Here is a 57,671-nt window from a genome sequence, read left to right on the forward strand (position 1 = left end):
ATGTCGGTATTTAGAAATCAAGAAACGTACTGGGATAACCTGTTTGATGAAGATGACGGCCTAAGCGTATTCCCTTACTTCAAAGCAGAGGATAATGCGTCATTGGCCCGTATCGGCTATCAGGAAAAATGCATCTGCCGTTCCTTATCTCCGGAAGTATCTCAGAGAATCATGACAATGGCGAATCATTCCGAAATGGCAGCCTATTTGATTTTATTGGCTGGTATTGAATGCTTGCTGTATAAATATACGGATCGAGCGAGTTTGATTCTCGGCATTCCAACGGTATCGAAGCAAAAAAGCAGCCAGTCAGCCGTTAATACCATCGTCCTCTTAAAAAATACGCTTACAAGCGAAAGCACGTTCAAAAGCGTATTCCAGCAACTGAAAGAAGCCGTTAATGATTCGCTGAAAAATCAAAACCTGCCGTTCCGGAAAATGGTTCAGAATCTAAACGTGCAATACAATGATGAGCATATTCCGTTCATTCATACCGTCGTTTCGCTTAACGAAATTCATTCCTTAAAATTTAAGGAAGACGCTGCAACCGATACGCTGTTTCACTTTGATATGGAGAACAACGGGGTTCACTTGAAGCTTTTTTATAACGGCAATCTGTACGATGAGCGCTATATGGATCAAATTGCAGCCCATTTGGATCAGCTGCTGTCCGTGATCTTGTTTCAGCCTCAAACTGCAATCCATACGGCAGAAATGATACCCGAGACGGAAAAACAGAAACTATTGTTTGATTTCAATGACACCGGCGCAGATTACTCCGGGAGCAGAACCGTTTATCAATTATTTGAAGAGCAGGCAGAAAGAACGCCCGAGCATCCAGCCGTGAAGTTTAAAAACTGCCATTTGACGTACAGAGAATTGAATGAAAGAGCCAACCGTTTGGCAAGAACATTGCGCAACTGCGGGGTTCAAGCCGATTCGTTGGTCGCTATTCTGGCTGATCGTTCATTGGAGATGATCGTGTCTATTATAGCCGTTTGGAAAGCGGGGGGCGCTTATGTGCCCCTGGACCCTGAATATCCAAATGAGCGGCTTCAATATTTGCTTCATGATGCGAATGCAGATGTTCTCCTTGTACAGCATCATTTTAAAAACAGCCTCACCTTTGACGGTCCGACGATTGATCTGAATGATGAAACATCTTACCATGCCGATTGCTCATTGTTATCACCTATAGCCGAACACAGCCATTTAGCCTATGTCATCTATACTTCAGGCACAACAGGAAAGCCGAAAGGGGTTATGGTTGAACACGGCGGCATTGCGAACTCGCTGCAGTGGAAGAAGGCGTTTTTTAAGCATTCTGCCAAGGACCGTGTGCTTGTCTTGTACCCCTATGTTTTTGATGCATTTATTTTAAATTTCTTCGGCCCGCTTATTTCGGGGGCAACCTTGCATCTTTTGCCGAATGAAGAGAATAAAGACCTTTTCGCCATTCAAAATGTCATGAAACAGGAGAGAATTACACATTTCTCAACTTCTCCCCGTCTTCTGAAAACGATGATCGAACAGATGAACGCAGAGGACTTCATTGATGTCCAGCATGTTGTTGTAGGCGGAGAGCAGCTGGAAACAGATACAGTTGAGAAGCTGTATTCTCTGCAGCCTCATATTCGAATCAATAATGAATACGGACCGACAGAAAATAGCGTGGTTTCTACGTTTCACCCTGTTCAGTCCGCTGATGAACAGATCACAATCGGCAAACCGGTGGCTAACCATCAAGCCTATATTTTAGGAGCGCACCAGCAAATCCAGCCGATCGGCGTACCGGGAGAGCTGTATGTCGGAGGAGCGGGAGTGGCCCGCGGCTACCTCAATCGGCCTGAATTGACGGAGGAAAAGTTTGTTCAGCATTTGCATCTCCCCGCTCAAAAGATGTACAAAACGGGTGATCTCGCAAGATGGCTGCCAGATGGAAGGATCGAATATTTAGGACGAATTGATCACCAAGTGAAAATTCGCGGCTACCGGATTGAGATCGGCGAGGCAGAGGCAGCCATGTTCAATCTGGAGAACGTTCGTGAAGCTGCAGTCGTTGCGCGGGAAGACGAAGACGGAGCCAGGCAATTGTATGCCTATTATGTCGGCGAGCCTTCTTTGACCGCCGCGCAGTTCAGAGACGAATTATCCCGTAAACTGCCGGATTATATGATTCCCTCTTACTTTATCCATTTGGAACACATACCGCTCACTTCCAATGGAAAGATTGATTTGAAAGCTTTGCCTGCTGCCGAAGAAAAAACGCGGACGGAAAATGAATACATAGCCCCGCGAAACACAACAGAAGAACTGCTGGTGTCTATCTGGCAGGAAGTATTGGGGGCAGAACGTATAGGAATTCTGGATAATTTCTTTGATTTTGGCGGAGATTCGATTAAATCAATTCAGGTGTCTTCCAGATTGTATCAAGCCGGATACAAGGTTGATATGAACAATTTGTTTAAATATCCCGCGATTGCTGAACTAAGTCCGTTTGTAGTGCCGGTCAGCAGAATGGCCGATCAAGGGGAAGTGAGCGGCAGGACAAATCTGACTCCGATTCAGCATTGGTTTTTTGAGCAAAAAATGCCGCATGCACACCATTACAATCAGGCCGTCATGTTATATTCGGCGGAAGGCTTTAAAGAGGATCCGCTTCGCCGGACGATGGAAAGCATCGCATCGCATCACGATGCCTTAAGGATGATTTTTGAAGAAACGCCGAATGGATACACCGCGCGAATCACAGGAACGGATGAACATGAATTATACCATCTGGAAGTGTTGAATTATAAAGAGGTAACAGATCCGGCTCAAGCAATTGCCGAAAAAGCGAATGAGATTCAAAGCAGCATGGTATTAGAGCAGGGGCCTTTAATGAAGCTTGGTTTGTTCCAATGTCCGGACGGAGATCATTTGCTGATTGCGATTCACCACTTGGTGATTGACGGGGTATCATGGCGAATTTTACTTGAGGATTTTGCAAGCGGTTATGAGCAGGCAGAGCAAGGGCAAACGATCCGCCTTCCGCAAAAAACAGACTCCTTTCCATTCTGGGCTGATCAATTGTCCAAATATGCGAAGGAAACCGACTTGGAGCAGGAGATTGCCTATTGGTCCGAGCTTTCAAGCACGAAGCCGCAGCCATTGCCTAAGGACAAAATAAGCGAAGGTTCGTTATTAAGAGACAGCGAAGAATTGACGATTCAATGGACAAAAGAGGAAACAGAGCAATTATTAAAACAAGCGAACCGCGCATACAACACGGAAATCAATGATCTGCTGCTGACTTCATTAGGACTCGCCGTTCACAGGTGGACTGGCATGGAAGACATTGTCGTAAATTTGGAAGGCCACGGGAGAGAACCGATTATTCCGGATGCGGATATTTCCCGGACGATAGGATGGTTTACAAGCCAGTACCCTGTCGTACTGAGGATGGAAGCCGGCAAAGACCTGTCACAGCGAATTAAGGCCGTGAAGGAAGGGCTGCGCCGTATCCCTGATAAAGGAATGAATTACAGCATCATTAAATATGTATCCGGGCGTCCGGAAGCGGAAACCCTTCAGCTGAATCCGGAAATATCGTTTAATTACTTAGGGCAATTTGACCAAAATCTGAAGCATCAAGCTTTGCGCATATCGCCTTTTTCCACTGGGTTATCGATGAATGAAAACCAAGAGAGACTGGCCGTGCTTGATGTAAGCGGCATGATAGCTGAAGGGAAATTATCGCTGACACTGAGCTACAGCAGCAAACAATACGAAAAATCGACTATGGCGCAATTTGCCCGAAGTTTGAAAGAAAGTCTGCAAGAAGTCATTGCGCATTGCGTAAGCCGGCAGCAGACTTCCCTGACGCCGAGTGACATCCTGTTAAAGAACATCACAATAGATGAACTGGAACAACTTTTGGAGCAGACACGTGAATTGGGCGAAGCGGAAAATATTTATCCGCTAACACCGATGCAGAAGGGTATGCTGTTTCACAGCTTGTTTGACCCGAGTTCAGGCGCTTATTTTCAGCAAACGATGTTTGATCTGCATGGAGATCTGGATATTGATTCATTTTCGAAAAGCTTGGACGGCTTATCGCAAAAATACGATATTTTTCGCACGAACTTTTACAGAGGCTGGAAAGATCAGCCGCTGCAAATCATCTTAAAAACGAAAAAGATCGGTTTTCAATTCATTGACTTACGTGAGATGAAAAAATCACAAAAAGAAGAGATGATTCAGAAATACGCCAGAGAAGATAAGTTACAGGGGTTCGACTTAGAGAAAGGCGAGTTAATGCGGTTACTCATTCTTCGTACGGATGATACGGCATACCGTTTTATATGGAGTTTTCACCATATTTTGATGGACGGCTGGTGCCTGCCGCTGATCACAAAAGAAATATTCGAACATTACTTTGCTTTGCTTCAGCAAAAGCAGCCTGAGCAATCGTCAATTACTCCCTACAGTCGATTCATTGAATGGCTCGGCCGGCAAGATGCAGAAGAGGCCATGCGTTATTGGGATCAGTATTTAGAGGGATATGAAGAGCAAACCGGCCTTCCCAAGGATCACCATTCGGCGGATGAACGATACATTCTCGAGAAAGTGACGTGTGAAATAAGCTCTGATCTCACTTTGAAAATGAAGCAGACGGCCGGCAAGCGCCACGTCACGCTGAATACGCTGCTGCAGACGGCTTGGGCGGTTCTGCTGCAGAAATATAACCGGAGTAAAGACGTTGTTTTTGGAAGTGTCGTTTCCGGAAGACCGGCTGGAATTCCAAACGTGGAAACCATGATCGGCTTATTCATTAACACCATTCCCGTCCGAATCCGATGTGAAGCCGGAACAACGTTTGCCGAGCTTATGAAAGAGGCGCAGGAAAGGGCAGTAGCGTCGCAAAAATTTGAGACGCACCCGTTGTACGATATTCAGGCGCGGACAACGCAAAAGCAAGATTTAATTACACATTTAATGATATTCGAAAATTATCCCGTTGATCAGTATATGGAAAGCATAGGCCGGCAAAACGGATCATCCATCACCATTTCCAACGTGCAAATGGAAGAACAGACGAACTATGATTTTAATTTGACCGTTATACCGGGTGACGCGATGAACATCTATTTTGAATACAACGCCAATGTGTATGATCGATCAAGTATAGAACGGATTCGGGAGCATTTCATGCAAATTTTGCATCAAGTCGTGACAGATGCGGATATCCTGGTGGAGCAAGTGGAATTGTTAACGGAAGGTGAAAAAAGAACCCTTCTTCATACGCTTAACGACACGTCTGCGCCATTTCCGCAAATACCGGTTTATCAATTATTTGAAGAGCAATCACAGCGCACGCCCGATCAAGCGGCCGTGATCGATAAGGACAGGCAGCTCACGTACGGAGAGCTCAATAAGCGGGCAAACCAATTGGCGAGAACGTTAAGAGCGAAGGGCGTGCAGGCGGATCATCCTGTGGCTGTCATCAGCCGAAACAGTATTGAATCGGTGGTCGGAATCCTTGCCGTTTTAAAATCAGGCGGAGCCTACGTCCCTATCGATCCGGAATATCCGCAAGACCGAATTCGGTATATGCTGGATGACTCTCAAGCCGAAATCATTTTGATGCAGCGGGATGTCAGGGAGCAGCTCTCCTGCGAAGGCGTCACGGTTTTACTGGATGATGAAAGTTCGTATCACCAAGATGACGCTGACCTTGAACCGCTAAGTGATGCGAGCCATTTGGCGTATGTCATTTATACGTCAGGTTCCACAGGCCGGCCGAAAGGCGTATTAATCGAGCACCGGGGCTTGGCCAATTATATTTGGTGGGCGAAAGAGGTTTATGTAAAAGGCGAGAAAACCAACTTCCCGTTGTATTCGTCAATCTCTTTTGATCTGACGGTGACTTCTATCTTCACACCGCTAGTCACGGGCAATACGATCATCGTCTACGACGGTGAGGATAAAACAGCACTGATTGCATCAATTGTGCAGGACCCGAGGGTGGATATCATTAAATTGACCCCGGCCCATTTGCAGGTTTTAAAAGAAATGAACCTCGCCGATAAAACGGCTGTCCGAAGAATGATTGTGGGCGGGGAGAATCTAAGCACCCGGTTAGCCCAAAGTATTCATGAACAGTTCGAAGGCCGGATTGAAATATGCAATGAGTACGGGCCGACTGAAACCGTTGTCGGCTGCATGATTTACCGTTACGATGCCGTAAAGGACAGGCGGGAATCGGTACCGATCGGAACCGCTGCAGCAAACATGAGCATTTATGTCCTTGATGAGAATAGGAAACCCGTGCCGGTCGGTGTCCCTGGGGAAATCTATATCAGCGGCGCCGGCGTGGCAAGAGGATATTTAAACCGGCCGGAATTAACGGCAGAGAAATTTGTCGATGACCCGTTTGAACCCGGAGCCAAGATGTATAAGACCGGAGATTTGGCGAAGTGGCTGGCCGACGGAAACATCGAATATACGGGGAGAATAGATGAACAAGTAAAAATCAGAGGCTATCGTATCGAATTAGGAGAAATCGAGGCGGCACTGCACCAAGAAGAAGCAATCAAAGAAGCGGTCGTGACAGCCAGAGAAGATGTCCACGGGTTCAAACAATTGTGTGCATATTACGTGAGCTGCGGACAAATAACGGTATCCAAGCTTCGAAAACAATTGTCTCAAACCCTGGCAAGTTATATGATTCCGGCTTATTTTATCGAGATGGATGAAATGCCTTTAACCTCCAACGGAAAAATAAACAGAAAAGGGCTGCCGGCTCCGGATTTCGGGCTGCAGGACAGAGCAGAGTATAAGGCTCCCCGAACGAAAGCGGAAGAAATATTAGTTTCCGTCTGGGAATCGGTATTAGGCGCAGAGAACGTCGGTATTCTGGATAATTTCTTTGATCTCGGCGGAGATTCGATTAAATCAATTCAAGTGTCATCCAGATTAAAACAGAGCGGATACAAAATGGAAATCAAAGACTTGTTTCAATATGCAACGATTGCCGAATTGAGTCCGCATATCAAGCAGAATGTACGTATAGCCGATCAGGGTGAAGTCAAAGGAAAAGTCAGCCTGACTCCTATTCAGCATTGGTTCTTTGATCACATAACGGTAGATCCGCATTATTATAATCAAGCCGTCATGCTGTTTGCGCCGGAAGGTTTTCAGGAAACGCCGCTTCGTCAAACCCTGCAAAAGCTCGCTGAACATCACGACGCGCTTCGCATGACGTTCCGGCAGACAGAAAAAGGATACGAGGCACAAAATGCAGAGATCGGCCAAAGCAGGCTGTACCACCTTGAAGTCCTGAATCTGAAAGCAGAGTCCGACCCGGGGCAGATAATTGAGGCCAAGGCTGACGAGATACAAGGCAGTATGCGTTTAAGTGACGGGCCGTTAATGAAAGCCGGGCTGTTTCAATGTGCAGATGGAGATCATTTACTGATTGCCATTCATCATTTGATTGTAGACGGGGTTTCATGGCGCATTTTATTGGAGGATATCGTCAGCGGCTACAGGCAAGCTGAGAACGGGCAAGTGGTTCAACTGCCGCAAAAAACAGACTCTTTCCAATTATGGGCCAAGAGACTTTCAGAATATGCGCAAAGTGAAACGATAAAACAAGAACAGGAGTATTGGACAAAGATCGAACAAACCGAAGTAAAACCGCTGCCTACAGATTTTCATGAAACACAGACTACTGCAAAAGACAGTGAAACGGCAGCTGTGGAATGGACTAAAGAGGAAACGGAGCTGTTATTAAAACAAGCGAATCGCGCCTATAACACTGAAATAAACGATTTGCTTTTAACTTCCCTTGGTCTTTCCATATCACACTGGTCAGGACTTGAACACATTCCGATTCATTTAGAGGGACACGGAAGAGAACAGATTTTTCAAGATATGGATATCTCCCGCACGGTTGGATGGTTTACAAGCCTGTATCCGGTTGTGCTTCACGCGCAGCCAGGCAAAGAAATCTCTGATTATATCAAGATGACCAAAGAAGGGCTGCGCCAAATTCCGGATAAAGGGATCGGATATGGGATAGCAAGGTACTTAAGCGGCGGGATGCCATCAAAACTGAATCCGGAGATTAGTTTTAACTACCTGGGGCAGTTTGACCAAGATTTGCAGCAGCATAGGGTTCAATTATCTTCTTACTCCTGCGGTTCAGACTCAAGCGGGAATCAAGCCAGACCATATGTATTGAATATAAACGGAATGATAACCGACGGCCGGCTGACGCTTACGATCAGCTACAGCAGCAAACAGTACGCAAGAGAAACGATCAAGCGGTTAGCGGAAACGATTCAAAGCTGCCTGCGGACAATTATTACGCATTGCGTGCAGAAAGAACAATCGGAACTGACGCCAAGCGATATTTTGTTAAAAGGCATGTCCATTGACGAATTGGATCAGCTCCTCATTCAACTGCCGCATGCAGGTGAGATTGAAAACGTTTATCCGCTCACTCCGATGCAGAAAGGAATGCTCTTCCACAGCTTGCTGGATGAGGACTCGCATTCTTATTTCGAACAAGCATCGTTCGATTTACAGGGAGAGTTAAAGATTGATTGGTTTAAAGCAAGCCTGGAACGATTATTTGAAAAATACGCCGTGCTCAGAACCCGTTTTTACAGCGGCTGGAACGATACTCCTTTACAAATTGTCTATAAAACGCAAAAACCGCAGATTCATTTTGCAGATTTGCGCGACAAAGAGGAGTACCACCGCGAGGATGAAATCGCAGCCTATCAAAGAGAAGACAAGGAAAAAGGATTTGACTTGGCTCGGGGTCCGCTGATGCGCATAGCGATTTTCCGTATGGAAGACCGCAAATATCATTTGATTTGGAGCTTTCATCATATTGTTATGGACGGCTGGTGCCTGTCTCTTATCACGAAGGAAGTGTTTGAGCATTATAGAGCCTTGCAAGAAGGCAGGGAAACAGACCTTTCATCTGCAGCTCCTTACAGCGACTATATCGAATGGCTTGACCTACAAGATCACAGAGAGGCCAAACGGTACTGGAGCGAGTATCTTGACGGTTATAAAGGTGAAACCAGGCTTCTTCATAAAAGAACACAGCATGAACAAAAAGACTATGCCTATGCCAATGTGATCTGCGAATTAGACCGAGAACAGACAAAACGGCTGCAGCAGATCTCAAATCAGCATCAAGTTACATTACATTCACTGATCCAAACGGTGTGGGGAATTTTATTACAGAAATACAGCGGTTCCCCAGACGTTGTCTTTGGCAGCGTCGTGTCCGGAAGACCGGCGGAAATTCCTGGGGTGGAACAGATGATCGGCCTGTTCATCAATACCATTCCGGTCCGCATCCGCTGTGATGAGGACAGCTCTTTTACCGACACGATGCAAATGGTTCAACAAAAGGCATTGGCTTCCCAAGCATACGATACCTATCCTTTATATGAAATTCAGACACAAACGGATCAAAAGCAAAACCTGATTGACCATATCATGATCTTTGAAAACTATCCGATAGGGGAGCAGGTCGAAGAGGCTGGCCATCATGATACAGAGCTGAACATCACGAACTTTCATATGCAGGAACACTCCCACTATGATTTGAATGTGGTTGTCATTCCTGGCGAACAGCTGGCCGTTCATTTCGGTTTTAACGAAAACGAATATGAAAAATCTGATGTGGAGCGGCTTCGCGGACATTTTGAACAGCTCATGCAGCAAGTATTGCAGCAGCCGTCTGTCAAAATAGAAGATTTGGAGCTTCTCTCTCAGCAAGAAAAAGAACAACTGCTCAGCGATTTTCAATCTGGCGGCATGCAATACTCCCTTGAACAAACGATTCATGAGATGTTCGAGGAACAGGCGCACCGTACGCCGAACCAAGCGGCCGTTGTATACGAGGGTAAGCAACTAACCTACGAAGAATTAAACAGGCGTGCCAATCAGCTTGCGCGAACCTTGCAGGCGAAAGGTGTGCGGGCGGATCAGCTTGTCGGCATTATGACTGAACGCTCGCTGGAGATGATTGTAGGCATCTTAGGAGTGTTAAAAGCGGGCGGCGCATATCTGCCGATAGATCCCGATTCTCCGCCTGAACGCATCCGTTATATTTTAAGTGATTCAGGCATCAGCGTATTGCTTTATCGCGGAAAACTGCAGGATAACATCGGCTGCCCGCGGACATGTATCGATCTCTTGGAGGAGCATGCCTGCCACGAAGAAGGAAACGACCTTGCGCTCTCTCATCAGTCGACTCAACTGGCCTATGCCATTTATACTTCCGGCACGACTGGAAAGCCTAAAGGCACGTTAATTGAACATCGCCAAGTCATTCACCTGATTGAAGGGCTGAGCCGCCAAGTTTACTCTGCTCATAAGGGGGAGCTGAATGTAGCCATGCTCGCTCCCTATTACTTCGATGCTTCTGTTCAGCAAATATATGCTTCTTTGCTGTTAGGACATACCTTGTTTATTGTTCCGAAAGAGGTCGTGTCAGACGGTACTGCATTATGTCGTTACTATCGGGAGCATTGCATTGATATTACCGACGGAACACCTGCCCATTTAAAGCTCTTAATAGCTGCAGGTGATTTGCAGGGAGTCCCGCTTCAACACCTTTTAATCGGCGGAGAGGCTCTTTCCAAGATGACGGTAAATAAATTCATGCGATTATTCGGCGACCATGGCGCTGCGCCAAGGATTACCAATGTATATGGGCCTACAGAAACTTGCGTAGACGCGTCCCTGTTCCACATTGAATGTTCTGCAGATGCTTGGATACGCAGTCAAATTCATGTCCCTATAGGCAAGCCGTTAGGCAGCAACCGCATGTACATTCTTGATTCAAAAAAACGGCTGCAACCGGCGGGCGTCCAAGGCGAGCTGTATATTGCAGGGGACGGTGTCGGGCGGGGTTACTTGAACCTGCCGGAACTAACGAATGAAAAATTTGCTGCCGATCCGTTTGTCCCGACAGACCGAATGTACAGAACCGGTGATCTGGCCCGCCTTCTGCCGGATGGAAATATTGAATTTATCGGCCGGATTGACCATCAGGTGAAAATTCACGGTTTTCGGATTGAACTCGGTGAAATCGAATCGGTGATGCTGACCATTCCTGATATTCAAGAAGCCGCCGTAATCGCCCTTGAAGATGCAGATGAAGAATATTACCTGTGCGGATACTATTCTGCGGACAAGCCAATACAGATCAATGAACTTCGCGAAAATATGGCCCGGCATTTACCGGGATATATGATACCGGCTTATTTTGTGCAGCTGGATCAAATGCCGCTTACGCCAAACGGGAAGCTGAACCGTCAGTTATTACCGGCTCCGGTCAACAAGCGGGACAGGGGCATAGAATATGTGCCGCCGCGGACTTCTGCAGAAATTCAGCTGACGGCAATTTGGCAGGATGTTCTCGGGTTAGAGCAGGTGGGGATTCGAGATAACTTTTTTGATATCGGCGGACACTCCCTGCGTGCAACGGCGCTGCTAGCAAAAATACAAAAGCAAATGCATGTCCAAATTCCTTTGCGGGACGTGTTCCTTTTTCCAACCATTGAACAGCTCGCGCGGATGATCACAGAAACGGAGTCAACCGGATATGCCGCTATTCCTGCAATTGAAAAAAGACCTTATTATCCGGTATCCTCAGCACAAAAACGGTTGTACATTCTCAATTCTCTGGAAGGAGGAGAACTCAGTTAAAACATGCTGGGCCTGATGGCTGTCGAAGGAACGATTGATCGTGAAAAGCTGCAACAAGCCTTCCTCACACTGATTCAGCGTCATGAATCTTTGCGTACCGGTTTTAAAATGGCCGGCGGAGAACCTGTCCAGTATGTCTTGGATCACGCAGCGTTCGAAGCAGAGTGGTATCAGGCGGAAGAAAATGATGCGGATCTTTATATCCGCCAATTTATCCGTCCGTTTCACCTCGAGGAGCCGCCGCTGCTTCGCGTGGGGCTGATCGAACTTCAACCAGATCGCGGAATTCTGATGTTTGATATGCATCACATTATTTCTGACGGAACATCCATGAACGTATTGATCAAAGAATTTATCCGGATTTATGAAGGAGAGACATTACCGCCTCTGCGCATCCAGTACAAGGACTACGCAGTATGGCAGACCGGAGAAGCGAGATTAAAGGAGATGCAAAATCAAGAAGCCTATTGGTCAGAGCTGTACAGCGGCGACGTTCCTGTCCTTCATCTGCCGACCGATTATATACGGCCGTCGGCAAGGGGTTTTGCGGGAGCCACGATGCATTTTACGCTGGATAAGCAAAAAAGCGCCGGGTTGAAGCAGCTGGCATCCCAAACCGAATCTACTTTATATATGGTGCTCCTTGCGTCTTATACATTATTGCTTTCAAAATACAGCGGCCAGGAAGACATTATTGTCGGCAGTCCTATAGCGGGAAGACCGCATGCGGATTTGGAACCCATTATCGGAATGTTTGTCAATACACTGGCAATGAGAAATTACCCAGAAAAAGGGAAGACGTTCACTCAGTATCTGTCCGAAGTGAAGGAGAATGCACTAAAAGCCTATGAGCATCAAGATTACCCGTTTGAAGCACTGATCGATCAACTGAATATCGCCAGAGATTTAAGCCGTAATCCGTTGTTCGACACCATGTTTGTGCTTCAAAACACGGAGCAGGAACAGTTAGAGATAAAAGACGTATCTTTTAAACCATATCCAAACGAACATACGATGGCGAAATTTGATTTAACCTTAACGGCTGTGGAAGAAGAGTCGGGTATTCATTTTACGATGGAATACTTGACGTCTCTGTTTAAACCGGAAACGATCGAACGTATGATGGGGCATTTTGTACAGCTGATTGATTCGATTATCAAACAGCCTGAAGCCGAACTGGCTAGGTTAAATATGATGACTCGAAAAGAGAATAGTGAAATTCAGAAACTCTTTAACGATACCGCAGATAAACGAATTCCGACAACGGTTCATCAGCTTTTTGAGCAGCAGGCTGAGCTTAACCCAGACCATGAAGCCGTCCTGTTTGGAAATCAGGCACTGACTTATCGCCAGCTGAATGAACGTTCCAATCAGCTGGCGCGCGTCCTTCAAGATAAAGGTGCACGCACTGATCAGGTGGTGGCCGTTCTCACGGATCGCTCAGCAAATATGATGATCGGCATTTTAGCCATATTAAAGGCCGGCGCAGCATTTCTTCCTATCGATCCGGAACTTCCTGATGAACGGCGGGCGTTTATGCTGAAAGACAGCGGCGCCGGAGTGCTTTTGACTGGTGCGGGCCACACCATTCCGCCGCTCTTTGAAGGGGAAGTGCTTTTGCTTGACGATCCGTTATTATATCAAGGCGAAGCGGACAATCTTAATCTTTCCTATTCGGAGAATGATGTAATGTACATCATTTACACGTCAGGCACAACAGGGAAACCAAAAGGAGTTCAGCTGGAGCACAAGACCATGACGAATCTGCTCGCTTATGAAGAGGACCATACGCAGCTGCGCTTTGACAGGGTGCTGCAATTTGCTGCAATGAGCTTTGATGTTTGCTATCAAGAAATCTTCTCCGCGCTTTCAAGCGGAGGAACACTCTATATCATCAGCAATGAGGCAAAACGGGACATACGCCAGCTCAACGATTTTGTCAAAATGCACAGAATCCAAACCGCATTTCTTCCGACTGCGTTCCTGAAGCTCCTTGCCTCGGAGAAACACTATTTCGAACCGTTTGCCGAGTGCGTGGATCACATCATCGCTGCGGGAGAACAGCTCATCGTAACAAGGATGCTGCGAGACATGCTGGTACGCCACCATGTTACATTGCATAATCATTACGGTCCGTCGGAGACGCATGTCGTGACCATGTATACCGTTGACCCGGATACAGATCAGGAACTTCAGCCGATCGGCAAACCGATTTCAAATACGGAGATTTTCATTTTGAATGAATCGGGAACCCTTCAGCCTGTCGGAATCGTCGGTGAACTTTGTATCTCAGGAGTCAGCTTAGCCCGCGGTTATCATAACAGAGAGCCTTTGACGCTCGAAGCATTTGTTCCGCACCCATATGACAAGAAGCAACGGATGTATAAAACAGGCGATCTGGCCCGTTACCTTCCCGACGGAAATATTGAATATGCGGGGAGGATGGACCATCAAGTCAAAATCCGCGGTTACCGGATCGAACTCGGCGAGGTGGAGGCCGCTCTGCTAAGTCTCGAGCCTGTACAGGAAGCAGTTGTTCTGGCAAGAGAAAATGCAGATGGGCAAAGCGATTTGTATGCCTACTTTACAATGGAGCAATCACTGCCGATCAGTCAGCTGAAAGAAAAACTTGCTGATCAAATACCGAGCTACATGATCCCTTCATACTTCATCCAACTGGAGAAACTGCCGTTAACCTCCAATGGAAAAGTCAATCGAAGAGCATTACCGATGCCTGAAGCCGGTTTGCAAACCGGAATCGACTACGTTGCTCCGCGGACGAGTATGGAAGAGCAGCTGGTTTGCATCTGGCAAGACGTTTTGAAAGTAAAAGAAATTGGCGTAAAAGATAACTTTTTCGATCTGGGCGGCCACTCGTTACGGGGGATGACGCTCATCGCCAAAATTCATAAGCAATTCAGCAAAAACATTTCATTAAGAGAGGTATTTCAATGTCCGACCATTGAAGAAATGGCAAAGGCTATCGCAGAAGCTGAAGCCGACAGGCCGGATTACATTCCGGCAGCCGAGGAAAAAGATGTCTATCCTGTATCCTCCGTGCAGAAGATGGTTTACCTGTCAACACAAATTGAAGGCGGCGAACTTAGCTACAACATGCCGGGAATCCTTACATTAGAAGGAAAAATCGACATGAATCGCTTGCAAACCGCTTTTCAAAGACTGATTCAGCGTCATGAATCACTGCGTACCGGATTTGAAATGATCCGCGGGGAACTGATGCAGGTGATCAAGCCGGAGATAAATTTCTCTATAGAAAGGGACAAGGCAGCATCGGACGAGGTTGAGGAACTTTTCCGCGCCTTCGTGCGGCCGTTCGATCTCAGCCGGGCTCCGTTACTTCGGGCCGGACTCATCGAACTAGAACAAGACCGGCAAATTTTTATGTTTGACATGCACCACATCATTACGGACGGAGCATCCATGAATATTTTTGTCGAAGAACTGATTCAATTGTATGACGGCAAAGAATTAGCTCCGCTCCGTATTCAATACAAAGACTTTACTGAATGGAAACATCAAAAAGAACAAAGAGAACGAATCAAGAGGCAGGAAGAGTATTGGCTCGGTGTATTTGAAGAAGAGCTGCCGACATTCGAGCTGCCGAAGGATTTTGCAAGACCGCCGGTGAGAAGCTTCGAAGGGAAGCGGCACAATTTTACGCTCGATAAGACTGTCATCGAAGGTATAAAACAGCTGGAAGAATTGACAGGTACAACCGCTTATATGATTTTGTTTTCGGCTTACTCCATACTGCTGGCTAAATACAGCGGTGAGGATGATATCGTCGTCGGCACACCTATTGCGGGAAGAATGCATGAAGATTTACAGCATATCATCGGAATGTTTGTCAATACATTAGCCATCCGTACCGCTCCAATAGCGGAGAAGACGTTTTTGGATTATATAACGGAAACGAAAGAAACAATGCTGAAGGCTTATGAACATCAAGAGTATCCTTTTGAAGAATTAGTTGAGAAATTGGGAGTGAAACGTGATTTAAGCCGCAATCCGTTATTCGATACGATGTTCGTACTCCAAAATACGGAACAAACGGATATTGAGGTGGACTCTCTCGCTGTCCGACCTTATGAACAAACGAGCACGGCTGCCAAGTTTGATTTACAGCTGACCTTCGTAATGGAACAAGATGAGATACAAGGCAGCTTTGATTACTGCACGAAGCTATTTAAAAAGAATACCATTGCTGTATTGGCCAAGGATTACATCATGATCCTTTCGGCGATTTTACGAAACCCATCCATTCCTTTAAAAGAGATTCAATTAAGTGAAAAAGTAAAGAAAAGTAAACATCTCGCAAGCACAATCGAATTGGATTTTTAATCATGGCCGGCAGCGGCTGTCCCGGCACGAATGCCGCGGCTGCCGCCAGCCTTCTTCAAAACAGGAATGAAACCAACTGGAGGGATATGAATGTCAGAATTCAAACAACAGGAGTTGTTCTGGGGCCGAATGTTTCATGCGGAAGACCGCCCCAGTGCATTCCCTTCGTTTCAAGTGTCCGACTCAACAGTAAAGCGTGATGTAACGGGTGCATCTGATTGTATTCACAGTACATTGAGTGCGGATGTATCACGGCGCATCCTGACCATGACGCATCAAACGCCAATGGCCGTCTATCTGGTTCTTCTGATCGGTATTGAATCCCTATTGTATAAATACACAGGGGAAGAGGACGTGATTACAGGAGTTCCAACTTTTGAAGACGAAACTGATGAAGATCTTCGTGCAGATCAGCTCATGTTAATTAAACAGCATATCAATGCCGACAGTACGTTTAAATCGATATTCCATGAACTGAAACATACGCTGGATGAAGAGATCTTATATCAGGACGTTCCCTTTGATAAAATGGCCGGACAGCTGCAGCTGAACTACAATGAAAATCATTTGCCGAACGTCCATACAGTTGTTTCGTTAGAGCAAATTCATCCTGATCGTTTCATAGAAACGGCTGCTTCAGATGCTTTGTTTCAGTTTGCTATGGGAGAAGACTCGATTGATGTAAAGTTATTTTTTAATGAACAAGTCTATGACCGTCAGTATATGATGCAGGTGCTCGGGCATTTAAACCGCCTGTTTTCCGTCATATTATTTCAGCCCGATCTCACCCTCGGCGAAGTGGATATTTTGTCAGAAACGGAGACAAATACATTTCTCGTTGACTATCATCATACGAAAACTGAATATCCGCGAGATAAGACGATTTATCAGTTATTCGAAGAACAGGTGAAACGGACACCGGATCAAGCAGCCATTATTTGCGGAGATAGGCAATTCACGTATCGCCAGCTCAATGAACGTGCCAATCAATTAGCCCGAACGTTAAGGGCCAAGGGCGTAATGGCGGACCGGCTTACCGCCATCATCAGCGAACACGAGATTGAACTGGTTGTGGGAATACTGGCCGTTTTAAAAGCGGGCGGAGCCTACGTGCCGATTGATCCGGATTATCCGAAGCATCGCATACAGTATATAGTAGATGACTCCCAAGCTGATATCGTCTTAACGCAGAGCCATCTCTCAAAACAATTGGAACTTGCAGGCACAATGGTTTTCATCGATGAGGAAAGCTCTTACCACGAAGACGGATCTGACCTTGAACCGATCAGCAGTACAAAGGATTTGGCCTATGTCATTTACACGTCAGGTTCCACAGGCAAGCCGAAAGGTGCAGCAATTGAGCATCAGGGTTTAACCAATTATATTTGGTGGGCCCGCGGGGTATATGTCAAAGGAGAAAAAACCAATTTTCCGCTATATTCGTCCATCGCTTTTGATCTGACGGTAACGTCTGTTTTTACTCCGCTTATTACCGGAAATACCATCATTGTCTACGGAGGAGAAAACAAGGCGGTCTTGCTTGATTCCATTATTCAGGATTCAAGGGTGGATATAATCAAGCTGACCCCGGCTCATTTGCAATTATTGAATGAAATGAACATCTCTCCTGAGTGCACCATTCGGAAATTCATTGTTGGCGGCGATAATTTAAGCACGCGTCTCGCCCGAAACATCACCGGGAAATTCGGCGGCAGAATCGAAATCTTTAACGAATACGGTCCTACAGAGACGGTCGTCGGCTGTATGATTTATTCCTTTGACCCGCAAAACGACAGACGGGAATCAGTGCCGATCGGAACCGCCGCGGACAACATGAACATTTATGTGCTGGATAAGAGCATGAAACCGGTGCCGATCGGCGTCCCGGGGGAAATGTATATCAGCGGGGACGGCATCGCCAGAGGATATTTGAACCGGCCGGAATTAACATCTGAAAGGTTTATGCGGAACCCCTTTGTACCGGAGGCGAAAATGTACCGGACGGGAGACTTAGCAAGATGGCTGCCGGACGGTAATATCGAGTACCTCGGAAGGATCGACCATCAGGTAAAAATCCGCGGGTACCGCATTGAAATCGGGGAAGTCGAAGCGGCATTTTATCAGATACCGCCGATTCAAGAAGCTCTCGTTATCGCACAAGAAACCAATGGGGAAACGACTTTGTGCGCCTATTATACCGCCCAGCATTCTTTAACCGCGGGTGAGATCCGTGAACATCTGTCCCGGCAGCTTCCGGCCTATATGATCCCTGCTTATTTCGTACAGCTGACAGCGATGCCGCTTACTTCCAACGGAAAAATAGATCGTCAGGCGCTGCCTGCTCCAACGGGAAATCTCACTGGCAATACCTATACAGCTCCGCGGACGGAACTGGAAAAAATACTAGCCGGGGTGTGGGAATCGGTATTAGGCACAGAACAGGTCGGTATCGACGATCATTTCTTTGAGCTGGGGGGAGATTCGATTAAGTCGATTCAAGTGACCTCAAGCCTGTATCAAGCCGGATATAAGCTTGATATCAAACACTTGTTCAAACACCCGACAATCTCCAGACTTGCTCCTTTTGCAGAGCCGGTCACCCGGATCGCAGAACAAGGGGAAATGAAAGGCCAGGCTTTACTGACACCGGTTCAGCATTGGTTTTTCGCCCGGCAATACCCTGATCCGCACCATTATAATCAAGCCGTCATGCTTTATTTTAAAGAGGGTTTGGTTGAATCGAAGCTTCGGGAAGTCATGAAGAAGATTGCAGAACATCATGATGCTTTGCGCATGGTCTTTGTTCCGGCAGATCATGGATACCAAGCCCGAAACCGGGGGATCGGTGAAGGAGATTTATTCAGCCTCGAAGTTATCTCTTTACTCGAAGAAAACAACCCTGCCCAAACGATTGAAACGATATCCGATGATATTCAGCAATCCATCCATTTAGCCGAAGGACCGCTCATGAAATTGGGATTGTTTCAATGTCAGGATGGAGATCATTTGCTGATTGCGATTCATCATCTGGTCGTCGACGGCGTATCGTGGAGAATTTTACTTGAAGATATAACGTCAGCCTATGGGCAGCTCCAAAACGGCGAAGCGATCAGGCTTCCTAAGAAGACGGATTCCTACCTGCTATGGGCTGAACGATTGAAACGTTATGCAGAAAGTGCAGAATGTGAAGCGGAAAATCAATACTGGTTCGGGCAGAGCCATATCCCGCAATACAAATTGCCAAAGGACAATGAGCAGGAGGCCGGTCTGGCCGAAGACCGGGAAACCATCGTCGTCCAATGGACAGAGGAAGAAACCGAATGTTTATTAAAAAGTTCGAACCGGGCCTATACGACTGACATTAACGATTTATTGCTGACCGGACTCGGTACAGCTGTTCATCGCTGGACTGGACATGAAGAGATTCATGTTCATCTGGAAGGACACGGCAGGGAATCTATTTTTCAAGACCTTGATATTTCACGTACGGTGGGCTGGTTTACAAGCCAATACCCGGTTTCTCTTCAAATTCAGGCAGATCAAGACGTCTCACAGCGGATTAGGACGGTGAAAGAACAGCTGCGTCAAATTCCCCAAAAGGGAATAGGATACGGCCTGATTAAATATTTGTCCGATCATCCGAAGGCATCTGAATGGACCGGACATCCGGAAATCAGCTTTAATTACCTCGGTCAATTTGATCAAGATCTCGAAAATGGAGGGATCGAGGTATCTCCTTACTCCGGCGGGAAAATTGCGAGTGACAGGCATCCCATTACCTATACGCTTGACATCAACGGCATGATTTCAGACAGCCGGCTGTCATTGGCCATCAGTTACTGCGGTAAACAATATCGAAGAGAAACAATGGAAATATGTGCCGATCTCTTAAAGAGCAGCCTGAAAGAAGTCATCGAACATTGTGCAGTTCAAGAACAAATTCAGCTGACGCCGAGCGATATTTCGCTGAAAGGCATCACAATCGCGCAATTAGATCAATTTGTTCAGCAAACACAGCATATCGGAGAGATTGAAAATATATATCCCTTAACACCCATGCAAAAGGGCATGCTGTTCCACAGCTTAATCGATTCGGCTTCCAGAGCTTACTTTGAACAAGCCGCTTTTGATCTCAAAGGCGACTTGGATATCGAGGCATTTACGATGAGTTTGTCACAGCTGGCAGAAAGACATGAGATACTCCGGACTCATTTTTACACCGAATGGAAAGATCAGCCTTTGCAGATCGTATTCCGAAAAAAACCTATCGAAATAACCGTAGAAGATATTCGAAGCATGGAGAATGAAGAACGCGGCGAGTTCATTACCGACTTTGTACAAAAAGATAAGGCAAGAGGATTCGATCTTACCCAAGATGCGTTAATGCGCGTATCAATCCTTCTTACAGAGGATGATCAAGCCCGATTGATATGGAGCTTCCATCATATTTTAATGGATGGCTGGTGTCTGCCGCTTATTACGAAAGAAGTATTTGAAACCTATTATGCGATTCTTGACAGAAGAAGTCCCGAGCGGAAGACCGTCACCCGGTACAGCCGTTATATCGAATGGCTGGAAGACCAGAATCATAAGAATGCTTCAGCCTATTGGCAAACATATTTGAACGGTTATGAAGGGCAAACCGTTTTGCCGAAAGAATCAGTTCCAAACCAAGCTGAAGGATATCAAAAACAAATGCTCGCATTCCCGCTCGGAAAGCAGCTCTCAGAAGAAATCAAACGGACCGCAAGTAAGCACGGCGTCACTGTGAATACCTTCATGCAAAGTGCGTGGGGATTGTTGCTGCAAAGATACAACAACAGTCAGGATGTGGTTTTCGGAACGGTCGTATCCGGCCGCCCGGCGGAAATTCCGGGTATCGAATCCATGGTCGGCTTATTTATCAACACCATTCCCGTACGTATTACTTCACAGTCTGAAATGACCGTGGAAGAAGTGTTGAAATTGAGCCAGGAGCAGGCATTGGCCTCTCAGGCATATGATACTTTTCCGTTGTACGAAATTCAGGCTCAAACCGAACAAAAACAGCAGCTGATCAGTCACATCATGGTGTTTGAAAACTACCCGGTCGAGAAGCAAATGGAGCATATGAAACAGGACCATGACGCGCTGGACATTATCAATTTCCATATGGAAGAGCATACCCATTATGATTTCAATTTCATTGTCATGCCGGCGGGGGAAATTGACATTCATTTTGTCTACAATGGCAATGTCTATGATCATGCAAGCGTCAAGCGGATGGAAGAGCATTTGATGCAAATCATTAAGCAAATGGTCAACAATCAGGCGGCCCGCGTCCAAGACCTGAATATACTTACGGCGGACGAACACTCGCTCCTCATAGAGGCATTTAATGATACGGCCGCAGATTATCCAAAGGAAAAGACGCTTCATCAATTGTTTGAGGAACAAGCTGAGCGAACGCCTGAGCAAACGGCTGTCGTATACGGAAAAAGCCGGCTGACTTACCGGGAACTGAATGAAAGGGCGAATCAACTTGCCCGGACATTGCAATCAGAAGGCGTGCAGCCAGATCAGCCGGTCGGAATGATGGTCGAACGTTCACTGGAAATGATCATCGGAATCTTTGGAATCCTAAAAGCCGGCGGTGCGTATGTACCGATCGACCCGAGTTATCCGGACGGCCGGATTCAGTATATCTTGGAGGATTCAGGCACGAAGCTGCTGTTAGTACAGAGTCATTTGAGGGAAGGCTTACCTTTTAGAGGAAAAGTGCTTGATCTGGAAGATCCGCGATTCTCCGGGGAAGATGCTTCAAACCTGGAACAGACGGCAGGTCCGAATCACTTAGCTTATGTCATCTATACATCGGGATCAACAGGCCGACCGAAAGGGGTTATGGTTGAGCATCGATCTGTCATCAATCGTCTCGTTTGGATGCAGGAACACTACCCGCTGGATGAACGGGATGCCATTCTGCAAAAAACCCCAATCACTTTTGATGTATCGGTATGGGAATTGTTCTGGTGGTCGATGACGGGTTCAAAAGCGGTATTGCTGCCAAACGGAGGAGAAAAGAACCCTGACGTCATTTTAGATACGATTGCGCAGAAAGATATCACCGTTATGCATTTTGTACCTGCGATGCTGCACGCTTTTCTTGAATCCATGGAGCAGAAATCCTCCGGGGAATTAAAAAGAAAGCTTGAAACATTAAGATATGTATTTGCAAGCGGCGAGGCTTTGACGCCTGCGCACGTTTCCGGGTTTCACCGTTTGATCACACCGGCAGGCAAGGCTCAAATCATCAATTTATACGGACCGACCGAAGCGACGATCGATGTATCGTATTTTGAATGCGAAGAGGGAGACAAGCATGCCTCAGTTCCGATAGGCAGACCGATTTCCAACATTCAATTGTATATCGTACAGCCCGAATCAGAACATCTTCAGCCGCTTGGTGTGGCAGGAGAGCTGTGTATCGCCGGAGACGGGCTCGCGCGGGGATATTTGAACCGTCCGGAGCTGACAGCAGAGAAGTTTGCAGATCACCCGCTTGAAGCAGGAAAGCGGATGTACCGGACAGGAGACTTAGCAAGATGGCTGCCCGACGGCAATATTGAGTATTTGGGGAGAATTGACCATCAGGTGAAAATCCGGGGCTACAGAATTGAACTCGGCGAGATTGAAACAGCTTTATTGCAACTGGAATCTGTCAAAGAAGCGATCGTCATCGCGATTGAAGAAGAGCGCTCCAAGCAGCTGTGCGCCTACTTGACAGGGGACGAAGCATTCAATACGGCGCAGCTGAAGCGGCATTTGCTGAACAAACTGCCCGCGTATATGATTCCGGCCTATTTTGTACAAGTAGAGAAGATGCCGATAACGGCTAACGGCAAAATTGACCGAAAAGCTTTGCCGGCTCCTGAAGAAAATAGAGTGACCGGAACTGAATACGCAGCACCGGGAACGCTGATTGAAAAGCAGCTGGCCGATATATGGAAAGATATTTTAGCGCTTCCTGAACCGGGGATTAAAGATGACTTCTTTGACGCCGGCGGCCATTCACTCAAAGTATTGCAGCTCATTCATCAAATTAACGCCAGTATGGGAATCAACATGCATTATCAAGCCGTATACGATTTTCCTACCATCGAAACAATGGCACGCGCCATTCAAGCGGCAGTTTTTGAATCCAAGACGGATAACGTATTCGTCAAGCTGAATCAGGAAGGTTCAATCCCTGTGTTCTGTTTCCCGCCTTTAATCGGGTACGGGCTGGTTTATAATGAAATGGCGAAAAGGCTTGATGGCGAATGCACCGTCTATGCCGCTGATTTCTTAGAAGAGCCGGCTCATGAGAAGGAGATCGTTGCCCGGTATGCAGAAAGCATGATAAACATTCAGGAACAAGGACCTTTTGTTTTGCTTGGATACTCTGCAGGATCAAATTTGGCGTTTGAGGTTGCCAAAGCTTTGGAGAATCGGGGACGCACCGTATCTGATGTGCTGATGCTGGATTCTAAAATCACCGATTCGGTAACGCATTTATCGGAAACGGAAATTGAAGAGATCGTCCGTTTGAATATAGATATCATTCCGGACTATTACAGAGAAATATTAACCATACCTTCGATTAAGGATAAAATCAGAAGCTATCTCACGTATCACAATGAACTGATCAATTCCGGCAACGTTAATGCCAATATCCATCATTTATTATGCGGCGATTTGACCGATAGAGGCTGGGCGCAATCCGCTGCACAGCATTACCTTGAATACAAATTAAAAGGAGACCATGTGACGATCTTTGAACCTCACAATATCGAAGAAAATACGGATGCCATTCGATCTATTATCAAAAGGATTGAAGAACGGCACCAGCACGGGCTTGTTCTTGAAGAACAACTGTTATTGGGATCGTTTGCGGGAGACACAAAGTTTGACAAAATGTAAATGATCCAGTGCAAAATGCCGCTGACTGCAATCGGCGGCATTTTTTATAAAAGAGGGTCAGATATTTGCAACGTTTTCACTCTAAAAATCATTCATTTTACGCATTCTTCATGACCTATTGTTGTCATATTTTTCAAAAACCAAATATGTGGAAACAGGAGGATGTTAAGCTGATGAAAAAGTGCAGCGTATGTTTATTGATTCTTGCTTTATTATTGAGCTGTTTACCTGGGGAATATGCGAATGCGGTAAGCGCTCCAATTGCAAAACATGCAGGGAATTCAAACCCGCTTATCGACCATCATTTGGGAGCAGATCCGTTTGCGCTGACCTATAACGGAAGAGTCTATATTTATATGTCAAGTGATGACTATGAATATAATAGCAACGGAACGATTAAAGATAATTCATTTGCCAATTTAAATAAAGTATTCGTCATTTCTTCAGCGGATATGGTGAACTGGACAGACCACGGAGCCATTCCAGTAGCAGGTGCTAATGGAGCTAATGGCGGCCGTGGGATAGCAAAATGGGCAGGGGCGTCATGGGCACCATCAATCGCAGTTAAAAAAATCAATGGCAAGGATAAATTCTTCCTTTATTTCGCAAACAGCGGCGGAGGCATCGGTGTTCTCACCGCAGACAGCCCGACCGCCCCATGGACAGATCCGATCGGAAAAGCGCTGGTAACGCCAAGTACACCAGGAATGTCCAGTGTTGTATGGCTTTTTGATCCGGCAGTGTTCGTAGATGATGACGGTACTGGTTACCTATATGCCGGCGGAGGCGTTCCAGGCGGTTCAAATCCCACACAGGGGCAATGGGCCAATCCTAAAACAGCAAGAGTCATGAAATTAGGGCCTGATATGACCAGTGTTGTCGGAAGTGCATCTACGATTGATGCGCCTTTTATGTTTGAAGATTCGGGAATGCATAAGCACAACGGAACATATTACTATTCCTATTGCCTCAATTTCGGGGGCGCGCACCCGGCCGATAAACCTCCAGGTGAGATCGGCTACATGACCGGCTCAAGTCCCATGGGTCCCTTTACGTATAGAGGGCACTTTCTGAAAAATCCGGGAGCATTTTTCGGAGGCGGCGGAAACAACCACCATGCTGTTTTCAATTTTAAAAACGAGTGGTATGTGGTGTATCATACTCAAACTGTCAGCTCCGCTCTGTTCGGAGCCGGGAAAGGATACCGTTCGCCCCATATTAATAAGCTGGTGCATAATCCAGACGGATCCATTCAAGAGGTAGCGGCAAATTATACAGGTGTAACACAGCTTTCTAATTTGAATCCATATAACCGGGTAGAAGCTGAAACGTTTGCCTGGAATGGACGGATTTTGACCGAGAATTCCTCTGCACCCGGCGGGCCGGTAAATAATCAACATATAACAAACATTCATAACGGAGACTGGATTGCTGTAGGGAATGCAGACTTCGGGTCAGGCGGTGCCAGGGCGTTCAAAGCAAATGTAGCATCCGCTGCAGGCGGAAGAATAGAAGTGCGGCTTGACAGTGTAAACGGAAAGCTTGCAGGAACACTGAATGTCCCTTCCACAGGCGGAACGCAAAATTGGAGAGAAATAGAAACTGCGGTAAGCGGCGTAACCGGTGTACACAACGTATTCTTTGTATTTACCGGAACAGGTACAGGAAACTTGTTTAATTTTGATTACTGGCAGTTTACGCAAAGATAACACCAGTTATGGCACCGCTTGTTTTCGAAATAAAAGCAGACAGAACACATTTTTCTAATACGGCAAAAGATAAAAGATATATGAAGGAGAGGAAAAAATGATGTCGGGCGTAAAAAAACCAATTTGTCTATTATTGGCATGTTTCACTATGCTGTCAGTACTGTTAATGGGCCCAGGCGCTGCTGAGGTCTTAGCGGCAAGTGATGTAACAATTAATGTATCTGCAGAAAAACAAGTAATTCGCGGTTTCGGAGGAATGAACCACCCTGCTTGGGTTGGAGATTTGACAGCTGCTCAAAGAGAAACTGCATTTGGCAATGGACAGAATCAGTTAGGCTTTTCGATCTTAAGAATTCATGTGGATGAAAATAGAAATAATTGGTACAAAGAGGTAGAGACTGCAAAGAGTGCGATCAAACATGGAGCAATCGTTTTTGCTTCCCCTTGGAATCCGCCAAATGATATGGTTGAGACTTTCAATCATAATGGTGACACTTCAGCTAAGCGGCTGAGATACGATAAGTACGCCGCATACGCGCAGCATCTTAACGATTTTGTTACCTTCATGAAGAATAATGGTGTGAATCTTTATGCGATTTCTATGCAAAACGAGCCTGATTACGCACACGAATGGACATGGTGGACGCCGCAAGAAATACTTCGATTCATGAGAGAAAATGCCAGTTCCATTAATGCCCGCGTGATTGCGCCAGAATCATTTCAATACTTGAAAAATATATCGGACCCCATTTTGAACGATCCGCAGGCGCTTAGGAATATGGATATTCTCGGAACCCACCTGTATGGTACGCAGGTCAGTCAGTTTCCTTATCCTCTTTTCAAACAAAAAGGAGCGGGGAAGGACCTTTGGATGACGGAAGTATACTATCCGAACAGTGATAACAACTCGGCGGATCGATGGCCCGAGGCCTTGGATGTTTCACAGCATATTCACAATTCGATGACAGAAGGGGATTTTCAAGCTTATGTTTGGTGGTACATCCGAAGATCATACGGTCCTATGAAAGAAGATGGCACGATCAGCAAACGAGGCTACAATATGGCTCATTTCTCAAAGTTTGTGCGCCCCGGCTATGTAAGGATTGATGCAACGAAAAACCCTAATCCGAATGTTTACGTGTCAGCCTATAAAGGTGACAACAAAGTCGTGATTGTGGCCATTAACAAAACCAATACAGGGGTCAACCAAAACTTTGTATTGCAGAACGGATCTGCTTCACAAGTGTCCAGATGGGTCACGAGCAGCAGCAGCAATCTTCAACCCGGAACAGACCTCAATGTAACCGACAATCATTTCTGGGCTCATCTTCCAGCTCAAAGCGTGACAACATTTGTTGTAAAGCGTTAAAGACAACATCATAGCAATAAGCCAATTTTCTCACACAAAAAAGAAAATTGGCTTATTTTCTGTGGTACAAGAGAAGTATTGATTTTTTAACTATGCACGGACATTGGGTATAATAAAGACAATGACTTCAAGGAGTGATCAATGTATGTCGCAGACTCAAAGCAAAGTATTAATAATAGATGACGAAAGAGAAATTTTGGAACTGATCAAAACCGTATTAATAAGAGAAGGCATTGATCGCGTGATTACAGCTTCTACTGCCCGTGATGGATTGGCTCAATTTCATCAAGAAAATCCAGATCTGGTTATATTGGATATCATGCTCCCAGACGGTGAAGGCTATGATATCTGTAAGCAAATAAGAGATATTTCACATGTTCCGATTATTTTTTTGTCTGCAAAAGGAGAGGAAACGGACAAAATTGTAGGACTTGCCATCGGTGGGGACGACTACATTACAAAACCCTTCAGCCCTAAGGAAGTCGCATATCGGGTCAAAGCACAGCTAAGAAGATCTTCTTACTTACAGCCATCTCAAACCGACACCCTGATAAAAGCAGGGCCCTTTGAATTACATCAGCAGCAAGCCGAGCTCACCAAAAACGGAGCGGCTATTGAGTTAACACCTAAAGAACTCATGCTCATGACATATTTTTTGCAGCATCCCAATCGGGTGATCAGTAAAGAAACACTTTATCAAGCTGTATGGGGAGAAGATTTCTTCGGTTCTGACAATACGGTGATGGTTCATATACGCAGACTCCGGGAGAAAATAGAAACCATCCCATCCACACCAGACTTTCTCGTCACTGTAAAAGGGTTAGGCTACAAATTTGTTGTAAAGGATGCTTAAGTATGAATTGGCGATTAACAGGCAGGTACATGGTATCTGTCATCATAGTAACCATCATTACTGTTTTCATTAATTTATTTGTTTTCATGATTTGGCTCATTTTTCAAGCGAACAGTCAACATGAGGAAGAAAATACGCCAGAATCCTTCACAAGATCATTTCAGCAATATGTCACATTTTCCAATAATGGAATTTCAGTAAACAAAGAGGGCCAACAAGCCTTAAAAGAACAGAATGCTTGGATTCAGATATTGGATGAAAACGGACAAGATGTGTATCATGCTAGAGCACCTAAAGGCCTGAAGGAAAAATATACGCCTTTAGAAATAGTGAATTTACATAAATATAAGGATAAGAAATTATTATCAACCATTTACGCCAGCGGAAAAAAAGTGAACGGCAAGGAGTACAGTTACTTTATAGGGTTTAAAAATCCCTCTCTCGCAAAGTATATCCTCTCATATGACACCAAGGAATTAGTGACGAAGTTCAATGCAGGGACCATCATTTTATTATCAATAGATGCAATGATCGCGTTATTGATCGGATATCTATTCAGCCGGCAGCTCACAAAACCGCTAGGCAGTGTCATTCAAGGAATCCAAAGATTAGCTAATGGAGATTACACGATCAAATTGACATCCAAAGGAATTTATAAAGATGTGTTCTATAATGTCAATCACTTAGCGGAACAACTATCGTCAAGCAAAAAAGAAAAAGATAAATTAGAGCAAATGCGTGAAGAATGGATCAGTCATATTTCTCATGACATTAAAACACCATTAGCCTCTATACAAGGCTATGCAGAAATCATCAAAGATCCAAATTACCATCTTTCAGTCGATCAGATCAGAGATTACGCCCAAATCATTGAGAATAAATCCCTCTATATGAAAGAAGTTGTGGAAGATTTAAATTTAACGACAAGGCTGAAAAACAACGATGTGATGTTAAATAAAGAGCAGGTAAACCTTGTTTTGCTGCTGCGGGAAACATTAATTGATATTTTAAACGATTCCAGATATGCGGATAAGACTATTGAGCTTCAAACCAGCCTGGAAAAGCTGATTCTGAACCTTGATGTAATATTGATCAGAAGAGCGGTCACGAATCTCATTTTAAATGCTCTCGTTCACAATGATCCTGATGTGAAGATCGTTGTACAGCTTGAACAAAAAGAACGAACCCATGTGACAATTAAGGACAACGGCAAAGGGATAGAAGAGGAGGAGCTGGAGAAAGTGTTTGACCGCTATTACAGAGGGACAAATACAGGAACAGCGCATGCAGGCTCTGGTCTAGGGATGGCCATAGCAAAGGATATTATCCAAAAGCACGGCGGGGACATCACCATTCACAGCACCGCGGGGAAAGGGACAACGATAGATATCCAATTATCCTAATGGCCACACAAAAAAAACGGTTCTGCTCATCAATAACAGAACCGTTTTTTTACTTATTGTTCCGAAAACACTTTGATTCCTTTGACAATGTTCCAGATGAAAAAATAGATCGCCAAAATAAATGTAACGGCATATGTCGCAAGCAGGAAAGGCCCAGCATGACTGATGTCTTTCATACCAAGTAAACCTGAACCGATGATGCCAATTCCGAAAATTAAATAAGGTATCAAATGCGTCCACAAAGATTTTTTCGCATGATATTTCACATCGTCCTGACCTAAGAAATAGACGATAATCGGAAACAAAAACGGCGCAAAAAATATACTGAAGTAACATAATGAAGACAAAATTTTATTTTCTCTCAAAACTTTTCACCTCTATCATTTATTGAAGGGGAATTCCTTTGACTGAATCCCTTACTGAAGTACAAACCTATTGTACAATCTCAACCTTAACCTGTATTAATCCGAACCTTACATCAACCTTAAATTAACAAGCACCGCTTAAATAATCAGAGGAAGGAGACCCAGGCTTAAAAGAACCCAATATGAATTTCATTTTCTAGTTTACATAATATATATTCTAGGAAGTTGCACAAAAGAATAAAATCTGTGTCTCAACACTTAAGTATACTTTAGTTATTGAGACAGAAAAGAAATTTATAACAAAATAAGCGGTCTGTTGCGTTTGCGGTCATTTTGTTAACCTGTTGTAGATACAGCTGAATCAAACCTGACACTGCAAACGGTACAAAAGCAATTTTCAAATTATCAAAAGCAAACCATTGCTGTTTTCTGCATTTTATTATCCAATGAAAACGAGCACAAATGAAAAATTCATGTCTGATAATACTCTGCCGCACCTTCCCTGCTCGTTTCCGCCGATTTTCTCGCATCGGCTTCCCACATAGTCCATAAAGCGCCTGATACGCCCCCATCGTTGTTGCTCTCATGTCTTGCGGAACAGTTTCAATCGACATTCCAAGCAGCAATGGAAAAATAAAGCCAATTGAAAGCCTATGCAAACTTGAACGAAATAAAGCGCCATTGGGCTGCTTGAGTACATCACAATAACAAAAGCGCTTTCAGTCAATATGAATATTCCCGCACCCATATGATGAGAAAAAGCCGCCTGATGAACAGACGGCTTTGCAGCTTGTTATTTGCTTCAGGGAGCGTGAGTGATCCGATAATGCACAGTTAAAAACTTCAGGCCGAACAGCCACATATGATGAACGGCCTTTAGTGTTGTTTCGTTTTGGGCCGCAATAAGAAATGTCTCTGCCAGCGGAAGATGACATGCCCACCATTTCGTTTGAAGATAAATTCCTTCATCACCCGCTCCGCTTTTTCGGCGTCTGCTCGTCAAAACAAGATTCTGCTTATGCGCATAAGGCTTTAAAATGCCCGTCATTTGGCTGTACGGCAGCGGGAGAGAAATATTTATGTATCCCTCCCCATTTGACCTGTACACTGAATACAGTGCAGTAAAGACGGTTTCCTGCCTTTCATTAGTTCTGATCCACGCACGGACATGCTTTCGTCCGTCTCTGTCAGAGTCAACACCTTTCATATCGCTGTGCATGATATACCAATCCGGATTCATTGACAGATGGATCTGCCCCGCTCTTCTGCTGAACGGCTCGTACATGCGCGCAAACGGACGAAACCATCTGCTCCACGTCACTTTCGCCTTGATGTCATAATCAATTGTCTTTTCATAAAAGGAAATAACGGCCGGCGACAGTTTTTCGGCAGAAAAGTCTTCAGAATGCAGCTCTCTCATCTGATCTAGAAGGCCGGTATAATGTATGTCATTTGCTGCATGAATATCATTCAAAAAATTTTTGCCTATCGTCCTCTTTCCGTAAATACGGCTGAACGTTCGTTCACTGCCTTCATCGAACGGTCTTGGGTTTTCTATTCTCCAGCCGGCCAAAGCCGGCAGAATAACGCCGAATGCATTGACGGCCCCGTGAATCCAAATCATCTGGCTGATCGTAAACGTTGCCTCCCCGCGGAAGACACCGAACGAATATATTAAAGAAAAAGCAATTGTTATCATTAACACAGCTGAAGAGCCCCTGATTAAGATACTGCCTGTTTTCGTAACAAACGGCGCCTTAAAGACGAGATACGCATTAACATACAGACCCGCCAGATACAGAGCGACGGCAATCACATCAAGTGTCTTTGAAAATGTAATCCCCATGGCAATAAGAATCGGCGAAATCAAAATGATGACCGTGCTCCACCTGTAAAGGACGCGGTTCTCCCGGATGATCCTTCCGAGCAAACCATTGAAGATCGGAATAAGAAATGCGGAATAGTGAAAGTGCACAGCCGTCAGCAGCACGATAAGCGGACTGAAATCCATGACGGGAATCTGAAGAACGTATGCGAAAAACCAGACTCCGCCGCCGGCTAAATAAACAAAGCCTGCCATAACTGACATCTCTTCTGTTCTATGAATATTTGTTTTCACCAGCCGCAGTACAGCATACAGCGCCAAACCAAGCGTATAAATGAACCACACAACGGCAAAAAAGCTGAAGTCTGTGATCAGCGCAAGCGCCGCACTTAAAGCGGCAATAGGATAACTCCGTAATAACACGTTCTCTAAAGTTTTTGAAGACCGAAAAGCAAAAGGGAATACAGCAGGAACGAAAAGAAGGACGGATAATAAAACAAACGTCTCAGCAGCTGATAGATGCGGAGCTTCAGCCGCCGCAAATCCCAAAAAGCAAACCGCACTTACAATAAGATGACGTTTCAGCATATTTCTCCCTCTGTTTCCCGAAAAGTCCCCCGGTAAAAGAAAAGTGTGCCGAGTATCCGGTTTTTCACATGTACCTTTATGCTGAAGCAATTCATCTCCTCATCATAAGCCTCATAAACGGTTGAACTGCCGCACAGCCATGCCGGCAGCAGGATTTTCTTTCCGCCTATCAGGAGCCACTGCTTTCCGGATGTAATGACAAGCCCTCCGGCTGAAGACGCTTCTAAATGCAGTTCAGACAGAAGGATGTGAGGCTTGCCGAAGTAATCAAGAATTCTATTTTCCCGCTCGTCATATTCCATGACTGCATCAAAATAACGCGTTTTTCCTTTAAAGAAAAAGGTACGGTTCCATTCCACGCCATTTAGCCTGTTTTTGTTTTCGATGGTAAAAGGGATATCTTTGCCCCTCTCTGAGAAAAAACATCTGAAAAAAACGCCGGTCTTTAAAAGCATTCTGACAAACAAAGATCCTCCCTTAATTTCTGACATAACTCCTTCTCCGCAAAATGTGCTTGATCCGCCAAGCCTGTACCTTTTCTGCAGCATTGGATGCAGTGATTGATAATGAATAATTGCTTTTTCATACATTGAATCCGTCATTTCGCTTCTCTCTCTTTCGTTTTGTATGTCCGGCGCTCGGCAGCTTAAGCTCAAGAATCAAACCAGCTATCGTAAGTATTCCTAACGGGATCGCGAATCCGCCGCCGGAATATAGCATTGCCGATATACAAAAGAAGACTGACTGCCCGGCGTGAATCAGCCGCTTTCTCCGCATGGGAAGCAGCCATAATACCCCTAACCCTGTCTCCAGCGCGCCCCTCACTATCTCTGCATCGGCAAAGCAATCATAAAAGCCTTGAAAAAACCAATACAGACTGAATATCAGACACATCAAGACATAGACAAATCCAAAACGGATGGATATCTTAGGATGTCTGTTTTGTTCTATCCAAAGCCGTAACGCATCAAAGCTCCATGCGGTAGCCCAGCCCAGCAGAGGACGAAATAAAAACCGGTCTATCAATCTTCCCGGCAGACCGCGGGCCGTTTCATATTAATATTGAGTCAAAAATGTATGTTTCCGTTATCCCGCTCTATATACTTCCAATAGCCTCTGCCCTCTTTTATCAGAGACAGCGGGTGATCAGAGGCAAATGCAAGCGCTGAGACCCTTTCTGACGATTGAGGCCTTTTGTCACCCATTGATTTGCCTGTGCCGGATACCTTCAGCCCAAAACCGATCCGTGTTTCATATAGGAATCTTTATCTTTGCGGTTCACCTGGCAACCTATGAAGATATGTAATGTCAGAAAAGCGCAGGTCCCATTCCTTATGAAGAAGCGGGTTTTGCGTATATTCCCAAAGCGTTTCTATATCAGATGCAATATTGATTTCGACATATATCGGCTTCTGTTTCATGCCCCCTCCTCTTCCCTTCTTTTGTAAACAATTCCTATATTATCATAGGAACAGATAAAGCGGCAGAACAAAAAGGCCATCCCGTTTCCAGCAGGAGAGCCTCTGTGACTTTGTTGACTTATATATAAGTGATTTTGTCTTTTTATCTTCAGTTAAACATAGCAAATCCGACAGAGAAATTGGTGAAAATCAGCCCCATTTTGGGTTGCCAATGTGAGATCCTTCTTTACACGAAAACCCTTACAGATACAAGATGAAAATACAATAAATTCAAAAAAGTCTGTTTACAAGAACAGTTTTTCACATAAAAAACTCCTCACATTTTTCTGTGAGGGGTTTTGAAAAATATATGCAAATTTCCTTAGTTAGCAGTCTTGCGTTCAGGGCTTGTACCTTCTTCTTCCGCCCATGTTTCAATATGCTTCAGCTCTGGGGCATTCTCAGCTTTGAACACGGGATCAAGACCTTTTTTGCGCTGAGCGGCATAATCCTTATAGATCTTGTAGGCTACATTACTCAGCAGCAAGATTGCCACTAAGTTAATGAGAGCCAAGAGTCCCATAAACAAGTTTGCCATATCCCAGACAATCTGGAAGTCAGCCAAACATCCGTATACCACCATCACGATGACGAATACGCGGTAAATGTTAAGCCATGTTTTGCTTGTTTTAATAAATTCAATGTTCGTTTCACCATAGTAATAGTTGCCGACGACTGAGCTGAATGCGAATAAAAACATCGCAATCGCAATAAATGTCGGCGCCCAGCCGCCAAGATGGTGCTGCAGTGCGGCTTGTGTCACTTGGATGCCGTCGCCTTTAGGCGTAACGCTGTACAATAAAATGATAAAAGCAGTCGATGTACAAACGATAAAAGTATCAAAAAACACGCCGAGCGTCTGGATGAATCCCTGTTTAGCCGGGTGCGACACGTGTGCAGTTGCTGCGGCATTCGGCGCGCTCCCCATACCCGCTTCGTTTGAAAACAGGCCGCGCTGCGCTCCGATAATAATGATACTCCCTAAGCTTCCGCCGACGATCTGCTCAAGACCGAACGCATTTTTCACAATCGTAACCAGCAGCTCAGGTACCGCCGTAATATTCACAATAACGACATACAGCGCGATCAGAATATACATACCCGCCATGACGGGAACGATTAATTGTGAAACGGATACAACACGTTTCAGACCGCCGAATATGATGAAAGCCGTTAATACAGCTAAAATGATTGCGATAACTGTTTTATTCACATGGAATGCTTCGTCAAACGCGACGGAAATCGTATTTGACTGTACGGCATTAAATATAAGCCCGAAAGAAACGGTAATCAATACGGCGAATAAAATACCGAGCCAGCGGGCGCCGAGGCCCTTTGCCATGTAATATGCCGGTCCGCCGCGGAAATCTTCGCCTGAACGCACTTTATAAAGCTGCGCCAACGTACTTTCCACAAAGCTGGAAGCCATACCGACAATCGCTACGATCCACATCCAAAATACTGCGCCGGGACCGCCTGTTGCAATCGCCAGCGCGACACCGGTCAAGTTTCCGGTTCCGACACGGGAAGCGGCCGAGATAAAGAATGCCTGCATTGAAGACACTCCTTTATTTCCTTGCGGCTTCTCCCCGACGATTCTGAACATTTCAATAAAGTATCGGAATTGAATAAAGCGAAAACGGAACGTAAAAAACAATCCGATTCCTACTAAAATATAAACAAGATACTTCCAAATAAAATCATTTGGAACATTTATGATTTCACTGATGAAAGCCTCCATGTTTAACCTCCCTTTTACATATCTTTTACTGTCATTTTGCTGCATATGTTAGATTTTTTAACACAACGAGTATTATTATATCACACAAACAGGTGTTGAGAAGTTTTTTTAAGAAAATGTTTTGGTTTCTCCATTACGCTTTCCTTATTGGTATGCTCTTTTTTTATCCCTCAGACTGAAAAATGTTGTCACGTCAGAAGGCTTGCGTGCATATGATAACAAATAGCCTTTAAGAAAAAAGAGATGAAAAGACGGACGGAATGGTATATACTTAACCAGGATAATAATTTTTTAAATTTAATAAATGTGTTTACTTTTAATTTAAATTAGGGTATTATAATAAAAATATTCAGACTTATGAAGGGGGGAGAACATTTGAAAAAAATCTTGTTTCTAAAAGCATCTATTTTATTTTTAGCGATTGCAAGCTTTCATTTGCTCTCCATTCCCCATGCGTTTGACACTGCTCATCATTTTAAAGCGGTAGCCGATCAGCAGGAAATGCACGAAATGAAGGCCGGCCAAAACGTTGATGACAAAAAATCGCTGACGGGCTCATTTATTTTGACGGCGCTTTTTGCCGCTTCTGTCTCACTGATGGTGATATCAGACAGAAAACGCCCCGCTTCCCGGAGAAGACAGCGAAAGAAAAGCTTTTTAATCGCTAAATTTTATCAGTCCTCGTATTTCGATAAGCTTCATGTTCAACATCGCCTGTCTATGTAACATAAAATGAGGAGGTCGTTAAACATGTTGTTTATCTTACGAATGGTGATTTTAGGCTTATTTTCATTCACTGCATTGAACTTATTTGTATGGCAGGGAATTGAAGTCGTTCACGCTATCACTGACTTATTCGGCAGCCACGAAAGCTAAAAAGCAAAACCTCCGCTCAGGACCAATTGAGCGGAGGTTTTTTTATTTTATTTTTACTCTTAAACATCAGACGCGGGTATGCGCCATACATCTGTTACCGGCCCTGTCTCATCTTCATCTGTAAAGAAGGAGCCGTTGCTGTACCGGTCATTAGCCCGCAAGGATTTCACGGTGGTTTCAATTCTCTCGCCTTTTTCTGTTTCTGCAGCAATCGTGTCGGCTAAAGCGCAAGCGAATACTCCGACAACACGATGCGGGTTCTTTTTAAGCTCACGCAGCATGATGACGCCGCGCTTTGCTCTGGATGTTTTTTCGAATTCAGAGAGATTCATCCGTTTGATGGCTCCCCGCTGTGTGACGAGGACAAGCGAATCTGTTTCATGCAGGATTTGTCCTGATACGACGGTATCACCGTCTTTTAAATTAATGCCCTTCACGCCGGCCGCACGGGCTCCGACTACATTCACTTCATCTTCACCGAACCATAAGCCGTACCCGAGGTGGGTGGCGATAAACAGCTGACAGCCGCCGTCTGTGACATGAACATCAACCAGCTCATCGTCCCCTTTAAGGTTAAGAGCAACAAGCGCTTTCGAGTAGCGCTGCGCTTTGTAATGCGTCATTTCAGTTCTTTTCACCATACCGTTTTTCGTCATAAACAATAAATATGAAGCTGGATTAAATTCTTTTACCGATATAGCTTTCACGATCGTTTCATCACGGTCAATCGTGGTGATGTTCGTTACGTGCTGCCCCATGTCTTTCCACCTGATATCCGGAAGCTGGTGAACCGGACAATATATATAGCTTCCCTTATTGGTAAAGAGCAGGAGAACATCCGTTGTATTCATTTCAAATTGGTGAATCAGCCTGTCCGTGTCCTTCATCCCGAAATCCTGGCCGTTGGAAGCGGCAAATGACCGCTGGCTTGTTCGTTTTACATAGCCATCTTTCGTGACTGTCACATATACGTCCTCAGAGGCAACCATGACTTCCAGATTGATTTTAATTTCCTCAATCTTCTCTTCAATGACCGAACGTCTGCTGTCAGCATAGGTCTTTTTCAATTTTTTCAGGCTGCTGGTAATGACTTTTAACAGCTTTTTATCATGACTTAAAATGGCTTCGAGCTCCTGAATTTTCTTGCTGAGCTCTTCCGCTTCCTCTTTTAACGCCGTAATATCCGTGTTTGTCAGACGATACAGCTGCAAGGATACGATCGCTTCCGCCTGAGGCTCCGTGAATGAGAATTTAGAAATTAAATTTTGTTTTGCATCCTTTTTATCGCTGCTTGCCCGGATAACGGCAATGACCTCATCTAACACAGACAGTGCCTTCATCAGTCCCTCAACGATATGATGCCGCTCTTTTGCTTTTTGCAATTCAAAGACGGAGCGGTTTGTCACAACTTCCTTCTGGTGGGAAATATACGCATCCAGAATGGCCGTAAGACTCATCAGCATCGGCCGGCGGTTATGTATGGCGACCATATTAAAGTTATACGTTGTCTGCAGATCCGTGTTTTTATATAAGAAATTCAAGATGCCCTTTGCGTCGGCTTCTTTCTTTAATTCAACGACCACCCGAAGTCCCGTGCGGTCCGTTTCATCCCGGACTTCAGAAATGCCTTCGACTTTTTTATCAATGCGGTATTCGTCCATTTTCTTTACAAGATTGGCTTTGTTTACTTCAAACGGGATTTCTGTAATGACGATCTGCTCCCGTCCGCCTCTTACAGCTTCCACTTCAGCCTTTCCGCGGATGATAATTTTGCCTTTACCGGTTTCATAGGCCTTCCGAATACCGTCGACACCTTGAATAATGCCTCCTGTCGGAAAGTCAGGCCCTTTAATCACCTGCATCAAGTCATCGACGGTGCAATCGGGCGATTCAATCCGCTTAATGACGGCATCAATGACCTCACCCAGATGATGAGGAGGAATATCAGTCGCATAGCCCGCCGAAATCCCGGTTGATCCGTTGACCAACAAGTTAGGAAACATGGCAGGCAAAACAACCGGCTCTTTACTTGTGTCATCAAAGTTCGGAACGAATTCAACCGTGTTTTTATCAATGTCCCGCAAAAGCTCTGATGCGATAGAAGATAATCTCGCTTCCGTATAACGCATGGCAGCCGGCGGATCACCGTCAATGCTGCCGTTATTGCCGTGCATTTCAATCAGCACATTCCGCACTTTCCAATCTTGGCTCATCCGCACCATCGCTTCATAAACGGAGCTGTCTCCGTGCGGATGATAATTACCGATAACGTTTCCGACCGTTTTCGCCGCTTTCCGGAAATTTTTATCGAATGTATTTCCGTCTGCGTGCATGGCGTATAAAATTCTTCGCTGCACCGGCTTTAAACCGTCACGTGCATCAGGCAGCGCCCTGTCTTGGATAATGTATTTACTGTAGCGTCCGAAACGGTCGCCGATTACTTCTTCTAACGGTAAATCATGAAATAATTCTGGCTGTGCCACTATTAAACCTCCTCAGCGACCGACAAGTTTTCATTTTCTAAAATATTGCTTTCCTCGTCTAATCCGAAGGCAACATTCTTTTCAATCCATTTTCTTCTCGGTTCTACTTTGTCTCCCATTAATGTCGTTACGCGGCGCTCTACGCGTGCCGCATCGTCAATCTTTACTCTGACGAGCGTTCGCGATTCAGGATTCATCGTCGTTTCCCAGAGCTGGTCTGCGTTCATTTCTCCCAGACCTTTATAGCGCTGAATGGTGTAGCCTTTGCCGACTTTCTTTAAAACGCCGTCCATTTCTTCATCGGACCAAGCATATTCAATAATCTCTTTCTTGCCGCTCCCTTTGCTCACTTTATAAAGAGGCGGAAGCGCGATGAAGACTTTTCCTTGCTCAATTAAAGGTTTCATATAGCGGTAGAAAAACGTTAGCAGCAAGACTTGAATGTGCGCGCCGTCGGTATCCGCGTCCGTCATGATGATGATCTTGTCATAATTAATGTCCTCTATCTCAAAATCTGCGCCGACTCCGCCGCCGATCGCATGAATAATCGTATTGATTTCTTCATTTTTGAAGATGTCAGCAAGCTTTGCTTTCTCTGTGTTGATGACCTTTCCGCGAAGAGGCAGGACGGCTTGGAATTTCCGGTCTCTTCCCTGCTTTGCAGAACCTCCTGCAGAGTCTCCCTCCACGAGATACAATTCATTCTTCGCCGGATTTCTGGAACCGGCAGGTGTGAGTTTTCCGCTCAGCGTCGCTTCTGATTTTTTGCGTTTTTTGCCGCTTCTCGCTTCTTCTCTCGCTTTACGGGCCGCTTCACGGGCCTGGCTTGCTTTAATTGCTTTTTTGACGAGCAGGGTCGCCGTATCGCGGTTTTCTTCCAAGAAATAAGCAAGATTCTCAGAAATGACAGCGTCTGCGGCTGATCTCGCTTCACTTGTGCCAAGCTTTCCTTTTGTCTGGCCTTCAAATTGCAGCAGTTCCTCCGGGATCCGCACGGAAATGATCGCGGACAAACCTTCCCTGATATCGGCGCCTTCGAGGTTTTTGTCTTTCTCTTTCAGAAGCGCGACCTTTCGCGCATACTCATTAAACGCTCTTGTCATTGCCGTTTTGGCTCCTGATTCGTGGGTTCCGCCGTCCTTTGTTCTGACGTTATTAACGAATGACAGCATATTTTCTGAGTATCCGTCATTAAATTGGAACGCAAAATCGACTTCAATGTCATGATGCTCGCCTTCAAAGGAAACCACTTCGCATAAAGCGTCTTTTTCTTCATTTAAATAAGCGACAAATGCTTCAATTCCGTTCTCATAATAAAATACTTCTTTCACATCGTTCCGCTCATCAATTAATTCTATTTTCAAGCCTTTTAATAAAAATGCGGATTCGCGCAGACGTTCTGACAGCGTGTCAAAATTATAAACCGTTGCGCTGAACATTGACGGATCAGGTTTAAAATGGGTAAGCGTTCCCGTTTTTTTGGTCGTTCCGATCTTTTCAAGTGAAGTCACAGGCTTGCCGCCGTTTTCAAACCGCTGTTTATAAACATGGCCGTCACGCTCAATGGTAACTGTCAGCCACTCTGATAAAGCGTTTACGACAGATGCGCCGACGCCGTGCAGACCTCCGCTTGTTTTATAGCCGCCCTGTCCGAATTTACCTCCCGCATGCAGCACGGTGAAAATAACTTCCGGTGTCGGCTTTCCGAGCTTATGCATCCCGGTCGGCATTCCGCGCCCCCTGTCCTGCACGGAGATACTGTTGTCCTTATGTATCGTTACGATAATATGATCTCCGTAGCCGGCAAGAACTTCATCGACGGAATTGTCGACGATCTCATATACCAGATGGTGCAGGCCGCGTGCGTCCGTCGAACCGATGTACATTCCCGGTCGTTTTCTGACGGCTTCCAGGCCTTCAAGCACCTGTATGGCATCTTCGTTGTAATCAAATTGCTGTTTTCTAGCCAAACGTACAAACCCCTTTCAAAAAACCTGCTCTTAATCATTCTCTTTTTTAAGTGTTTTCATGTCTTTGTTTTTCAGTATGCGCAAGCTTCGGTCCAATTCTCCTCGGACTCACAATTATAACCAATATGCTTGATTTCGCAACATATTTAAGCGAATGGCTCGTTTTTTAGGCCGCAAGACATACATTCGAACGACTTTTCATCTTTTTGGTGCCCTTTTCGGCAAATAAGAACATGAGTTCGCTTTCTATTATATAGATTTTTGCCGGCCATCGCAAACAGACTGTAAACCCCTGTATAAAGGGGTTTCTAAAAAAACTGTTCATGCTTTATTGTATCTGTTTCAACACCATACGCAAAGAGTATTCTTTCAATAAAAAAGCAAAAACCCCTGATTTGCCAAGGATTTTTGCCTTTTTTTGTTCCTATTTTATAACAGCGCGGGCGACTTTTATACATAAATCCATAACAGCCGTCCTTCCTTTGTCTGTAATCATGCGATACGCTTCTTCATTTGCAAGGCCCTGCTGCGCCCAAAAAACGGGAGCGTCTGTCTGTAAAAATTCTTCAGCGACACCCGGAAGCTGCTCAGAGCGTCTGAACACATTCACGATATCAATCGGTCCCTCCACGTCTTTTAACGAAGCGACCGCTTTCACGCCAAGCGCCTCATCAATCGTCGGATTGACGGGGATAATCTCGTACCCTTCATCCTGCATCGCTTTGGAGACCATATAAGAAGTCCGGTCGGGACGGTCTGACAGCCCGACGACTGCGATCCGTTTGCTTCGGTCAAGAATGTCTTTAATCTCTGATTTTGAAGGATTTTGCATCTTTACCATCTCCTTTTGATTTATTGTACACGACAGCTTCATCGGAATCAAAAAAAGCGGTTTGTCAGCTTAATTCTCAAAAAAACTTGTCATCAGATGGTAACAACTCGTGTTAAAATAGAGTGAAGGGACATTGAAAAGGAGAAATGTAGATGTTGATTGCTTTATTGATTATTTTGGCCTATGTATTGGGCAGCATCCCGTCAGGTTTAGTGGTAGGCAAACTTGCAAAAGGGATTGATATTAGAGAACACGGAAGCGGAAATTTAGGCGCGACAAATGCTTTTCGCACGCTTGGCGTTAAAGCGGGATCTGTCGTCGTTGCAGCCGATATTTTAAAAGGCACCTTAGCCGCGGCGCTGCCGTACTTACTGCACGTTCCCATTCATCCTCTTCTCGCAGGGGTGGCAGCAGTGATCGGCCATGTATTCCCCGTGTTCGCGAAATTCAAGGGCGGAAAAGCCGTAGCCACATCGGGAGGCGTCCTGCTGTTTTATGCTCCGCTGTTATTTGTAACGATGGTTGCAGTGTTTTTCGTATTTTTATTCCTTACGAAATTTGTTTCTCTGTCTTCAATGTTAACAGGGATTTATACGATTATTTACTGTCTGTTTGTAAAAGATCCTTATTTATTAATCGTAGTGACGCTCCTGACGGCGTTTGTTATCTACAGACACAGGGCAAACATCAAACGGATTATAAACAAAACAGAACCGAAGATCAAATGGTTTTGATGAAACTTCATTTTTGACATCAAAATGCCGTATGCGTTTATAATAGAGATAATTTCTTTATGAGAAACAAAAAGGGAGTGTTCCGGATGAACATGAAAGTAAACAAAGACGCGCTGGATTGGTATAAAGAAGAGCTTGAACTGGAAACAGGCGATCAGGTCCGTTTCTTTGTCCGTTACGGAGGGTGCAGCAATGTCCAGAAAGGCTTTTCTCTCGGTGTATCAAAAGACCAGCCGGTGAACGCCGGCATCAGTACGGAAGTTGAAGGCATTACCTTTTTTATTGAAGAAAGCGACTTATGGTACTTTGATAACCACGATTTGTCCGTCACATATTCAGATCAGTCAGAAGAGCCGGTATTTAATTACGTGTAAGAAAAAAGAACGCAGCGGATGCGTTCTTTTTTTACAGCTCAAACCTTCTGATATGATCAGTCAGACGTTCTTTTTCTAATATGCGTTTTTGGGTTTCACCGAGCAGATCAAAGTGCGGAAACTCAGTTTTATGGTGAATCCACTCGGGCTTCAGCCCGTATTCAGCTCCCCATCTGATCAGCTTATTGAGATCGCTTGAACCGGCCTTCGTCACGGTCTTAGCCTGCGGAAAGCGGTCGTCCAGCCAGTAATGCGTTAAAAAAGCGATTTTTCCTTCCGATACATCCCGCTTCCATCTTTCCAGTTCTTTGCGCGTAATTCCAAATGCCATAACTGCAGCCGCTCCTTATTTTTTTGCCTTTTCGTAAGCGGCGTGCCAATCAGGAAAGGCCTTGCGGAACTGAATCGGTTTGAAGCTCTGTTTATCAACGCATATGTGCGAGGATGTCGCTTCGATCGCAAGCTCTTGATCCGGATTATAGATATGGTAGCCGTAAACGGTTTTAAATCCGTTATATTCTTCAATCCACGTATGTACGACAGCCGTTTCTCCGTAGCGGAGCGGTTTTTTATAAGAAATGCTGATATCCACTACAGGTGACAGCACCCCTCTTTCTTCCATATCCTTGTACAGAAATCCGAGGTCTTTAATCAATGCCGTTCTGCCGACCTCCATCCAGACTAAGTAATTGGCATGATAGACGATGCCCATTTGATCTGTTTCCGCATACCGCACTTCTATTTCTTTTTTTGACACATGCAACGTTCTCTGCTCCCTTATTATCAGATAGCCCTATTTTATCACAACAAGACAGAAAGAGAAAAAACCAGGTTTCCCTGGTTTTTATTACGATTGATATCCGTTTTCTCTCGCAGCTGATTCATCCTGAATTTCATTACGGAACGATTCAATGCTTTCATTGCGTCTGGCATTCTTCTCCTGAATGCGCTGTTTTTCCTCATCTGTCGCAAATTCCATTGATTCTTTCGCTTCTTCTATATTTTCAATTGTATTCTGAACCATATCCTGCAACTTTTCAACGTTATCGGAACGGTCATCCGGATTCGGTTTTTTGTAATTGTTTTTCATAATGTCTGCTCTCCTTTGTTGATGTTATTCGCCTTTCGTCTGCATGACAATCGGATGTCCGTTTGACTTGTCATGAAACTTTTCCCCTTTGTTGCGTTTATATTTAACGGGTTTTGTCCCTAAGTGGCTCGGAGCGTATTGCGGCTGGCCGTCTTTCTTGTTTGTGCCCATGTTCATCCCTCCTTAAGAGTATATTTCGCAAAAGGAGGCGCAAACATGACTGCAAATTAAAGGTTATTTTTGTTTGAACCGCTGCTCCAGCTTTTCTTCAAGCTGATTCAAATATTCGGTATTGGTCATCAACTCACGTTTATTCTCCATAACCAACTCATGAAAAGAGCGTTTTCTCATTTTTTTCAATCTTCTCACCTCCGTGTTTTCATTCATTTTTTCCAATTTTTTAAAAGATTAGCCTTTCGCACATAAAAAAACTGAACCTCTACTTGAGATCCAGTTTTTCTTTCATTTCTTTTTTCGTCATCGTGCCTACTCGTATGTGCTGAATGGTTCCTTTTTCGTCTAATATGTATGATGTCGGATAAGAAAGCACGTTGAAATCTCCGTTAATTCCGCTTTTATCAATCAGAATTGGAAAAGTCAGCTGATAAGTCTCAGCAAATGATTTCACAGCCTGTATATTTTTTTCAGAGGATGTGAAATTAACGGCTACTACCGCAATATCAGGATATTCCTTCTGAAGCTCCTGCATATCGGGCATTTCCATTCGGCATGGCTTGCACCACGTCGCCCAGAAATTAAGAAGCACTTTTTTTCCTTTATAATCAGAAAGGGAGCTGCTTTTTCCTGCCAGTGTGTCAAGTGTAAAGTCAGGAGCCTTCATCCCTTCTTCTGTCCCTTCTTTCGGACTTGTTTGTACGGAATAAATATTCCAGCCCGCATATACCAACAACCCGATAAGCAACACTCCGCCCAGCCATTTCGCAAGCATCTCAAAGCCTCCCGCATAAAAAGAGAGAAAGCGGATTGCTTTCTCTCTTTTGTTCATTCTGCTACTGTTTCATTTTATCGCGAAGCACCATTTGTAAAATGCCGCCGTGGCGATAGTAATCAATTTCCACTTCACTGTCAAAACGGACAACAACTTCAAATGTTTTTACCGTACCGTCTTCACTGATTGCTCTGACAGTCAGCAAGTCGCGCGGACGTACAGTTTCATCAACATCCACCTCAATGACTTCCTTACCGGTTAAGCCCAGTGTATCTGCGTTTTCACCCTGTTTGAACTGGAGCGGCAGCACACCCATGAAGACGAGGTTGCTTCTGTGAATTCTTTCAAAGCTTTCTGCGATGACTGTTCTGATGCCAAGCAGGTTTGTTCCTTTTGCAGCCCAGTCACGTGAAGAGCCCATTCCGTAATCTTTGCCGGCCAGGACGACAAGACCCGTTTTATCATCTTTATACCGCATGCAGGCATCATAAATAGATGTCACGTCACCGCTAGGCCAGTGTGTTGTATATCCGCCTTCTGTGCCCGGCGCGATCTGGTTTTTAATACGGATATTGGCGAATGTTCCTCTCATCATGACTTCGTGGTTTCCGCGGCGTGAGCCGTAAGAGTTAAAGTCCCGAGGAGAAACGCCTTTTTCCTGCAGGTATTTGCCCGCCGGTGTGTCTTTTCCGATTGCTCCGGCCGGAGAAATGTGGTCAGTCGTCACGGAATCGCCGAATTTGCCGACAACGCGAAGCCCTCTTAAAGGCTCAACTTTTCCGGGCTCTACAGACATTTCTTCAAAGAACGGCGGATTTTGGATATAAGTGGAATCCTGATCCCATTTATATAGTGCTTCATCCGTCGTTTCGATTTCATTCCAGCGCTGGTTGTCATCAAATACCGTTTCATACTCTTTACGGAATAATTCAGGCGTAACAGTCTGTTTAACGAGAGAATTGATTTCATCCATTGACGGCCAGATGTCATCGAAATAAACGTTTTGTCCGTCTTTTCCAACGCCGATCGGATCAGATTTTAAGTTGATATTCACAGTGCCTGCCAATGCGTACGCGACAACAAGCGGCGGTGAAGCAAGGTAGTTTCCTTTGACAAGCGGATGGATCCGGCCTTCAAAGTTTCTGTTTCCTGACAGGACGGAAGTGATCAGCAGATCATTTTTAGCGACCGCTTCTTCAATCTCAGGAGAAAGCGGGCCGGAGTTCCCGATACATGTCGTACAGCCGTAACCGACAAGGTTAAAACCGAGCTCCTTCATGTAAGGAAGCAGGCCTGAATTGACTAAGTATCCGGTAACAACCTTAGATCCCGGCGCAAGTGATGTTTTAACGTAATTCGGCACTTTCAGTCCTAATTCAACCGCTTTTTTGGCTACCAATCCAGCACCGATTAATACATAAGGATTTGATGTATTCGTACAGCTTGTAATGGCGGCAATCGCGATAGCCCCTGTTTTCATAACTGCATCTTCGCCGCTGTTAAGTTTAAATGAGATTTCTTTGTTCTCTTCAGCCGCATCCATTCCGAATCCTTGGTTGCCTGCCGGGCTGACGAGATGTTTTTTAAACGTTTCCTGCATGACAGAGAGCGGGATTAAATCTTGCGGACGTTTCGGGCCTGAAAGGTTCGCTTCGATTTTTGACAGATCAATTTCTACAACGTCTGTAAAAATCGGCTCTTCTGCGTCAGGCGTATAGAATAAACCGTTGTTGCGGCAGTATGCTTCTACGACATCGATCTGTTCTTCTTCACGGCCGGTCAGACGCAGGTAAGAAAGTGCTTCCTCATCAACAGGGAAGAATCCGCAAGTCGCTCCGTATTCCGGCGCCATATTGGCAATAGTCGCCCGATCCGCAAGCGGAAGCTCAGCAACCCCTGGGCCGAAGAATTCAACGAATTTATTGACTACACCTTTTTCGCGCAGCACTTGAGTGACTTTCAGCGCCAAGTCAGTTGCCGTTGTTCCGTTAGGCAATTTTCCGACAAGTTTCGCGCCGATGACCTCAGGAACAGGGAAATATGAAGGCTGGCCGAGCATTCCCGCTTCCGCCTCAATACCGCCGACACCCCATCCGAGAACGCCGATTCCGTTAATCATTGTTGTATGGGAATCTGTCCCCACCAAAGTATCAGGATATGTCACAAGCTCTCCGTTTTCTTCTTTCGTATGGACGACACTTGCCAAAAACTCAAGGTTTACCTGGTGAACGATTCCTGTTGCAGGCGGAACAGCCTGATAATTGTTAAACGCTTTCTTTGCCCAGCTTAAAAATTTATAACGTTCTGCATTTCTTTCGAATTCTAAGTCCATATTAATGGCTAACGCGTCTTCCGTACCGGCTTTGTCTACTTGTACGGAGTGGTCAATGACAAGGTCAACCGGAATTTCCGGATTGATTTTATCCGGATCTCCGCCGACAGAGGCCATTGCTTTTCTTAAAGATGCCAGGTCAACTACTGCCGGAACGCCAGTAAAGTCCTGAAGGATAACACGTGACGGTTTAAACGGCACATCAATATCTTTTAATTCAGCAGTACCCCATCTTGCCAAATTTTCAACATGTTCTTTTGTAATGACGCGTCCGTCTACCTGACGCAAAACGGATTCCAAAAGAACCTTAATAGAATAAGGAAGTTTTGAAACATTGCCGACGCCTGCGTCTTCCAATGCTTTTAATGAATAGTAGTTGTATGTTTTCCCATTTGAAGAAAATGTTTTTCTTGCTTGGAAAACGTCTTGTGTTGCGACTTTTTGCTGGTTTGTCATTCCCCAAAATCCCCCTTCAAAGATCAAGATCGTTCTTTAGATGAATGTTCACATTGCATCACAATTTTCTCACAATTTCATCTTAGTATAAAATCATACATAAGTAAATATCAATGTTTTTATTAAATACAATAAGATCGTCTTATCAGTATGATTTTCGGTAAATTTTGTCCTGATTTACGCCTCATATAACGGGCTGCAAAGAGCCATATTAATGTTGAGGTGATGATCATGGTAAAACGGAAAGCCAATCATGTAATAAACGGCATGAATGACGCGAAAAGCCAAGGCAAAGGCGCGGGTTATATAGAAAATGACCAGCTTGTCCTGACGGAAGAAGAACGGCAGAACAATAAAAAAAGAAAAACAAACCAATAGCCGTCACACCTTAAAAAGGAGGCTTTAACATGACAAATAAAAACACGAGCAAAGATATGCATAAAAATGCTCCGAAGGGCCATAATCCCGGCCAGCCGGAACCGCTAAGCGGAAGCAAAAAAGTGAAAAACCGCAACCATACAAGACAAAAACATAATACAAGCCACGATATGTAAAACAGACCTTGGTGTCTGTTTTTTTATGTCATTCACCCATTCAAAGTGTCTGCATACGTTATAGCAAGGCTTTTAATATGGAGGGATGCTTCCATGAATCATTCAAAAAACGCTGAAGAATTTGATGATACCGAGGAATGGCTGCGGCAGTTTTACGAGGATCCGTATGCTTGGTATGACGAGACGCTGCCGATTGATCTATATGAAACAAGCCGTCAATATATCATTGAAGCTGACCTGACGGCGCTAAAGCCGGTGCAATCGATGACCGTCACTCTTTCGGGACTTGAATTCATGCTCTCTGTTAAAACGCTTGAACGGACGTTAAACAAACAAATGATGCTTCCTTTTTATCTGAATGACAAACATATTCTCACTGATTTCACAAACCATATTCTGACCGTCTCCATGAACAAGGAGCCAAATGAGACCCCTGCCTCTTTTTCCTTTCAATTTCCTCTGTAACATAAAAAAGCCGCTTTCATCCCTCAATGAAAGCAGCTTTTTTTGTCCGTTCATATCAGTCATATACCCTCAAAGTGAAACTCCCATGGCCAAATAGCAGAATCACTATACGATAGAATATGTTCTAGCAACCGGATTGACTGGACATCTATCATTTTTTCTATTCTTTTTTTCATGTGTTCTTCTATTCTGTCTTCGTTTACAATATGGTTAAAGTAAGGAGGAGGTGGAACAATGCTTGAAGGCTGGTTTATGTGGTTAATTTTATTTTGGGTCGTCGTGATGATCGGATTGCTGTCCATCGGCGGATTTTTTATGTTCCGAAAATTTTTAAAGCGCTTACCGAAAGAAGACGGCCGATCAGAACTGGATTGGCAGGACTATTATATTGAAAAAAGCAGACACTTATGGAATGCGGCTGACAAGGCGCTTTTGGATGAATTGGTCGCCCCCGTACCGGAGCTCTTTCGGGATGTAGCCAAAGCTAAAATCGCCGGAAAAATCGGTGAACTTTCCTTACAGGAGGAAGCTGAACAAATAAATCTGGATTTAATCATCAGGGGCTACATTCTGGCTACTCCTAAGCGGGATCATCAATTTTTAAAAAAGCATCTCCGCGAAAAACAGATTGATCTTACACCTTATCAAACCTTGCTCAAATAAAAAACCTTTCCGGCGGACGGAAAGGTTTTAATTCATCTGAATATCAGCGGTCTTCAGTTCATTGGAAAGTTTGCGGTATGACATAAACATCGCGATGCGCCACGGGACAATCATTCCGAACGCCAGAATCCAAAACATTCCGCTTAAAGCTCCGTAATCAATCGTCGTGCTCAAAATGGATTTCATAGCGATTCTGATAACCAGCAGCCCAATCAGGATAAACACAAATGCTTTTGACCGTTTTAAATAGATTTCATTATTTTTAATCTCAAATTTAGATGTTTTTATCAGAAAAATAGAGAAGATCACGCCCAGCGTAATGGCCTCCAAAAATTCTTCGCCCGTCACTCTGAAGATCGGAAAAAGAAACATAAGCGCTCCCGTACTCATAAAAATCGGCGGGAGAATTATTTTTTTAGGTGAAGCGGGCTTGTCGGAGGATTTAATCCTGACGATCATCACGCAAATTGCCATAGCCGCTGCAATAACGGATGAAATTATAATCATCATCTTTATCATTCCTTTGCTTGCACGGAGTTTGATACTATATACTATACTCCAAAAACATAAAAAAAACCAATTTGAAAAGAAAACACGTTTACGTTCCCGTCACCCTGCCTACTGCCTCCAGCACTTTAGAAGCTTCAAACGGTTTAACGATAAAGTCTTTAGCGCCTAATTCAATCGCTTCCAGAACAATCCGCTGCTGCCGCATGGCCGTGCACATGATGACATGGGCTTTCGGGTCAAAAGCTAAAATATCCTGCAGCGCCTGTATACCGTTTTTGACCGGCATGGTAATATCCATTGTCACCAGGTCGGGACGGATTTTTTGATATACCGCCAGGGCTTCCTCGCCGTCAGCCGCTTCTCCGGCCACTATGTAATTCGCCGATTCCAGAATTTCTCTGATTTTCACCCTCATGAACTTGGCGTCATCTACAACTAAAACTCGTGTCATATTCCCCTCCACATATTTAACATTAACTAGTCTTATTGTACCGAAAACGAAAGGGTATATAATAGTTCAAAAGTTATCGTTTCGTTACAGCCCCTTAAACCCTCCGAAAAGATTTGACAGAACGATCAGAATATAGCTCATCCAGTTAAAAAACAGCATAATGCCAATGACAATCATAAGAATGCCGCCGGTTCTCATGATAATCAGCTGGTGCTTACGAATCCAATTCATTCTGGTAATAAAAAATGAAAGGACAAGAAAGGGAATCGCAAATCCGAGAACATATAAAAACATATATGGTACTGCTGAAGAAGGATTTGTACCGGCCAGCGAAAAAACCGCTCCTAAAATAGGCCCGCTGCACGGCGACCAGCCGGCTGCAAACGCAAGACCGATCAGAACGGAACCGATAAACCCTTCCGGCCTGTGCTTAAAGTGAATGCGCCGCTCTTTCATCATGAATTTCGGCTGAAACACTCCGGCAGTAATCAGTCCGAAAAGGATCAGCATAATAGCCCCGAACTGGCGGATCGCTTCATGATAATGGGTAAAAAAACTGCCGATAAACGAGGTTCCGTACCCCAGTGCAATAAAAATCACGGAGAAACCGAGCAAAAAACAAAGTGTATGCACGAGTCCCCGCTTTTGCAGCATCACCTTTTCTGTTTTAACCTCGTCCATGCTGACACCAGTTATGTACGACAAAAAAGCGGGATACAGCGGCAGACAGCATGGAGAAATGAAAGACAGAAACCCGGCCCCGAATGTCAGAAAGTAATTAAAACTCACGATGACACACTCCTTTCAAGTTATGACAAAATCATTTCATTTTTTTAACACTTTCCTGAGAAGGATTACTTTTTATAGAAAAAGCTTATATAATTTAATTTGACATCAAGATATTATACTCCTTCTTATTTGAAAAACAGTATAAATGTGGATATAATAATAGAAACTCAGGTGAAAGATTTATGTATGAAAGGATATATCCCTGTGATTAGAGAGCATCTATTAAATGAAATTGAAAAAAAACGGGCAGAGCTGCTTAAAATCGTCATGTCAAACGGAATGACATCAAACATTACGATAGAACTCAGCCAGGAGCTTGACCACCTTCTCATACAATATCAAAAGGAACTGCACACCGGCAGTTGGGGTGAAACATGACGCCAAAATAAAAAACCCTCTCCGGGTTTTTTATTTTATAACCATGTATCTCTATATCATAATCTTTACGTATTATTTCGCTTGATTATTCATGGCTTTCATCATTTGATTAATTTTCTTTTGAGAAGGTTTCATTCCCATTTGCATCATCATCATGCGTAACATTTGTTCATTAATAGGCGGATTCTTTTTCAAATAGCTCATCATATATTTACGAGCAATAAAAAACCCGAGTGCAACACCTATGAGCAATGCGACAACGCCCACTAGGATGCCAACCCATAAAGTCATTTTATTTCCTCCTTCATGTTGTCTAGTTTAAAGTGTACTAAACCAAAGGCTATTATACAACATTTACATCTCTTTTTCCTCGATTTTAGACAAAATTTCTTTCTCTGACCGGATTTAACCACCCGTAGCGCCTTGTCTTAAAATCCATCGCAAGAAAACAGGGGCTGATTTTACGCAGAATCTCAAAGAAAATCGTTTCCGCCTCATAATCTCCCGAAGCCGCAATCTCAATTAAGCTGTCTTTCATCATGAAGGTGGCGCGGCCCTTTTCCCGGGGCAGTGTAAGCCGGTAAATTGAATCCAAGCGGCTGTAACTCATACGGTTTAAATGAAGCTGGAGATGCTGATGCATATGTATCACCGGAATCGGCTCTGTTATATATTGAACTTGCTTTTTTGTCATTTGATATTCTTGGGGTGTCAGATTTGTCCAATGGTAGTCTCGAAACAATTCAAACATAGCGGTTTCCCGTCCGAAGTAGTGGTTCGCAAACTCATCCTTAATCAGGTGTGTATAGTAATGACGTTCCATTTCCTCATCCCCTTTTACAGCGCTTCGTATTGCTTTCTATTATACAAAAGGAGAAAAGAAAGAATTGTCTATTACTGTTACGGCGCCACTTCTATTTTTGTCGTATAAACAGGAAAAAGAGGATGATTTGACTCATCCTCTTTTGTCTTCTTATTTGTTTAGCAGTTTTTTTACGCGGTCAGCCACGTTTTCTGCAGTAAACCCGTATTCTTTCATAATTGTTTCTCCCGGAGCTGAAGCGCCGAAACGGTCAATTGCGAGAACGTCTCCTTCAAGACCGGTAAATTTGCCCCATCCGAAGCTTGATCCCATTTCAATCGCAAGACGTTTCGTTACGTTCGGAGGAAGTACGCTGTTTTTGTACTCAGCCGATTGTTTTTCGAAGCGGTCCCAGCTCGGCATGCTGACTACAGAAACGTGAACGTTTTCTTCAGCAAGCTTCGCCTGAGCTTCAATCGCGAGTCCGACTTCAGAACCCGTCGCTAAAAGAAGTGCGTCCGGTGCATCCGTTTGTGCTTTGGAAACGATATAAGCCCCTTTTTCCACTCCGGCATACGCTTCTTCAGCCTGCTGATCAATTGTCGGCAGGTTTTGGCGTGTCAATACAAGAGCTGTCGGGTGATCCTGGCTTTGAACGGCAAGCTTCCACGCAGCTGCGGTTTCATTTCCGTCAGCAGGTCTGATCACAGAAAGGTTAGGAAGTGCGCGTAAAGAAGCAAGCTGCTCAATCGGTTCGTGAGTCGGTCCGTCTTCTCCTACGGCAATACTGTCATGCGTGAATACATAAGTGACAGGCAGCCCCATTAATGACGCCAGACGAATGGCAGGTCTTAAATAGTCAGAGAACACAAAGAATGTGCCGCCGAATACGCGAAGGCCGCCGTGAAGCGCCATTCCGTTTAAAGCAGCGCCCATCGCGAATTCACGGACCCCGAACCAGAAGTTTTTCCCGGCGTAGTCTCTGGCCGTGAAGTCTCCTGCATTTTTGATTGTCGTTTTGTTTGAACCCGCAAGGTCAGCAGATCCCCCGACAAAGAAAGGAATTTTCTTAGCGATGCCGTTCAGCACCTCACCTGAAGATGCGCGGGAAGCAAGACTGCTGCCTTTTTCATAAACAGGAACTTCCTGATCCCAGTCTTTCGGAAGCTCGCCTTTCATTCCGAGTGACAGCTGTTCAGCAAGCTCAGGATATTTTTCTTGATAAGCCGCGAACAGTTCATTCCATTCCTGTTCTTTTTTCGAGCCGGCTTCTTTTACAGCTTGGTTGAAATGCGCGTATACTTCATCCGGAACATAAAAATCTTCTTCAAATGTCCAAGCGTACGCTTCTTTCGTCAGCTTGCTCTCTTCTTGTCCTAATGGAGCGCCGTGAACGCCAGATGTACCCGCGCGGTTTGGAGAACCGAAACCGATTGTGGTCTTCACTTCAATTAAAGTCGGTTTTTTATCATTCTGGCGCGCTTTTTCAATTGCAGCCGTCAATTCAGCGATGTTATTTCCGTCCTCAACATAAAGGACTTCCCAGTTCATTGCTTCAAAACGCTGTTTTACATTTTCAGAGAAAGAACGGTCTAAATCACCGTCTAAAGAAATATCATTAGAATCGTATAATACGATCAGGCGGCCTAACTCCAGATGGCCTGCAAGAGAAGCTGCTTCGGAAGAAATGCCTTCCATCAAATCGCCGTCTCCGCAAATACTGTATGTATAATGATCAACTACGTTGAATGAATCACGGTTATATGTCTCAGCCAGATGGCGTTCTGCGATTGCCATTCCCACTGCCATCGCGATACCCTGTCCGAGAGGCCCGGTCGTTGCGTCTACTCCTGCTGTATGTCCGAACTCCGGATGTCCCGGTGTTTTGCTTCCCCATTGACGGAACTGTTTCAGATCATCAATGCTGAGGTCATATCCGCTTAAATGCAGCATGCTGTATAAAAGCATTGAACCGTGTCCTGCTGATAAAACAAAACGGTCGCGGTTAAACCAGCCTGGATTCTGCGGATTCACATTCATAAATTTCGTCCACAGCGTGTAAGCCATCGGAGCGGCTCCCATCGGCATGCCCGGGTGTCCGGAATTAGCTTTTTCAATTGCGTCTATAGACAGTGTACGTATGGTGGCAACTGATTTCTTTTCAATTGTATCCATTATAATCCCCTTCCTTATTGTTGTACCTTTTCATCATAAAGCGATGCTGACTTTTTCTCAACTCTTTCAGCTTAAATTTGAGATAAACTTGTTGAAAATTGTCGTAAAGCACAGTCTGATATTAGTATATACGAAAAAAGAATACGTATTGCCGTATTCTTTCTGTTTAATGAAGATTATTTTTCTGTTGTTCCCTTTTTAATTTTTCAGGAGTGACATCATTACCTTCCGGATCAATAACTTTTACGCTCTTAAGCGTATTTTTCATTGAGGAGCGGAATCCTTTCAAATACTCCTGGCGAAGCTTTTGCTGTTCGGCTTTTTCCTCATCAGTTATCGTGTTTGATTTAGCTTTTTGAGCCAATTCGTTTATTCTCGCGATTTTTTCTTTAGAAATCATAATAAGCTCCTTTGGTGCGTGTTGATTATATACTACTAAAACGTAGTCGTTTTTACAACTGATGCACGTCAGCTGCCTTCGCTGTCTGCGGTATATTCCTGAAAACGCCGGTGAACCGTGGCTTTGGACACATCATATCCAAATCCTCTTAAGGTGGCTGCGATTTCTGCAAAGGTGAGCTTGTTGGCTCTCAGTCTGATAATTTCCGAAACCGGAACCTCTTTTTTTTCTTTACCGCTGTTTTCATGCCTGTTTTTCAGATTCCGTTCAGGTTTATAGCCGTTTTTTACGGCTCTTTTCATTCCCCGCCGGATCTTCATATTGTGAATTTTTCTTTGATACTCCTCAACAATACTGACGATTTCGAGTACCATCGTATCAGCTTCGGAAAGCTCCAGCTCACCCTTATGAGCCATCGTATATATTTTTACGTTTTCCCTGTAAATACAATGCAAAAGCGCGATCTTGGCGTTTCCTCTTCCCAGCCTTGTTTCGTCCTGCACCAATATCGCGTCAATATGTGATTTTTTAATATCATCAAGCATTTCAAATACTCCGTCGCGGTCCATTTCGTAACCGCTTGCTTTCTCAGAAATGACTTTTACGACTTCCATGCCGTTTGCCGCAGCGATCTCCCTAAGCTCCTCTTCCTGTCTTTTTAAAGACGTTTGCTGCTGTTCTTTGTTTGTGCTAACCCTGGCATAAATGATCGCCTTCATTTCTCTCTTTCCTCTCTAATTAACAATGGCCAGCTGATATACGGCCGGATGCTTCTTCTTAACCGGAAGAATAAGTTCGTCTCCGGGCTTTATATCAGCAGTTTGAAGATGATTATTCTCCGTCACCCACTCAATGAAATCTTCTTTATTAATATTTTTCTTTTCTGCTACATGATCCGCAAGTGACCAGAGAGTATCGCCGTCCTGAACCTTTATTTTAACATATTGGCTGAGCGTCTGATCATTCCCCGCGCATGAAACAAGTAAAATAGCGGCACTTAAAATCGCAGTAAACAGTCCGACAAATATGATAGATTCCTTCGCCATTTATACAACCTCCGATAAGAATGTTTGTTCGCTTTTTATATCTTTCAGTATATACGAACAAATGTTTCTGTCAATCGTTTTTTTCGAACCTATGTTTGTACTGTCAGGAAAATCATGCTATAATCTACTTAAAATCGACGTTTTGAGGTGCGAAATATGACGAAGCTATCAAAAAGGCAGCTTGATATCCTGCGTTTTATTAAAGAAGAGGTAAAAACAAAAGGATATCCGCCTTCTGTAAGAGAGATAGGAGAAGCAGTAGGACTGGCTTCCAGTTCAACCGTGCACGGACATTTGGCACGGCTTGAGACAAAAGGCCTGATCAGACGGGACCCTACTAAACCAAGGGCAATTGAGGTATTGGATGAAGAAGAAGTCCAAATTCCGAAAAGCCAGGTCGTAAATGTTCCGGTAATCGGGAAAGTGACGGCGGGTATTCCGATTACGGCTGTTGAAAATATCGATGAGTATTTTCCGCTTCCTGACCGGATGGTTCCTCCGGGCGAACATGTATTTATGTTAGAAATCATGGGAGAAAGTATGATTGACGCCGGCATTTTTGACAAAGATTACGTCATTGTCAAACAGCAGAACACGGCTAATAACGGGGAAATCGTGGTGGCTATGACCGAAGATGATGAAGCGACGGTCAAGCGCTTCTATAAAGAGGACAATTATGTGCGGCTGCAGCCGGAAAATCCGACGATGGAACCGATTATCCTGCAAAACGTAAGCATTTTAGGGAAAGTCATCGGCGTATTCAGAGCCGTCCATTAATTCTATTAAACTTTTTTTATCGTAAAACCCCTCACATAGGGGTTTTTCTTTTGCATAAAAAAGAGCAGGTTCGCCCTGGCTTAGAAACGAACCCGCTAAGGAGGAAAAACTTACATCATGCTTACATTCTTATTATCCGACATCTGACTTTTGAAGTCAACAAATAATGTTTCCCTAAAGAAACTTTTTGTATAATTTTCAACTTTGTATAGATGTTCGGGCTGAATTTGTTTATGTCATCTTTACTTGGGGCGGGAAATCAAATTTATATATGAATATTTAGTACATGGTACAACGTGTTTTGATTACGCGTAAAAAATCCCGCTGCTTTTTAGCGGGTATCAATTTTTAATCAAAATGATAATATTCTACGCCGTATAACCCTTTAATATAGACAGGTTCACAGATGTTTGAAGAGCTTTCAATCAAAATCCTGTATTTGTGATACGGGTCAATTGATTTTTTATCCTGCGCACTGAGATTTAACCAGCTGCCGCTGTAGCTTTTAGAACTTAATGTATAAAAATTTCCGTTCAGCGCCATCCGCTGGAGTTTCATGTTTAAACCGCATGAAGAGTTGTTCATAATGGTGAACTTGTATCCTAAAAAGTAATCGTCAGCTGATACAGTCCCCGGATTTTCAATATAAAACTCTTTTGCATTTCCCGCTAGTGTGAAGCTCGTTTTTGATCCGAATTCAGTGGTAGCCGCTTTGGCTGAGTGTATTCCGCAAAAACATAATAAAAAAACAGCAATACATATCCAGCACCTTTTCAATTTGCATCCCCCTTTTTTTACATATTTTAACTCGTGAACACAATGACGTCTATCCATATTTTAAGAAATCGCATACTTTATAACCACAATATACCAGTTTAAAAAATTACGGATTGCCTACAATGAAGAATAAACGAAATAACGAAGGTGGTTCAAATGAAACACGTAATTGCTTTCGCTTCTAAAACAGCGCTCACACTTGCTTTGCTGTACATTGTTCTGGATCTTATGTACCAAGTAACTTTTTTAAACGTTCTGTTTATTACATTGATCTTGAGTTTGATCACTTATTTTACGGGTGATTACATGATTCTGCCGAGAACAAGCAATTTCACAGCCGCTGCAGCTGATTTCGGAATTTCATTCATTATATTATGGATATTCCTTATGAATATTGGCGGTTTTAATGTTTCTCCTGCCGCGGCATCGGTTATTTCTGCACTTTGCC

40 protein-coding genes and 2 pseudogenes (1 of these 42 running past the window's edge) are annotated in these 57,671 nt (G+C 44.5%); 17 read left to right on the forward strand and 25 right to left on the reverse strand.

Annotated elements, in window-relative coordinates; translation table 11 throughout:
- The 6 genes and pseudogenes from ACW5MY_RS19620 to ACW5MY_RS19645 all read left to right on the forward strand — a co-directional run.
- Nucleotides 1–16,086 (forward strand): annotated as a pseudogene (locus ACW5MY_RS19620) (non-ribosomal peptide synthase/polyketide synthase); the annotation flags it as partial.
- A gap of 90 nt (nucleotides 16,087–16,176) precedes the next feature.
- The gene (locus tag ACW5MY_RS19625; RefSeq protein ID WP_462061931.1) at nucleotides 16,177–24,027 is read left to right on the forward strand and encodes an amino acid adenylation domain-containing protein; all 7,851 of its coding nucleotides are present in this window, start codon (nucleotides 16,177–16,179) and stop codon (nucleotides 24,025–24,027) included.
- A 170-nt stretch (nucleotides 24,028–24,197) separates the two neighbouring features.
- Nucleotides 24,198–25,736, forward strand: coding sequence for a glycoside hydrolase family 43 protein (locus ACW5MY_RS19630; RefSeq protein ID WP_289394461.1), 1,539 nt, complete (start codon nucleotides 24,198–24,200; stop codon nucleotides 25,734–25,736).
- A gap of 97 nt (nucleotides 25,737–25,833) precedes the next feature.
- Entirely contained in the window at nucleotides 25,834–27,105 is a 1,272-nt protein-coding gene (gene xynC / locus ACW5MY_RS19635; protein WP_014470348.1) for a glucuronoarabinoxylan endo-1,4-beta-xylanase XynC, read from the forward strand.
- A gap of 145 nt (nucleotides 27,106–27,250) precedes the next feature.
- Nucleotides 27,251–27,958 carry a response regulator transcription factor gene (locus ACW5MY_RS19640; protein WP_014470349.1) on the forward strand — a complete coding sequence of 236 codons (708 nt, stop codon included), beginning with the start codon at nucleotides 27,251–27,253 and terminating at the stop codon, nucleotides 27,956–27,958.
- 2 nt (nucleotides 27,959–27,960) lie between these two features.
- Nucleotides 27,961–29,361: a HAMP domain-containing sensor histidine kinase gene (locus ACW5MY_RS19645; protein WP_013352444.1), complete on the forward strand. Its 1,401-nt coding sequence runs from the start codon at nucleotides 27,961–27,963 to the stop codon at nucleotides 29,359–29,361.
- 53 nt (nucleotides 29,362–29,414) lie between these two features.
- Here the strand turns inward: ACW5MY_RS19645 and ACW5MY_RS19650 are convergent, their stop codons facing one another.
- The 5 genes and pseudogenes from ACW5MY_RS19650 to ACW5MY_RS19670 form a co-directional block, all read right to left on the reverse strand.
- Nucleotides 29,415–29,726 (reverse strand): DUF4870 domain-containing protein, encoded by a 312-nt coding sequence (locus ACW5MY_RS19650; RefSeq protein WP_013352443.1) that lies wholly within the window; start codon nucleotides 29,724–29,726, stop codon nucleotides 29,415–29,417.
- Nucleotides 29,727–30,528: 802 nt separating this feature from the next.
- Nucleotides 30,529–32,139, reverse strand: a complete 1,611-nt coding sequence (locus tag ACW5MY_RS19655) for a YndJ family protein (protein ID WP_013352442.1) — start codon at nucleotides 32,137–32,139, stop codon at nucleotides 30,529–30,531.
- On the reverse strand, nucleotides 32,133–32,741 hold the full coding sequence (locus ACW5MY_RS19660; RefSeq protein ID WP_013352441.1) for a DUF4166 domain-containing protein: 609 nt from the start codon (nucleotides 32,739–32,741) through the stop codon (nucleotides 32,133–32,135). The genes ACW5MY_RS19655 and ACW5MY_RS19660 overlap by 7 nt, the downstream gene beginning before the upstream one ends.
- Nucleotides 32,722–33,560, reverse strand: a pseudogene (locus tag ACW5MY_RS19665) (hypothetical protein). The gene ACW5MY_RS19660 and the pseudogene ACW5MY_RS19665 overlap by 20 nt, the downstream one beginning before the upstream one ends.
- Before the next feature lie 361 nt (nucleotides 33,561–33,921).
- The gene (locus tag ACW5MY_RS19670) at nucleotides 33,922–35,340 is read right to left on the reverse strand and encodes an alanine/glycine:cation symporter family protein (protein WP_013352438.1); all 1,419 of its coding nucleotides are present in this window, start codon (nucleotides 35,338–35,340) and stop codon (nucleotides 33,922–33,924) included.
- Nucleotides 35,341–35,715: 375 nt separating this feature from the next.
- On the opposite strand from ACW5MY_RS19670, the gene ACW5MY_RS19675 reads away from it, so the two are divergent.
- Nucleotides 35,716–36,066, forward strand: a complete 351-nt coding sequence (locus ACW5MY_RS19675; RefSeq protein WP_462061934.1) for a hypothetical protein — start codon at nucleotides 35,716–35,718, stop codon at nucleotides 36,064–36,066.
- A 24-nt stretch (nucleotides 36,067–36,090) separates the two neighbouring features.
- Nucleotides 36,091–36,216 carry a hypothetical protein gene (locus tag ACW5MY_RS19680; RefSeq protein ID WP_013352436.1) on the forward strand — a complete coding sequence of 42 codons (126 nt, stop codon included), beginning with the start codon at nucleotides 36,091–36,093 and terminating at the stop codon, nucleotides 36,214–36,216.
- Nucleotides 36,217–36,275: 59 nt separating this feature from the next.
- Here ACW5MY_RS19680 and parC read toward each other — a convergent pair whose 3' ends face one another.
- The 3 genes from parC to ACW5MY_RS19695 form a co-directional block, all read right to left on the reverse strand.
- Nucleotides 36,276–38,699 (reverse strand): DNA topoisomerase IV subunit A, encoded by a 2,424-nt coding sequence (gene parC, locus ACW5MY_RS19685; protein WP_013352435.1) that lies wholly within the window; start codon nucleotides 38,697–38,699, stop codon nucleotides 36,276–36,278.
- A 2-nt stretch (nucleotides 38,700–38,701) separates the two neighbouring features.
- The gene (gene parE, locus ACW5MY_RS19690; protein ID WP_013352434.1) at nucleotides 38,702–40,669 is read right to left on the reverse strand and encodes a DNA topoisomerase IV subunit B; all 1,968 of its coding nucleotides are present in this window, start codon (nucleotides 40,667–40,669) and stop codon (nucleotides 38,702–38,704) included.
- Between the two features lie 424 nt (nucleotides 40,670–41,093).
- The gene (locus ACW5MY_RS19695; RefSeq protein ID WP_013352433.1) at nucleotides 41,094–41,501 is read right to left on the reverse strand and encodes a CoA-binding protein; all 408 of its coding nucleotides are present in this window, start codon (nucleotides 41,499–41,501) and stop codon (nucleotides 41,094–41,096) included.
- A 152-nt stretch (nucleotides 41,502–41,653) separates the two neighbouring features.
- Between ACW5MY_RS19695 and plsY the strand changes: the two genes are divergently transcribed.
- A complete protein-coding gene (gene plsY, locus ACW5MY_RS19700) occupies nucleotides 41,654–42,235 on the forward strand; it encodes a glycerol-3-phosphate 1-O-acyltransferase PlsY (RefSeq protein ID WP_013352432.1) in 582 nt (193 codons plus the stop codon).
- 86 nt (nucleotides 42,236–42,321) lie between these two features.
- A complete protein-coding gene (locus ACW5MY_RS19705; protein ID WP_013352431.1) occupies nucleotides 42,322–42,609 on the forward strand; it encodes a HesB/YadR/YfhF family protein in 288 nt (95 codons plus the stop codon).
- 31 nt (nucleotides 42,610–42,640) lie between these two features.
- Here ACW5MY_RS19705 and ACW5MY_RS19710 read toward each other — a convergent pair whose 3' ends face one another.
- The 7 genes from ACW5MY_RS19710 to acnA all read right to left on the reverse strand — a co-directional run bounded on the left by ACW5MY_RS19710 (nucleotide 42,641) and on the right by acnA (nucleotide 47,436).
- The gene (locus ACW5MY_RS19710; RefSeq protein ID WP_013352430.1) at nucleotides 42,641–42,940 is read right to left on the reverse strand and encodes a hypothetical protein; all 300 of its coding nucleotides are present in this window, start codon (nucleotides 42,938–42,940) and stop codon (nucleotides 42,641–42,643) included.
- Between the two features lie 15 nt (nucleotides 42,941–42,955).
- Nucleotides 42,956–43,372, reverse strand: coding sequence for a YbgC/FadM family acyl-CoA thioesterase (locus ACW5MY_RS19715; RefSeq protein WP_013352429.1), 417 nt, complete (start codon nucleotides 43,370–43,372; stop codon nucleotides 42,956–42,958).
- A gap of 84 nt (nucleotides 43,373–43,456) precedes the next feature.
- Entirely contained in the window at nucleotides 43,457–43,699 is a 243-nt protein-coding gene (gene tlp / locus ACW5MY_RS19720; protein WP_013352428.1) for a small acid-soluble spore protein Tlp, read from the reverse strand.
- 24 nt (nucleotides 43,700–43,723) lie between these two features.
- The gene (locus ACW5MY_RS19725; protein WP_013352427.1) at nucleotides 43,724–43,870 is read right to left on the reverse strand and encodes an acid-soluble spore protein N; all 147 of its coding nucleotides are present in this window, start codon (nucleotides 43,868–43,870) and stop codon (nucleotides 43,724–43,726) included.
- 63 nt (nucleotides 43,871–43,933) lie between these two features.
- Nucleotides 43,934–44,059: an FbpB family small basic protein gene (locus ACW5MY_RS19730; protein WP_012117651.1), complete on the reverse strand. Its 126-nt coding sequence runs from the start codon at nucleotides 44,057–44,059 to the stop codon at nucleotides 43,934–43,936.
- 79 nt (nucleotides 44,060–44,138) lie between these two features.
- Nucleotides 44,139–44,648 carry a TlpA family protein disulfide reductase gene (locus tag ACW5MY_RS19735; RefSeq protein WP_013352426.1) on the reverse strand — a complete coding sequence of 170 codons (510 nt, stop codon included), beginning with the start codon at nucleotides 44,646–44,648 and terminating at the stop codon, nucleotides 44,139–44,141.
- 61 nt (nucleotides 44,649–44,709) lie between these two features.
- Entirely contained in the window at nucleotides 44,710–47,436 is a 2,727-nt protein-coding gene (acnA, locus tag ACW5MY_RS19740; protein WP_014470353.1) for an aconitate hydratase AcnA, read from the reverse strand.
- Between the two features lie 231 nt (nucleotides 47,437–47,667).
- Between acnA and sspO the strand changes: the two genes are divergently transcribed.
- The 4 genes from sspO to ACW5MY_RS19760 all read left to right on the forward strand — a co-directional run bounded on the left by sspO (nucleotide 47,668) and on the right by ACW5MY_RS19760 (nucleotide 49,118).
- On the forward strand, nucleotides 47,668–47,814 hold the full coding sequence (gene sspO / locus ACW5MY_RS19745; protein WP_003153982.1) for an acid-soluble spore protein SspO: 147 nt from the start codon (nucleotides 47,668–47,670) through the stop codon (nucleotides 47,812–47,814).
- A 29-nt stretch (nucleotides 47,815–47,843) separates the two neighbouring features.
- Complete coding sequence (locus ACW5MY_RS19750) at nucleotides 47,844–47,990, forward strand: small acid-soluble spore protein P (protein ID WP_003153984.1); 147 nt, start codon at nucleotides 47,844–47,846, stop codon at nucleotides 47,988–47,990.
- 93 nt (nucleotides 47,991–48,083) lie between these two features.
- Entirely contained in the window at nucleotides 48,084–48,455 is a 372-nt protein-coding gene (locus tag ACW5MY_RS19755) for a spore coat protein (protein WP_013352424.1), read from the forward strand.
- Nucleotides 48,456–48,689: 234 nt separating this feature from the next.
- On the forward strand, nucleotides 48,690–49,118 hold the full coding sequence (locus ACW5MY_RS19760) for a DUF2621 domain-containing protein (RefSeq protein WP_013352423.1): 429 nt from the start codon (nucleotides 48,690–48,692) through the stop codon (nucleotides 49,116–49,118).
- Between the two features lie 27 nt (nucleotides 49,119–49,145).
- Here the strand turns inward: ACW5MY_RS19760 and ACW5MY_RS19765 are convergent, their stop codons facing one another.
- From ACW5MY_RS19765 to ACW5MY_RS19775, 3 genes are all read right to left on the reverse strand, one after another.
- Nucleotides 49,146–49,637: a CcdC family protein gene (locus ACW5MY_RS19765; RefSeq protein ID WP_088030532.1), complete on the reverse strand. Its 492-nt coding sequence runs from the start codon at nucleotides 49,635–49,637 to the stop codon at nucleotides 49,146–49,148.
- 79 nt (nucleotides 49,638–49,716) lie between these two features.
- Nucleotides 49,717–50,079: a response regulator gene (locus tag ACW5MY_RS19770; RefSeq protein ID WP_013352421.1), complete on the reverse strand. Its 363-nt coding sequence runs from the start codon at nucleotides 50,077–50,079 to the stop codon at nucleotides 49,717–49,719.
- 84 nt (nucleotides 50,080–50,163) lie between these two features.
- Nucleotides 50,164–50,871: a cytochrome c biogenesis protein CcdA gene (locus ACW5MY_RS19775; RefSeq protein ID WP_088030531.1), complete on the reverse strand. Its 708-nt coding sequence runs from the start codon at nucleotides 50,869–50,871 to the stop codon at nucleotides 50,164–50,166.
- A 201-nt stretch (nucleotides 50,872–51,072) separates the two neighbouring features.
- Between ACW5MY_RS19775 and ACW5MY_RS19780 the strand changes: the two genes are divergently transcribed.
- The gene (locus ACW5MY_RS19780; protein ID WP_088030684.1) at nucleotides 51,073–51,246 is read left to right on the forward strand and encodes an aspartyl-phosphate phosphatase Spo0E family protein; all 174 of its coding nucleotides are present in this window, start codon (nucleotides 51,073–51,075) and stop codon (nucleotides 51,244–51,246) included.
- Between the two features lie 72 nt (nucleotides 51,247–51,318).
- Here ACW5MY_RS19780 and ACW5MY_RS19785 read toward each other — a convergent pair whose 3' ends face one another.
- The 6 genes from ACW5MY_RS19785 to yneA all read right to left on the reverse strand — a co-directional run bounded on the left by ACW5MY_RS19785 (nucleotide 51,319) and on the right by yneA (nucleotide 55,669).
- A complete protein-coding gene (locus ACW5MY_RS19785) occupies nucleotides 51,319–51,537 on the reverse strand; it encodes a YneF family protein (protein ID WP_003153994.1) in 219 nt (72 codons plus the stop codon).
- An 85-nt stretch (nucleotides 51,538–51,622) separates the two neighbouring features.
- Complete coding sequence (gene sirA, locus ACW5MY_RS19790) at nucleotides 51,623–52,069, reverse strand: sporulation inhibitor of replication protein SirA (protein WP_013352418.1); 447 nt, start codon at nucleotides 52,067–52,069, stop codon at nucleotides 51,623–51,625.
- A gap of 150 nt (nucleotides 52,070–52,219) precedes the next feature.
- Nucleotides 52,220–54,223: a transketolase gene (gene tkt, locus ACW5MY_RS19795; RefSeq protein WP_013352417.1), complete on the reverse strand. Its 2,004-nt coding sequence runs from the start codon at nucleotides 54,221–54,223 to the stop codon at nucleotides 52,220–52,222.
- Nucleotides 54,224–54,389: 166 nt separating this feature from the next.
- On the reverse strand, nucleotides 54,390–54,623 hold the full coding sequence (locus ACW5MY_RS19800; protein ID WP_003153997.1) for a DUF896 domain-containing protein: 234 nt from the start codon (nucleotides 54,621–54,623) through the stop codon (nucleotides 54,390–54,392).
- 68 nt (nucleotides 54,624–54,691) lie between these two features.
- Nucleotides 54,692–55,342 (reverse strand): YneB family resolvase-like protein, encoded by a 651-nt coding sequence (locus tag ACW5MY_RS19805; protein WP_013352416.1) that lies wholly within the window; start codon nucleotides 55,340–55,342, stop codon nucleotides 54,692–54,694.
- A gap of 15 nt (nucleotides 55,343–55,357) precedes the next feature.
- Entirely contained in the window at nucleotides 55,358–55,669 is a 312-nt protein-coding gene (gene yneA / locus ACW5MY_RS19810) for a cell division suppressor protein YneA (protein WP_013352415.1), read from the reverse strand.
- A gap of 156 nt (nucleotides 55,670–55,825) precedes the next feature.
- Between yneA and lexA the strand changes: the two genes are divergently transcribed.
- Nucleotides 55,826–56,446: a transcriptional repressor LexA gene (gene lexA / locus ACW5MY_RS19815; RefSeq protein ID WP_007611720.1), complete on the forward strand. Its 621-nt coding sequence runs from the start codon at nucleotides 55,826–55,828 to the stop codon at nucleotides 56,444–56,446.
- Nucleotides 56,447–56,794: 348 nt separating this feature from the next.
- Here the strand turns inward: lexA and ACW5MY_RS19820 are convergent, their stop codons facing one another.
- The gene (locus tag ACW5MY_RS19820) at nucleotides 56,795–57,223 is read right to left on the reverse strand and encodes a hypothetical protein (protein WP_013352414.1); all 429 of its coding nucleotides are present in this window, start codon (nucleotides 57,221–57,223) and stop codon (nucleotides 56,795–56,797) included.
- 156 nt (nucleotides 57,224–57,379) lie between these two features.
- Between ACW5MY_RS19820 and ACW5MY_RS19825 the strand changes: the two genes are divergently transcribed.
- Nucleotides 57,380–57,671: the 5' portion of a YndM family protein gene (locus ACW5MY_RS19825; protein ID WP_013352413.1), read on the forward strand. It continues 158 nt past the right edge of the window; the window shows 292 of its 450 coding nt (coding positions 1–292); the start codon lies at nucleotides 57,380–57,382; the stop codon falls past the right edge of the window.

Source organism: Bacillus sp. Bwzl_19 (assembly GCF_054900515.1).

Bases quoted from the DNA above. Each gene is read 5' to 3' on its own strand.
- sirA (WP_013352418.1), bottom strand. From the start codon at position 52,069: ATGGAACGTCATTACTATACACACCTGATTAAGGATGAGTTTGCGAAC.
- ACW5MY_RS19640 (WP_014470349.1), top strand. From the start codon at position 27,251: ATGTCGCAGACTCAAAGCAAAGTATTAATAATAGATGACGAAAGAGAA.
- tlp (WP_013352428.1), bottom strand. From the start codon at position 43,699: ATGAAAAACAATTACAAAAAACCGAATCCGGATGACCGTTCCGATAAC.
- plsY (WP_013352432.1), top strand. From the start codon at position 41,654: ATGTTGATTGCTTTATTGATTATTTTGGCCTATGTATTGGGCAGCATC.
- ACW5MY_RS19805 (WP_013352416.1), bottom strand. From the start codon at position 55,342: ATGAAGGCGATCATTTATGCCAGGGTTAGCACAAACAAAGAACAGCAG.
- ACW5MY_RS19725 (WP_013352427.1), bottom strand. From the start codon at position 43,870: ATGGGCACAAACAAGAAAGACGGCCAGCCGCAATACGCTCCGAGCCAC.
- ACW5MY_RS19765 (WP_088030532.1), bottom strand. From the start codon at position 49,637: ATGATAAAGATGATGATTATAATTTCATCCGTTATTGCAGCGGCTATG.
- ACW5MY_RS19710 (WP_013352430.1), bottom strand. From the start codon at position 42,940: ATGGCATTTGGAATTACGCGCAAAGAACTGGAAAGATGGAAGCGGGAT.
- ACW5MY_RS19705 (WP_013352431.1), top strand. From the start codon at position 42,322: ATGAACATGAAAGTAAACAAAGACGCGCTGGATTGGTATAAAGAAGAG.
- ACW5MY_RS19735 (WP_013352426.1), bottom strand. From the start codon at position 44,648: ATGCTTGCGAAATGGCTGGGCGGAGTGTTGCTTATCGGGTTGTTGGTA.
- ACW5MY_RS19645 (WP_013352444.1), top strand. From the start codon at position 27,961: ATGAATTGGCGATTAACAGGCAGGTACATGGTATCTGTCATCATAGTA.
- ACW5MY_RS19670 (WP_013352438.1), bottom strand. From the start codon at position 35,340: ATGGAGGCTTTCATCAGTGAAATCATAAATGTTCCAAATGATTTTATT.
- yneA (WP_013352415.1), bottom strand. From the start codon at position 55,669: ATGGCGAAGGAATCTATCATATTTGTCGGACTGTTTACTGCGATTTTA.
- ACW5MY_RS19695 (WP_013352433.1), bottom strand. From the start codon at position 41,501: ATGCAAAATCCTTCAAAATCAGAGATTAAAGACATTCTTGACCGAAGC.
- ACW5MY_RS19750 (WP_003153984.1), top strand. From the start codon at position 47,844: ATGACAAATAAAAACACGAGCAAAGATATGCATAAAAATGCTCCGAAG.
- ACW5MY_RS19770 (WP_013352421.1), bottom strand. From the start codon at position 50,079: ATGACACGAGTTTTAGTTGTAGATGACGCCAAGTTCATGAGGGTGAAA.
- sspO (WP_003153982.1), top strand. From the start codon at position 47,668: ATGGTAAAACGGAAAGCCAATCATGTAATAAACGGCATGAATGACGCG.
- ACW5MY_RS19755 (WP_013352424.1), top strand. From the start codon at position 48,084: ATGAATCATTCAAAAAACGCTGAAGAATTTGATGATACCGAGGAATGG.
- acnA (WP_014470353.1), bottom strand. From the start codon at position 47,436: ATGACAAACCAGCAAAAAGTCGCAACACAAGACGTTTTCCAAGCAAGA.
- ACW5MY_RS19680 (WP_013352436.1), top strand. From the start codon at position 36,091: ATGTTGTTTATCTTACGAATGGTGATTTTAGGCTTATTTTCATTCACT.
- ACW5MY_RS19660 (WP_013352441.1), bottom strand. From the start codon at position 32,741: ATGACGGATTCAATGTATGAAAAAGCAATTATTCATTATCAATCACTG.
- xynC (WP_014470348.1), top strand. From the start codon at position 25,834: ATGATGTCGGGCGTAAAAAAACCAATTTGTCTATTATTGGCATGTTTC.
- ACW5MY_RS19625 (WP_462061931.1), top strand. From the start codon at position 16,177: ATGTCAGAATTCAAACAACAGGAGTTGTTCTGGGGCCGAATGTTTCAT.
- lexA (WP_007611720.1), top strand. From the start codon at position 55,826: ATGACGAAGCTATCAAAAAGGCAGCTTGATATCCTGCGTTTTATTAAA.
- tkt (WP_013352417.1), bottom strand. From the start codon at position 54,223: ATGGATACAATTGAAAAGAAATCAGTTGCCACCATACGTACACTGTCT.
- ACW5MY_RS19800 (WP_003153997.1), bottom strand. From the start codon at position 54,623: ATGATTTCTAAAGAAAAAATCGCGAGAATAAACGAATTGGCTCAAAAA.
- ACW5MY_RS19655 (WP_013352442.1), bottom strand. From the start codon at position 32,139: ATGCTGAAACGTCATCTTATTGTAAGTGCGGTTTGCTTTTTGGGATTT.
- ACW5MY_RS19760 (WP_013352423.1), top strand. From the start codon at position 48,690: ATGCTTGAAGGCTGGTTTATGTGGTTAATTTTATTTTGGGTCGTCGTG.
- ACW5MY_RS19785 (WP_003153994.1), bottom strand. From the start codon at position 51,537: ATGACTTTATGGGTTGGCATCCTAGTGGGCGTTGTCGCATTGCTCATA.